Below are 57,152 nucleotides of genomic sequence, written 5' to 3'. Positions count from 1 at the left end.
GGATCGTCAGCCGCGCGCCGCGCCGCCTCGACCAGCGCGCGCACCATGTCCGGGTTGAGCGCATTCTTGCGCTCAGGCCGGTTCATGGTGATGGTGAGCAGCCCGCCTTCGAGCTTCTGCAGAACCATGTCGTTGCTCATCGCAGGTCTCCCTTGTTGTTATTCTGCCGAGCTGTCACCACGCTCGTCATTGCGAGCGAAGCGAAGCAATCCAGGAATGTATCCGCGGAGACAGTCTGGATTCGCAATGACGGCGTGATTGCGTCACGCCGTCACTTCTTCACCAGCGGGCAGCGCGACTGCTCCAGTGACTGGAACGCCTCGTTGCCGGGCACGGTAGCGAGCAGCTTGTAATCGTCCCAGCGGCCTTTGGACTCCGACGGCTTCTTCACCTCGAACAGATACATGTCGTGCAGCATGCGGCCGTCTTCGCGGATCTTGCCGTTCTTCGCGAAGAAGTCGTTGATCGGCGTCTCCTTCATCAGCTTCATCACCGCAGCCGAATCGGTCGTGCCTGCCGCCTTCACGGCCTTGAGGTAATGCGTCACGGAGGAGTAGACGCCGGCCTGCGCCGAGGTCGGCGGCCGCTTCATGCGCTCGGTGAAGCGCTTCGAGAATGCGCGTGTGTCATCATTGAGGTCCCAGTAGAAGGCCTCCGCCAGCAGCAGGCCCTGCGCCGTCTCCAGGCCGATCGAATCGATATCGGTGACGAAGGCAAGCAGCGGCGAGATTTTCTGGCCGCCCTTGGTGATGCCGAACTCGGCTGCCTGCTTGATGGCGTTGACGGTATCGCCGCCGGCATTCGCCAGCCCGATCACCTTGGCTTTCGACGCCTGGGCCTGCAGCAGGAACGACGAAAAATCCGACGTGTTGAGGGGGTGGCGGACATTGCCCAACACCTTGCCGCCGGTCTCGATGACGACATTGCTGGTGTCCTTCTCAAGATCCTGGCCAAAGGCGTAGTCGGCAGTGAGGAAGAACCAGCTGTCGAGGCCCGACTTCACGGCCGCAAGGCCGGTCACGTTGGCCTGCCCGAACGTGTCGAACACGTAGTGCACGGTGTAGGGACCGCAGGCCTCGTTGGTGAGGCGGATCGAGCCGGGGCCGTTGAAGATGACGATCTTGTTGCGCGCTTTCGCAATCTCGCCGGCGGCAAGCGCGGTCGCGGACGCCGCGACGTCGTAGATCATCTCGACGCCTTGATTGTCCAGCATGTCGCGGGCGATGTTGGCAGACAGATCGGCCTTGTTGAGATGGTCGGCCGCCAGCACCTGGATCTTGCGTCCCAGCACCTCGCCGCCGAAATCCTCCACCGCCATCTTGGCCGCGGTCTCGCTGCCGGGGCCGGTGATGTCGGCATACAGGCTCGACATGTCGAGGATGCCGCCAATCTTCAGCGGCGGCTTGTCCTGGGCCTGCGCAGCGCTCGCGCTCAGGACGAATGCGGCGGCAAAAATGCCCGACAAAATTCGCTTCATTGAATTAATTCGCTTCATTGAATTGAAGACCTCCCTTATCGCGCCGTGCTCTGATGGCGGCTTGGTTATTGCTGTTGCCGCAATCATGCCGCATGCGCGACAGCGCAGCAAGCAGAAGCGCGGCGAGAGCATCGCGCGTTTTCCGCAAAGCGGAATGGCAGGGTCTGGCGAGCTGCTTCCACATCGTCATTGCTAGCGAAGCGAAGCAATCCAGAATCTTTCCGCCAAGGATCCTGGATTGCTTCGCGGTGCTCGCAATGACGGCATGTGAGGCAATGACGGAGTGTGAAGAAGCCTCTTCGCGCCCCGCCACACTTGAGTTAAAATCGACACACAACGCAATCTCTCCGGGTAACGTGACACGGCCGTTTCACCTTATCGCCGCATTCCTTCTCGCCGCGAGTCACACCGCGCGCGCGACACCGTGCCAGCTCGAGTCCCAGGGCGACGGCCGCGTCGTCGCCATCGTCGATGCACGTAGTGTGCGGCTCGAGGACGGCCGTGAAATTCGTCTGACCGGGATCGAGCCAACCGCGACGACGAAGCAGGCGCTGACGTCACTTCTGGTCGGCCACGACGTGACCCTGCGCGGCACTGACGAGGCGCCTGATCGTTACGGCCGCCAAGCTGCCGTCATGTTCACCGGCGAAACCGATATCTCGGTGCAGGCCATCCTGCTCGCCCAGGGCGAGGCGATCGTCTCCGCCGAGATTCCGGACAAGGACTGCGCTGCCGCCCTGATGGCGGCGGAGGCCGAGGCGCGGCGCCAAAAAAAGGGCAGCTGGGCTGACCCGTCGGCCATAAAAAACGCGGAAAGTTCGGACGATATTTTGGCCGGGATCGGGCGTTTTATGGTGGTCGAGGGCAAAGTTCTATCGGTCCGGCAAGCTGGGGCAACGACTTACCTCAACTTCGGACGAAACTGGACACGCGGCTTTGCCGTGACTATTTCAAGGCGCATATTACCGGTGTTCGAGAGTGCCGGGGTTGCCCTTAAGTCCTTGGAAAATCGACGCGTTCGAGTCCGGGGCTGGGTCGAGGGCACGACGGGGCCGCGTATCGATGCGCGCCTCGCGGGACAGGTCGAGTTGCTGGGCGCAAGCGAGCCGACAGGGGTAAGGCCATAAAGGCCAGGCACGGGTTAAGCGAAGTGGATGGGGTGCTAGAACGGCACGGACGAGGTGATGGCCGCCGCCTGCGGGCTGCGGCGGCCGCGCTGTGCCTTGTGCTGGGCACAGCCCTCGCCGGCTGCGGCGATATGGGCCGGTTCCAGACCGCCGCGACGACACCGACGATCGCGATGCCGAAGCCGAAGCCGGCGGTCGCCCAGACCCCCGCCACCGAAAAGGAGCACGAGCGCATCCTAGCGAGCTATGGCGGCACCTATGACGATCCCCGGCTCGAATCGCTGGTCACCAAGACCGTCGAGCGGCTGGTCGCGGCGTCCGACCGTCCCGACCAGGGCTACAGGGTCACCATCCTCAATTCCGGCGCGGTGAACGCCTTCGCGCTGCCGAACGGGCAGCTCTATGTCACGCGCGGCCTGCTCGCACTCGCCAGCGACACCTCAGAATTGTCCTCCGTGCTCAGCCACGAGATGGCGCATGTTCTGTCCAAGCACGCCGCGATACGCGAGGATCAGGCGCGCCAGGCTGCGATCGTCACCCGTGTCGTTACCGACATGAGCAGCGATCCCGATCTCACCGCGCTCGCGCTCGCCAAGACCAAGCTGACCATGGCGAGCTTTTCGCGCAACCAGGAGTTCGAGGCTGACGGCATCGGTGTCGGCATTTCCGCCCGCGCGCATTTTGATCCCTATGGTGCGGCGCGCTTCCTCTCGGCGATGGAGCGCAATGCCGAGCTGAAGGCCGGCAAGAGCTCGCTCGATCCGCGCGCGCAGGATTTCACCTCGTCGCATCCGGCAACTCCGGAGCGCGTGCAGAATGCGCAGACGATCGCGCGGCAATACGGTGCGCCGGAAGGCGGCGAGCGCGACCGCGAAAGCTATCTCGCCGCGATCGACAATCTTGTCTACGGCGAAGACCCGAGCGAAGGCTTCGTCCGCGGCCGCAGATTCCTGCATCCAAAGCTCGGCTTCACCTTCCAGGCGCCGGACAATTTTACGCTCGACAACACTGCGCAGGCTGTGATCGGCGTGCGCGACGGCGGCTCGCAGGCGATGCGCTTCGACGTCGTGCGGGTGCCGGCCGAGCAATCGCTCGGCGACTACCTCAATTCGGGCTGGATGGAAGGCGTCGACAAGACCTCCACCGAGGATATCACCATCAACGGCTTTCCGGCCGCCTCCGCCACCGCCAAGGGCGATCAGTGGCAGTTCAAGGTCTACGCGTTGCGTTTCGGCAGCGACGTCTACCGCTTCATCTTCGCGACGAGGCAGAAGTCGACCGAGAGCGAGCGCAACGCGCGCGAGACCGTTAATTCATTCCGCCGCCTGACGCTCGAAGAGATCCAGGCCGCCCGCCCGCTGCGCATCAAGGTCATCACCGTGCAGCCTGGCGACACCGTGGAATCACTCTCCCACCGCATGGCCGGCGTCGATCACCCGGCCGAACGTTTTCGCGTGCTCAACGGCCTCGATCGCAACGCGCAGGTGAAGGTGCGCGACCGCGTCAAGGTCGTGGCGGATTGACGCGCGCCAAGCGTGCGTCATCCCGGGACGCGCTGAGCGCGAAGCGGGTATCTCACTCCACAAATTCCGCCGTCGTCCCGCACAAGCGTAAGCGCAGATCCGGGACGACGGCGGAGTTGTGGCGCGTGATCGCGTCTCGCGAGCAGCCCTTACGACTCGATCTTCACGTACTCGAAATCGCCGGGCTTGTTGTCGATGCCGACTTTCGGCGGCGAGATCCAGGAGGCGAACTGGCCGGTCTCGGTGACGGGCTGCATTAGCGAGGTGATGAAGTCACCGTCGGCAGTCGAGGGCAGCCAATCGTCCTTGCGCCTGGCCCAGGTGGCGTCGTCGATCAAAAGACCATCCGGCGTCGCATGGATGCCCTTGAACTCGCCGATGTGGCGATGGAAGGCGACATTGGGCAGCTTGAGTTGGAAGTCGTAGCCCGCGGTCGAGATCACCTTGTTCCAGCGCAGCATGCCCTTGACACAATCCTGGCTGTAGTCGTCGCGCAGGCGCATGTTGAGTGCGGTCAGCGCCGGCTCGTCGACCAGCTTGATCTCGCCGTCGATGAACTTGAGCACCGGATAGGTGGCGTTCTTGAGCTGGTGATCGTCCTCGATCTGGGTCTCGTGATAGCGGCCCTTGATGCCGGCGTTGAAGGCGTTGGCTGCGTTGGTCGAGACTTCCGAGCCGAACAGATCGAGCGACAGGGTGTAGTGCAGGTTCAGCTTCTTCTGGATGGTTGGCAGGTCGATCACACCGAGCGCGCGGGCTTTTGCGATGTCGGTCGGATCGGTGATGCCGGCCTCCCTCATCGCATCGCAGGTGCGCTGCACGACGCGGGTGATGCCGGTCTCGCCGACGAACATGTGGTGCGCTTCCTCAGTCAGCATGAAGCGGCAGGTGCGCGACAAGGGATCGAAGCCCGACTGCGCCAACGAGTGCAGCTGCATCTTGCCGTCGCGATCGGTGAAGTAGGTGAACATGAAGAACGACAACCAGTCCGGCGTCGCCTCATTGAAGGCGCCGAGCATGCGCGGCGCATCGGCATCGCCGGAGCGGCGGCGGAGCAAATCGTCGGCTTCCTCGCGGCCGTCACGGCCAAAATACTTTTGCAGCAGGTACACCATCGCCCAGAGGTGACGACCCTCTTCGACATTGACCTGGAATAGATTGCGCATGTCGTAGAGCGAAGGCGCGGTCTTGCCGAGGTGGCGCTGCTGCTCGACCGAGGCCGGCTCGGTGTCGCCCTGGATCACGATCAGGCGGCGCAGCATGGCGCGATGCTCGCCCGGGACTTCCTGCCAGGCCGGCTCGCCGTAGTGCTCACCGAACGGAACGACGCGGTTCTCTTCCTGGGGTGCAAGCAGAATGCCCCAGCGATAGTCGGGCATGCGCACGTAATCGAACTTGGCCCAGCCGCGCGGATCGACCGAATAGGCGGTGCGGAGGTACACCAGCGACTCCTGGAAGCCTTCCGGCCCCATGTCGCTCCACCAGTCCATGTAACCGGGATGCCAGCCTTCCAGCGCTTTGAGCACCTGGCGGTCTTCGGCAAGGTTCACGTTGTTGGGAATCTTGGTCGAGTAGTCGACGTTCATGATGTTCATATTCATGGCCGTGCTCCTTGCGATTTCATTTCGTCATGCCCGGCCTTGTGCCGGCATCCACGTTCTTGCTTGTTGAGCCAAGCACGTGGATGGCCGGGACAAGCCCGGCCATGACGCAGAAAATGTCGTTACACCCGTGTCATATCGAATTTCGGCTTCTGGCCGCTGCCGTAGCGGCGCAGCGCGCCTTCTTCGCCGACGGCGTTGGGACGCTGGAAAATCCAGTTCTGCCACGCGGTCAGGCGCGAGAAGATTTTTGACTCCATCGTCTCGGGGCCGACGAAGCGCAGGCTGGCTTCCATGCCGGTGAGGCTGTCCGGCGAGAAGCTGGCGCGCTCCTCGAGGAAGACGCGGACCTCGTCGTCCCAATCGATATCGTCGAGCGCGAAGGTGACGAGGCCGAGTTCCTCGGCCTCCTCGGCGTCGAGGCTGGTGCCGACGGTGGCTTCCGCGCGCTCCAGATCGGACGGGTCGGCCTGGAAGCGCGACTGCAGCCGGGTCAAACCATGGCTCATCGGATAGGAGCCAAAGTTCATGGACGAAAGCTCGATCGACGGCGGCGGCCGGTTGTCGCCTTGGCGCGTGCCGATCAGCATGTAAGAGCGGTCGGCGGCGAAGACGAGCTCGGCCAGTGTGCCGGCAAAGCAGGAGCCGGGCTCGACCAGCGTCACCAGCGTGCGCGAGGTGACGTCGATGCGCTTGAACACGCGCTTCCAGTAATGGCGGATCTCGTTGACCAGCCAGTGCGCCTTGTTGGCTTCGAGGAAGGCGTCGGAGGCCAGCACATGGGCGCGGTCGCCATGGCTCTTGAACACTAGCATGGCGATCTCGAGCTCGTTGATGCGCAGATGCAGGATCGCGTCGTCGAGCTCGCGTGCGACCTGCAGCGGCCAGAACGAAGCGCCCTGCGCCAGCATGCCGTCGATGTCGGTAGGCGGCGACGCCTCGGGCGCCTTGATCGAGATGGTGGCGATGCGCGCGGCACGGTCGATATCGACGGTGACGAAGCCGTAGCGCAGGCTGGTCTCGTCGATGAGACGCCTGAGCGGCGTCAGCGCAACGCCCTTGCCGCTGCCGTTGCGCTTCGAGGCCGCCGCAAATTCCCTGGCGCGCTCGGCGATCCTGCTCTCGAGTTTCGAATTCGGCGCGATCTCGTCGACGAGACGCCATTGCACGGCGCGCTTGCCTTTCACGCCTTCCTCGATGGTGCAGAAGTAGTCGGCATGGTCGCGGCGCACCTTGCGCTTGTCGACGACGCGCGTGAGCCCGCCAGTGCCCGGCAGCACCGCGAGCAGCGGCACTTCCGGCAGCGCCACCGCAGACGCGCCGTCATCGGCAAGGATGATGTGGTCCGTGGCGAGCGCAAGCTCGTAGCCGCCGCCGGCCGCCGAGCCGTTTACCACCGTGATGAAGCGCTGGCCGGAGTTCTCCGAGGAGTCTTCCATGCCGTTGCGGGTCTCGTTGGTGAACTTGCAGAAATTGACCTTGTGGGCGTGGGTGGAGCCGGCGAGCATGCGGATGTTGGCGCCGGCGCAGAACACACGGTTCTTGGCCGAGCGCATCACCACCACCTTCACCTCGGGATGCTCGAAGCGCAGCCGCTGGACCGCGTCCGCAAGCTCGATGTCGACGCCGAGATCGTAGGAATTGAGCTTGAGCAGATAGCCCTCGAACAGGCCGCCATTCTCGTCGACGTCCATGGTCAGGGTCGCGACGTCGCCGTCGACCGCGAGCTTCCAGTGCCGGTAGCGCGACGGTTCGGTCTGGAAATCGATGAATGTCGCGCCGCCTGCGAGGCGCCGATCTTCCCCGGCCATGGGCCACCCTTGAGCTTGATTATGAGTTTTGGCGTTAGATGCACAATAATGCATCTTTATGGGCCCGTCCAGTGCTCAAATGCATTTAACATGCATTTTGTTTCATGTGGAGGACTTCAGGCGGCGCGGCCTTGAAGTCCCTGATCGTCGCGCAGGGCCGCTTTGGCAAATTGCTCAATCGCGACAAGCGTCAGCCCAGGTGCTTCACGATGGGGGGAATGCTCCGCGCCTGAAATGACTTTCAGTTCTACCGGACAATAACATTCTTGCTGCGCGATCTCGGCCTGGCGCAGCGTCCCATATTGATCGTCCACGCCTTGCAGGACCAGAACAGGGACACGGATGTAGGCGAGATACTCGGAGATGTCCCAGTCGCGAAATTTGGGATCGAGCCAGGCGCCGTTCCAGCCGTAGAAGGCGTTGTCGACGTCCTTGTGCCAGCGCCCGAGCTTTGTTTTCAGCTCCGTGGTCTCATAGGCGGTCTTGATGTCCGCAATCGACTTCACCGAGATGTCCTCGACGATGAAATGCGGCGCCATCAGCACGACGCCCTGGAGGCGATGATCCTGGTGCGCGCCGGCATAGATCGTAGCGATCGAGGCACCATCGGAATGGCCGAGTAGCAGGCCGCGCTTGAAGCCGATCGCATCGAGCAACTTCGGCAGCACGTCCAGCGCCTCGCGCTGCATGTAATCGAGCGGCCGCGGCAGGCTCACCGGGCTCGACTGGCCATAACCCGCGCGCGAATAGGCGAAGATGCCGGCGCCGGTCGCCTGCTGCAGCTTTTCGGGGAAGTCACCCCACAGACCGACCGAACCGAGCCCTTCATGCAGCATGACGATGGTCGGAGCGTCGGCGGTTTGCGGCGCCAGCCATTTATACTCAAGGCTGGCGCTCCCGATGCTGAGGAAGCCGGTAGAGGTGATGTTGGTCATGCTGTCACTCTTCTTCGCGCAACGGGCAGGAGGCGCTTCGACGCACTCCGTCGTCCCTCCCCCCTTGTGGGGGAGGGAGCGCAGGTGGGCTTGCCGCAGCAGTGTCAGTCACCCTCGACATGCGCACGCTCAATTCGCGCCGTCCCGCAGCTTGAACCGCTGGATCTTCCCCGTCGCGGTCTTCGGCAGCGAGTCCACCACGTCGATCCAGCGCGGATATTTCCAGGGGCCGATCTTCTGCTTGACGTGATCCTTCAGCACCTCCTGCAGGCCGGTCGTCGTCGCGCCGGGGCGCAGCACGACGAAGGCCTTCGGCTTCAGCAGGCCTTCCGGATCCGCTTCGGGCACGACCGCCGCCTCCAGCACGGCCGGATGCGTGATCAGTGCGCTCTCGACCTCGAAGGGCGAGACCCAGATGCCGGAAACCTTGAACATGTCGTCGGCGCGGCCGCAGAAGGTGTAGCGGCCCTCGGCGTCGCGGATGTATTTGTCGCCGGTGCGGGTCCACGGGCCTTCAAACGTGCGGCGGCTCTTGTGGCGCTGGTTCCAGTAGCCTTCGCCCGCGGAGGGCGCATCGACCAGCAACTCCCCGACCTCGCCGTCGGCGACGTCCTGGCCGGCCTCGTTGACGAGCCGCACCGCATAACCCGGCACCGGCTTGCCGGACGAGCCATATTTGATGTCGCCGGGAGCATTCGACAGGAAGATGTGCAACAGCTCGGTCGAGCCGACACCATCCAGAATGTCGACGTTGAAGCGCGCCTTCCAACTGTTGCCGACGGATTCCGGCAGCGCCTCGCCGGCCGAGGTGCAGATGCGCAGTGCGTTGCCACCGCGCTCCGCCTTCGTCGTCTCGTCGTTGAGCATCGCTGCAAACAGCGTCGGCACGCCGTAGAAGATCGAGGGATTGTAGCGGTTCATCAGGTCGAACATCCGCGCCGGCGTAGGCCGCTCGCTATTCAGCACCACGCTGGCGCCGACCGACATCGGGAAAGTGAGGGCATTGCCGAGGCCGTAGGCGAAGAACAGCTTCGCCGCGGAGAGACAAACGTCGCTCTCGCGAATGCCGAGCACCTGTTTGGCGTAGGTTTCGGCGGTGGCTTGCAGGTTTGAATGCAGGTGACGCACGCCCTTGGGCATGCCGGTCGAGCCTGATGAGTACAGCCAGAACGCCGGCTCGTCGGCATGCGTCGCAGCGGTCGTGAATTGATCGTTCTCGCGTGCCAGCTCCTCTTTGAGCTGCTTGTGGCCGTTGACCTTGGCGCCGGACACCACGACATGCTCGAGATCCGGCATCCGGCCGACGACGTCCTTGATGACGGGATAGAGCGCCTCCGAGACGAACAGCACGCGCGCGCGGCAGTCGGCGAGGATGTAGGCATATTGATCGGCGGTCAGCAGCGTATTGAGCGGCACCGGTACGATGCCGGCGCGGATCGCGCCCAGAAACACGATTGGAAAGTCGACCGTGTCCAGCATGATCATCGCCACACGTTCCTCGCGGCGGACGCCGAGACGGCGCAGCATGTTGGCGGCGCGGCGGGTCTGTTGCTGGAGCTCGCCATAAGTCAGGCGAGAGACGGTGTCGTCGAAGGCCAGCTTGGTGCCGCGGCCCTCCTCGACGTTACGGTCGAGCAGCCAGGTCACCGCATTATAGGATCCCTCGCTCACGGACTTCTCCCCCGATTTTAGAATTATAATTCATAGAAAGACACCGCATTGGCTTGCTGTCAATGCTATCACGCATTATGTTTCATTGAAATGCGCCGCAGGACACCCGCTCAAGAAGGCCCATGATCTGTAGTCCATGACCGACAGTCCCGACGCCGAATCCCGCTTCCTCGAACAGCTCGGCCAGCGCGTGCGCACCATGCGCGCACTGCGCGGCATGTCGCGAAAAGTGCTCGCCAAGGTTTCAGGTATTTCGGAGCGCTATATCGCCCAGCTCGAAAGCGGCAAGGGCAATGTCTCCATCGTGCTCTTGCGCCGCGTCTCGGACGCGATGGGCGCGCATCTGGAAGATCTGCTTCCATCGGCCGATCCGACGCCGGACTGGCAGATGTTTCGCGACTTGCTGCGCAAGGCGACGCCGGGCCAGATCGCCCAGGCCAAGGACCTGCTCGCCGGCGGCAGCGCATCCGCGCCGCGGCGCGCGCCATTCTGCGGCATCGCGCTGATCGGCCTGCGCGGCGCCGGCAAATCCACGCTGGGCAAGATTCTGGCGAAGAAGGTCGGCTGGAGCTTTGTCGAGCTCAACAAGGAGGTCGAGCAGCAGAACGGGCTCTCGGTCGCCGAGATCATCGCGCTGTACGGCCAGGAAGGCTTTCGCCGCATGGAGCAGGCGGCGCTGCAGCAGTTGCTCGCGCGCAACGAGCTGATGGTGCTCGCCACCGGCGGCGGCATCGTCTCGGAGCCGCTCACCTTCGACCAGATCCTGTCGTCGTTCTACACGATCTGGCTGAAGGCCGAGCCCGAGGAGCACATGGCCCGCGTGCGCCGTCAGGGCGACCTTCGCCCGATGGCGGATGATCGTTCCGCGATGGCGGAGTTGCGTAACATTCTGCGCAGCCGCGAGCCGCTGTATGCGCGCGCCACCGCGGTGGTGGATACCGCGGGGCTTTCCGTCGACGCCGCCGCCGCACGGTTGATCGACGCGGTGCGGCCGGTGCTTCAGAACGAAGCACGCAGTTTTGGGCTGCGCAGCGTGGCGCTGTAGCCGGGACGCGGAATGACCGATAGCGACGTCGCAATCTCCACGTTCGAGCGGATCGGCGGCAGTGCCACGATCGATCGGCTGGTCGAGCGCTTTTATGATCGGATGGATACGCTTGCGGAGGCGCGGACCATTCGTGCCATGCACGCGGCCGATCTCGGCGCGATCAAGGACGTGCTGAAGCGCTATCTCACCGAATGGACCGGCGGCCCAAAACTCTACTCCGTCGAGAAGGGCCATCCGCGGCTGCGCCAACGCCACATCGGTTTTGCCATCGGCGATGCCGAACGCGATGCATGGATGCTCTGCATGCGCGGGGCGCTCGAGGAAACGGTGGCCGATGCGGCCGCGCGGCACGACCTCGATCGGGCGCTGTCGGGTCTCGCCGACTGGATGCGCAACCGGCCGTGAGAGCGTCGATCAAGGCCAACGCATGGCGTTCCCGGGAATTGCTTCGCTTACCCGGGCTACAAGACTCCCGACGCGGCTAGACCGACCAGTAATGCGGATGCGGGTAGGGCCGCGAGCGATCGCCCCAGTCGAACGCGTCGCCATCGAACTCGCATGGGCCGTGGCTGAGTTCGTCCAGCGTCAGCTCAACCTGGAATGCCTGGCGTGCTGGATCGTATTTCAGCGCGTTCCATTGCACCGGATAGTGGTGACGGGTGCCGAGCAGGCCGCCGGTCTTGATCACGGCATAGCCGACCATTCCGCTCACCTTGTCGAGCATCAGCCGCTCAATCGTGCCGAGCTTGGTACCGTCGCGCCCGTAGACGGCGACATGCTCCACACGATCACTGGGAACCATGGTGTGTTGCATGGCATACTCCCTGTTCTCTTGTGACCCACACATCATAGCGCGAAATGCGGAAAGAGCGAAAGCGTGCTGTAGCTACAGCAGCTGCGAGCGCACCGATTCCGCGCCTTCGCCCAGCAGGGGTAGGAACCGGTCGACCAGTTCCCGCGCCGGCACGCGGTCGACATGGGCGCCCATGTTGATGGCGGCGACGATGACATCATCGTAGCGGCGGACGGGAACGGAGATCGAGCGGAAATGCGGCTCGGCCTCGCGGTCGACCAGCGAATAGCCCTGGGCGCGGTCTGCTGCAATGCGCGCGAGCAAGACCTTGGGATCGGTCACCGTCTGCGGCGTCAACGCTTCGCGCTTCATCGTCTTCAGGCGCTCGGCAAGTTCGGCATCACCGAGTTGTCCGAGCATGGCGCGGCCAACAGAGGTGCAGAAGGCCGGGAGCCGGTAGCCAATTTCGAGTCCGCTTGAAAAGACGCGCGCCGGACCGCCGCGGGCGATGAACACGACGTCGTCGCCATCGAGCACCGCGAGCGAAGAGATTTCCTGCGCTGCGGTCGCGACGCGATCGAGCACCGGCTGAAGCACGGCGACGAGCTGATTGGACCGCAGGTAGGACGCCGCGAGCGTCAGCACATGCGGCGTCAGCGAGAACAGTTTGCCGTCGCTCGCAACGAAGCCACTGCGTGCAAGCGTGAACAGGATTCGCCGGGTCGTGGCGCGCGGCAGCTCAGCTGCGCGGGCGAGATCGCTCAGCGTCATTGGGCCCGGGGTCGCGCCAAAACATTGCAGCAGGCGCAGGCCGCGATCGAGGCTTTCGACGAAATCCGTCGCGCGCTCGTCGCTCTCGCTCCGCTTCAGCTTGGGCATGGTGTCGGGCCATTCCTGCAAAATAGTGCTTGCTGCCGCATCAAGGCATGTCATAATTCGCCCATTCGTTCAATAGGCGAACAACAATCGCCCCTCCAGCAAAGGACGCGACCGCCATGATGAGCCAGGAGCAGAACGACCTGATCACCCGCACCGGGCCGAAGGACCCGTGCGGCAAGCTGATGCGGAGCTACTGGCAGCCGGCCGCTCTTGCCGATGAACTGGAGGGCGCACGCCCGATCCGCCCCGTCAAACTGCTCGGCGAAAACCTGGTGCTGTTCCGCGACGAGACGGGACGCTACGGCTTGATCGACCGGCACTGCGCGCATCGCGGCGCCGACCTTGCTTTCGGGAGGCTCGAACATGGCGGCCTGCGCTGCGCGTTCCACGGCTGGCTGTTCGACGCGACCGGGCAGTGCATCGAGACGCCGGCCGAACCGAAGGACTCAAAGCTCTGCCAGAACATCAAGCAGCGCTCCTATCCCGTGGTGGAGAAGAGCGGCATCCTCTGGGCCTGGCTCGGCGAGGGTGAGCCGCCGGCATTCCCGGAGATCGACTGTTTCATCGCGCCCGGCACGCACACTTTCGCGTTCAAGGGCCACATGGCCTGCAACTGGCTCCAGGCGCTGGAGGTCGGCATCGATCCCGCGCACGCCTCCTATCTGCATCGTTTCTTCGAGGACGAGGACACATCCACCGCTTACGGCAAGCAGTTCCGCGGCGCCTCCGCCGGCAGCGACCTGCCGATGACGAAAATCCTGCGCGAGTACGACCGCCCGATCATCAATGTCGAGCACACCGAATACGGCCTGCGGCTGATCGCGCTACGCGAGATCGACGAGGAGCGTACCCATGTGCGGGTGACCAACCAGCTCTTCCCGCACGGTTTCGTCATCCCCATGAGCACGGAGATGACGATCACGCAGTGGCACGTGCCGGTCGATGACGAGAACTGCTACTGGTACGCGATCTTCACGAGCTACTCCGCACCGGTCGAGAAGCAGAAGATGCGTGACCAGCGGCTCGAGCTCTACGAGCTTCCCGACTACAAATCGCGCAAGAACCGCGGCAATGATTACGGCTTCGATCCGCACGAGCAGCAGACCGCGACCTACACCGGCATGGGCAGCGACATCAACGTCCACGACCAGTGGGCGGTGGAATCCATGGGCGCGATCCAGGATCGCACCAAGGAGCATCTCGGCCAGTCCGACAAGGCGATCGTGCTGTACCGCCGCCTGCTGCGGCAGGAGATCGACAAAGCGATGGCCGGCGAAAAGCCGATGCTGCATCTCGACGAGAGCACCGCGCGCGCAATCCAGGGACCGGCGACGATGGACGGCATCGGCCCGACGCGGGGCTGGGAGACCTACTGGATGGAAGTCGACGTCAAGCGCCGCCGCGGCGCGCCGTGGACGGCCCCGGTGCCGAAGGACATCGAAGGCAAGGTGCATCGGCTGACGGCGGCGGAGTGACGATTGTGGTCGGCTCCCGTAGGGTGGGCAAAGGCGCAAAGCGCAGTGCCCACCATGCTTCCGCGAGGACGATAGATGCGGTGGGCACGCTTCGCTTTGCCCACCCTACGGCAGTTGGGGGAGTGGAAAAGTGACCTTCGTCGCGCGTCATGCGCTGTGGTCGGAAGAGCATAAGGACGCCGCGACGCGCATGCGCCGCATCGTCGAGGAGAAGAACCTCGAGGTCATCCGCCTCGGCTTCCCCGACCAGCACGGCATCTTGCGCGGCAAGACCATCATTGCTTCGGAGGCGATCGCCTCGCTGGAAAGCGGCTGCTCGATCACCACGACGATGCTCGCCAAGGACACCTCGCACCGCACGGTATTCCCGGTGTTCACCGCCGGCGGCGGCTTCGGCATGAAGGAGATGGAGGGCGCGGCCGACGTGCTGATGGTCGCCGATCCCACCACCTTCCGCGTGCTGCCATGGGCGCCGGCGACAGGCTGGGTGCTGTGCGATCTCTATTTCAATGACGGCCGCCCCGTGCCGTTCGCGACGCGCGGGCTCTATCGCAAGGTACTTAATGAACTCGCAAGCCGTGGCCACGATTTCGTCGCCGGGCTCGAGGTCGAATTCCACATCTTCAAGCTCGACGACGTCCATATGCGCGCCGAGGATGCGGGCCAGCCCGGCACGCCGCCCTCTGTGAGCCTGCTCAGCCACGGCTACCAGTATCTCACCGAGCAGCGCTTCGACCAGATGGAGCCGGTGCTGGAGATCCTGCGCCGCGACGTCCTCGCGCTCGGGCTTCCCCTGCGATCGGTCGAGGTCGAGTTCGGGCCGAGCCAGTGCGAGTTCACCTTTCAGCCGAAGAAGGGAATGGAGCCTGCCGACAACATGGTGCTGTTCCGTTCCGCCGTGAAGCAGATCGCGCACCGCCACGGCTATCACGCCACCTTCATGTGCCGGCCGAAACTGCCGAACCTGTTCGCCAGCGGCTGGCACCTGCACCAGTCGATCATCTCGCGCGCGAGCGGGGAGAACCTGTTCATGGCGAACGCAGGCAGCGAGCCGCTCAGCGCATTCGGCCGCGCTTATCTCGCAGGGCTGCTTGACCACGCCCGCGCGGCAACCGTGTTCACCACGCCGACCATCAACGGCTACAAGCGCTACCGCTCCTATTCGCTGGCGCCGGACCGCGCGATCTGGGGCCGCGACAATCGCGGCGTCATGATCCGCGTGCTCGGGGCGGCCGGCGATGCCGCCACCCGCCTGGAAAACCGCGTCGGCGAGCCCGCGGCCAATCCCTATCTCTACATGGCCTCGCAAGTCTTGAGCGGCCTCGACGGCATCGATCGCAAGCTCGATCCCGGCCCCTCCGCCGACACGCCTTATGAGACCAAGGCGCCGCTGTTGCCGAAGTCGCTGCGTGACGCCGTCGCCGCGCTGAAGGACGACCCGTTCTTCCGCGAAAAGCTCGGCGGAGAGTTTGTCGACTATTACACCCACATCAAGAATGCCGAGATCGACCGCTTCCTGGCTGAGGTGACCGACTGGGAACACCGCGAATATTTCGAGATGTTTTGACGTTGTGACATCGTTCGGGGGCGGTCCGAAGGGTTCGCTCACACGCCCGTGAGGCGACTTCGTCCCACCGGTTGCGACGAAATCACCCCGCGCCCCGACGAAGCCATTTTCCCCGCCCCACGAAAACGGCGTGAAAGACAACGCGCCTAGGCTGCTGCCCCATGATCAACAGTGGAGTTCGATCATGTGGAACCATCTGTTCAGTCTGATTTACCGCCTGTCCTGCCGGACCACGCTGATCGAGATCGGCACGCATCGCCTAGCGCGTTAGAAAACCGGCTGGTGCGGTTTAGGCAAGATGAACTGACCAAATCATGGGGATTTCCATGCGCAAGCTGATTCTGATCGCCGCGCTATCGCTACTGGCTACCCAGGCCTATGCCGGAGGTTCGCGAAGCCTGAGCCTCGCGGCCTCCAATTCGAGCCAGCAGGCACCCGAGCAGCCGGTAGCGCAGGCGCCATCGGCGAACGTCCAGACGGCGACCACGACATCCACTTCAACTCCGCCGGTCGCTGCCGCGCCGACGACCGTAAGCGCCCCTGCCGCGACAACTCCTGCCGCAGCACCCGTTCAGTCGACCGGCGCAGCGGTGGCAAGCACGACCGAGACAACCAAGCCGAAGCGCCGCCAACCGTCGACCGAAGCACGCGTGATCCGCGAACTGCATCGTCATGGGATTTATTGGTGAGGGCCCCAATGTCGTCCTGGCGAAAGCCAGGATCCATTATCCCAGGGAGACGTTTGGCGAAGATTGGCGCTCAGTACTGATACCCGCCGCAATCGATAGATCACGCGGTATGGGTCCTGGCTTTCGCCAGGACGACGCTGACTGAGCCGCAAGAGCGTTCCTCCCCCATCTCACCGTCCTTTCAGATCCCCAAATATTTGTGCTGCAGCTCCGGCTCGGCCAACAGCTCGTTCGACGTGCCGCTCCACACCGTCTTGCCGCGCTCGATGATGTAGTGGCGGTCGCAGATGCGGGCGAGATGGTCGACGTTCTTGTCGACGACGAGGATCGACTGGCCGCGGCTCTTGAGCATCGACAGGCAGTTCCAGATCTCTTCGCGGATCAGCGGCGCCAGGCCCTCGGTCGCTTCGTCCAGGATCAGCAGCTTCGGATTGGTCATCAGCGCGCGGCCGATCGCGAGCATCTGCTGCTCGCCGCCAGAGAGCTGGTTGCCCATGTTCGAGGCGCGCTCGGCCAGCCGCGGGAACAGCACGTAGATCGCGGCGAGCGTCCAGGGATTGGCGCTGCCGAAGCGATCGGCGGCCGCAGCGACCAGATTCTCGCGCACCGTGAGGTTCGGGAAGATCTGGCGTCCCTCGGGCACGAGGCCGACGCCGAGTTTTGCGATTTTGTAGGACGGCTGCGTCCGCACCTCGGAGCCCGCAAAACGGATGCTGCCTGTGCGCGCCGGCGTCAGGCCCATGATGGAGCGGATGGTGGTGGTCTTGCCCATGCCGTTGCGGCCCATCAGCGAGACCATCTCGCCCGGCTTGATCGACAGCGACAGGCCAAACAGCACCTGGGACAGCCCGTAGCAGGTTTCGATGCCGTCGACGTCGAGCAGCGTTTCAGCCATCTCTTTTTCAGACATGGTGCGTCACCACATGCTGGTCGCCGAGATAGGCGCGCTTGACATCGTCGTTGCCGCGGATTGCGGCCGGATCGCCGGAAGCGATGACGCGGCCATAGACCAGCACCGTGATGCGGTCGGCGAGCGCGAACACCGCCGGCATGTCGTGCTCGACCAGCACGATCGAGACTTCCTTGCGCAGCTCCTGGAGCAGCTTCACCATGCGCTGCGATTCGGTGACGCCAAGCCCGGCCATCGGCTCGTCCAGCAGCAGCAGTTTTGGCTTGCTCGCGAGCGCGACCGCGAGCTCGAGCTCGCGCCGCTCGCCATGGCTGAGCCGGGACACGACGACGTCGGCGCGATGCAACAGCCCGACGCGATCGAGCGCAGCATGCGCGGCGTCACGCAGGCCCTTTTCCTTGCGCGCATTGGCGAAGAAACGGAACGACGTGCCGGCATGGGCCTGCGCCGCCAGTGCGACATTGTCGGCAGCGGTGAAGTCGAACAGCAGCGAGGTGATCTGGAACGAACGCGCCAGGCCCAGCGCGCAGCGGCGATAGGCCGGCAGGTGGGTGATGTCGCGGCCACCGAGCGAGACGCTGCCTGAATTCGGCGCCAGATGCCCGGTGAGCTGGCTGATCAGCGTGGTCTTGCCGGCGCCGTTCGGGCCGATGATGGCGTGCAGCTCGCCCGCCGCGACGTCGAGCGAGACGTTGTCCGTCGCAATGATGCCGCCAAAGCGGCGCACCAGCTTCTCGACACGGAGCAGCGGTTCAGCCACGATTGAACCTCCCGAGCAAGCCCATGATGCCGCCGCGGCCGAACAGCACGATCAGCAACAGCAGCGGGCCCATGATCAGCGCCCAGTATTCGGTGATCTGCGACAAGAACTCTTCCAGGAGCAGATAGACCACCGCCCCCATGACCGGGCCGAACAGCGCGCCCATGCCGCCGAGGATGACCATCACCATGAGGTCACCGGAACGGGTCCAGTACATCGCGGCCGGGCTGATGAAATCGGTGTTGTTGGCGAGCAGCGCACCGGCCAGGCCGCACATCATGCCGGAGATGACGAAGCAGACCAGCTGATAGCGTTTCGCCGGAAAGCCGATCGCCTGCATGCGCTGCTCGTTGGAACGCAGACCCTGCACGACGAGGCCGAAGCGCGAATTGACGATGCGCCAGATCAGGAAGATCACGCCGAACAAGCAGGCAAGGCAGAGGTAGTAGAACTGCACACGGTTCCCGAGATTGATCAGGCCGGAAAAGTCGCTGCGCTTGTAGACGGTGAGACCGTCGTCGCCGCCGTAGCGTGCGAGGCCCGAGGCGACGTAATAGGCCATCTGCGCGAACGCCAGCGTGATCATGATGAAATAGACACCGCGGGTGCGCAAGGAGAGCGCACCGATCACGAGCGCGTAGAGTGCGGACGCCGCGATCGCGACCGGAAACTGAATGAAGCCGGAGCCGACGCCTTCCTGCGCCAGGATGCCGACGGCATAACCGCCGATGCCGAGATAGGCGGCATGGCCGAAGCTCATCATGCCGCCATAGCCCATGATGAGGTTGAGGCTCGCTGCTGCCAGCGCCAGGATGACGACGCGGGTGAACAGCGTCAGGATGAAGATGTTGCCGGATGCTTGCGAATAGAGTGGCAGCAGCACGAGGCCTGCCAGCATCAGGGCCGTCACGGCCTTGCTCACGGTGAAAGCCTTCATCGACGGTTGGCCGGAAACAGCCCCTCCGGCCGCACCACCAGCACGATTGCCATCAACAGATAGATCAGCATGGATGACAGCGCGGGCGCGGCGGTGGAGGCGGCGGTCGAGCTCAGCACCTGCCGCAGCAGGTTCGGCAGGAAGGCACGGCCGAGCGTGTCGATCATGCCGACGAAGATCGCGGCCAGGAACGCGCCGCGGATCGAGCCGATGCCGCCGATCACGATGATGACGAAGGCGAGGATCAGGATGTTCTCGCCCATGCCTATCTGCACGGTGAGAATCGGCGCCTGCATCAGCCCGGCAAGGCCCGCAAGCGCGGCGCCGAGACCGAACACCAGGGTGTAGAGCAGCTTGATGTTGATGCCGAGCGCGCCGATCATCTCGCGGTTGGAGGCACCGGCCCGGATCAGCATGCCGACGCGGGTGCGCATCACGCCGAGATAGAGCAGCAGCGCAACGAGCAGCGCAACGACGATGATGGCGAGACGGTAGGCGGGATAGTGAATGCCCGGCAGGATCGGCACCGGCACGGTGAGCCAGGCCGGCAGCGGCAGCGCGAGGCCCGCCGGCCCCCAGATCAGCCGCACAGCCTCGTTGAAGAACAGGATCAGGCCGAAGGTCGCGAGCACATGGTCGAGATGGTCTCGTCCATAGAGATGTTTCAGCGCCACCACCTCAAGCACGATGCCAAGCAGCAGCGTCGCACCGAGCGCCAGGAACGCGCCGAGCAGAAAGCTGCCGGTCCAGGCCGCGAAGGTCGCGGCGAAATAGGCGCCCATCATGTAGAGCGAGCCGTGCGCGAGGTTGACGAGATCCATGATCCCGAACACCAGCGTCAGTCCGGCGGCGAGCAGGAATAGCAGCAGGCCGAACTGCAATCCGTTCAAAAATTGTTCGACGACGAGCAGCATCAAAACTCTTTCAGGCGCACGCAGCGTCACGCCGATGTTCGAACACGGTCGCCATCAGTGAAAGAGCTCCCCCTGCCTCTTCAAGGCCGAAAAATGGGTAATGGCAGTATCGTTCCGAGGCAAGAGCGATTTGACGCCAGACATGCACTTTGTTGCATCCCGGCGGGGTGCGGCTGTGCGCACCTTGCAAGATGGTTGCCGGGGAGGATGGGTCAACCTGCCGCACCCATCCGGGGCGGAGGCAGCGGCGCGCTGCGCAAAAACGCTCGCCCTCTCCCAAGGGAGAGGGCGAGACCTTCCGTTGAGTGAAGGAAGACTGGCGTCTAGTGCGACGTCATCTGTTGGGGGAGATCGTCCGGCTCGACGAGCGCGGCGTCTGCCGTCGAGGCCTCCAGCGCCGCCATCCGGAACAGATAGGCGAGTGTCGCCATTCCGGAGTCTTCTGCCATCTCAGCGAGTTCGAGCGCCATGTCGGACATGTAGCTGAGATTCTCGTCTCTGGTCTGCGCCATGATCTGGCTGTCCCGCATCATGTTCGACATCTCAGGCAATCTTTCGTTGCGCGGCAAGGCCGCAGAGGTTGGCACGGGCGATGCAGTCGATACGCGGACCGTCGTGCTGGATGGCGTGCGTCATCCCGATACGGTTGCACACGATATCGAGCGACTCCTGACGGACCTCAATCGTCGCGGCCATGGTCCAGGAGTCCCCGACCAGCGCCGGTAGTCCGAGCGGCGTGACGACGAAGCCGATGTCGTGGAATCGCGGCAGCCACCACGTCTCCATGACCAGGCAGAGACGCTCGATGCCCTGGTCGAGACAGAACTCCTGCGCCGCCGCCATCAGTTGCAGGTTGAGCGCGCCATCGCGGCGGTCGCGCGCGACGAAGAAACGTGACCACTCCCAGACCAGGGGGTCCACCGGACAGCCACGCACCGCCGCAAGGTGTGGAAAGACATCGCTCATCATCGTCGGCTTGGTGGTTGGATACAGCCGGGAGCCGGCGAGCACACGGCGGCTCTCGTCGAGGGCCAGCAGATAGATCGCGTCCTCATTGTCATAGGCGTCGATCTCGCGGCTATCGGGCTTCCGCAGTCCCTCCCATTTCCGCTCCTCCACAAAAATCTCGTGACGCAGCCGAAAGTGTTGCTCGATGACGTCCTCGTAATGGTGCCGGTTAACGGCCGAAATCACATGAATCATGAAGTCCCCCATGGCTTGAAATGGGGGAAGCCTCTTGGAAAAAGGCCGAGCCGACTATTGGGAAATTTCCCAGTAGGCGGCTATTTCAGGGATTGATGATTCTGTGCCGGATTGCGATCGCGACCGCATGCGTCCGGTTGACGGCGCCAAGCTTGCGCGCTGCAGTTGCAAGATGCTCTTCCGCAGTGCGCTGGGTGATGTTCAGGATCTCGCCGATCTCCCAGGCCGACTTGCCCTGCGAAGCCCAGGAGATCACCTCGCGCTCGCGCGGGGTGAGGCGCATCGACGGATGCGGCGTTGGATCGAGCAAACGGCGAATATGGTCGAAGCCATACATCGCGATCAGGTGCAGCGCCGGCTTGCTGCGGGCATTGAGATCAAGGTGGACGCCACCAAGCGAGACGCCGGCCTCGTAGCCGGTCAGCCCGTGGATCGGAACGACGAAGCCATGCGACATGCGGAAATCGGCAGCGCGCCGCATCACCTCCACGGCGCCCGGTTCCAATTCGGGATCATAAGGCGCCTCCGACCACTCGAAGGGATTCACCGTCTGCCGGCATTTGCGGATCACGGGATCGACGCGGTCGTAGCTTTTTTGAGTGTAGAGGCTGAACCATTCCGCCGGCCACTTCTTGGCGAGCACCATCTGGGAAAAGCGCTGGTCGGGGTTCGGCAAGCCCGTCACGATGATATGCTCGAAGCCGTACCGGCTGAATGCCGTTGCGAGCGAATCCATGGCGTCCGGAACCGTGCTGTAGGCTCCCAGCCCTTCGATGAAGTCGAGCGCTTCCCGGCCATAATCCACGGCGGACATCAGTGCGTTTCCTGACCCTTGCCGCTCGCTATAGCACGTCTTGTGGGGCTCCCTCAATTCACCGCTTCCGTAGTTTCCCGGTGCGTCACACGCCCCGAAGATTAATCTACTTGTGGAAGAATTGACGTCAAGTTACACCTAGGACGCCTGCAGCGGGAAAGCCACGATGGAAGACGAGAACATCGCCCTCAACAGCGTGCTCGGCCTCGAGCTCAACCGCGTATTTTTCGCCGTCCGCCACACTGCAAACAAGCAGAAGATCATCGAGTTCGCACGTGAGGTGCTGCAAAGCGAGCGCCCGGAGCAGCCCGGCAGCGTGTCGCCGGAAGGACCGGCGAGTTAAAACGGTTGTGGTCATGGCGCAAGCTGCTCGCGCGGTTGCGCCGGCCTCCATTTGAATCCGCCGATTTGAGTCCAAGCAATCCGCCACGAAGGTAGTTTCCCTTCTCCCCTTGTGGGAGAAGGTGGCGCGAAGCGCCGGATGAGGGGTCTCTCTCCACGCACCCACTGCAGCAGGCATTCGCCGAGAGAACCCCTCACCCGTCTCGCCGCTATCGCGGCGATCCACCCTCTCCCACAAGGGGCCCACAAGGGGAGAGGGGGAGAATCCCCCTCTTCAGCTCACCTCAATACACTTACCGCTGGATGACCTTGCTTCTCCCGTGAGATGATCGCGATTGCGATCGCCTTTCGGGATGTCCAGGACATGATGACGCTGCGCCAGGTTGAAGTGATCCGGGCCGTGATGGTGACGGGCACCATTGGCGGTGCGGCGAAGCTGCTCAACGTCTCGGCGCCGGGCATCAGCCGTCTCGTCAAATACACCGAGCGCTCGCTCGGCATCCGCTTCTTCCAGCGCCAGAACGGTCGCTACTTCCCGACTCCCGAGGCGGAGAACATCTTCGAGCAGATCAACGGCGTCTACAAGAAGGTCGACGATCTCTCCGAGATTATCTCCAAGATCGGACGCGGCGCTTTGTCGGAGCTGCGCATCGGCTCGGTGCCGAGCATCTCGCAGGTGATGGTGCCGCGCGCGATCGAGCGCGTGCGGCGCCGCTATCCCGATCTCGGCATCGACATCAACATCCTCAAGCTGGAGGAAGCCATCGACTATCTCTTGCTCGGCCGCGGCGAGTGCGTAGCGATGAGCTACCGGCTCGAGCATTCCGGCCTCGACTTCATGCCGCTCGCCTCGGGCGAACTCTATTGCATCGTGCCGCCGGGCCATGAGCTTGCCGGCCGCAAGCAGGTCTCGGCCGCCGAGATCACCCGCTATCCGCTGATCGGCATCGACCCCAAGGATCCCTACGGCCGCATCATGGCGGAGATCTTTGCGCGCAGCCGGCTCGACTACAACATCACCATCCGCGCCCGCTTCGGCACCACGGTCTGCGCGCTGGTGAAGGCGGGGCTGGGCATCGCGGTCATCGACCAGTTCACGGTGGCCCATGGCGGCTATCCCGGGATCGAGCTGCTCAAGATCACTGAGCCGACGCGGTTCGACACCTACATCGCGGTCAAGCGCGGCGCGCCGCTGTCACTCCACGTCGAATACTTCATCGCGTCGCTGCGCGCCGAGATGCGCGCGGTCGAGCCGTCCCGCGGCAACGGCAAGGCGCCCGCGATGCGCGGGCGGAAAAAATAACATTATGTTAGGTTTGCCCGATAAATGGGTAATTGTGTTAGGCAAGGGAAAGACTATCGTCCCGCTTGGACTTGCGCGGATTTCCCCGCTATTGGCCGGGGATAAACGCTCCTCACAAGACGATTGCACACCATGCCCAAGCGCGGATACGCCGCCAGCAAAAAACTCCTCACCGGTCTGATCGGTGCGCCGATCGCGCATTCCGCCTCGCCTGCGATGCACGAGCGTGCGGCCGAGGCGCTTGGCCTGCGCGGCCATTACCAGCTGATCGAGGTTGCCGGCGCCGATGCAGATGGGCTCCGTATGATGCTCGAAGGGGTGCGGCGGCTCGGCTTTGCCGGCGTCAACGTCACCTATCCATATAAGGAAGCCGTGGTCCCGCTGCTCGACGAGCTGGCGCCGGGCGCTGCCGCCATGGGCGCGGTCAACACCGTCGTCGCAAGCGGCGGGCGGCTGACAGGCCACAACACCGACACGACCGGGTTTGCCCGCGCGGTGGCGCCGCTGCTGGCGCCTGCCGGAAACCGCGTCGCCGTGATCGGCGCGGGCGGCGTCGGCAAGGCGATCGCGTTTGCGCTGGCGAGCCTGAAGGTGACCGACATCCGCATTTTCGACAGCGAGCCGGGGCGCGCCGAGAAACTCGTTTCCCTCCTGGCCGTGCAGGGTGGTGCGAGGGTGGCTATGGCCGTCGAGGACGCACTCGATGGTGCGACCGGCCTCGTCAACGGCACGCCCGTCGGCATGCTGCCGAACCGGGGCATGCCGCTCCCGGCTGCATTGCTGCACGAAAAATTATGGGTCGCCGACGCCGTCTATTCGCCGCTGATCACGCCGCTCCTGGCTGCAGCGCAAGCCAAGGGCGCGCGGATCATGACCGGGCGGGAGCTTGCGATCTACCAGGCCGCCGACGCATTCGAGCTGTTCACGGGCCTTGCCCCATCGACGGACGTCATGGGAGAGGCTTTTGATGGCGTGATGGCGGAGCGGAGCTCGACCACCAACGCAGCGTAACCTAAGCGGCCGGACACAAGGCCGTCGACCAAACCGAACAAACCAAGGGAGGAATGAGATGAAATCCACGCTACTGGCAGGCGCCCTGCTTGCCTTCGCCGCGGCAACCTGCGCCCACGCACAGGCGATCAAGCTTGCCGACGTCGCCGAGCTCTCGGGCGGCGGCGCCACCGTCGGCACCAACTGGAAGAACGGCATCGACCTCGCAATCGAGGAGATCAACGCCAAGGGCGGCGTGCTCGGCCGCAAGCTCGAAGTCAGCCATGCTGACTCGCAATCCAACCCCGGCGTGGCGCGCGCACAGGTGCAGAAGGCGCTCGACGCCGAGCCCTACGTGCTGCTCGGGCCCGGCTACTCCGGCTCGGTGAAGGTCACCGCGCCGCTCGCAGCGGAAGCCGGCATCGCGCAGATCATGGGCGGCGAAGCCGCCGAACTGACGCAAGGCGGCAACAAATTCCTGTTCCGCACCTCGTTCGGCCAACAGTCCTCGATGCCGAAGGTCGCCAAATATATCCACGACGAGATGAAGGCGAAGACGGTCGCGGTGGTCTGGGTCAACAACGATTTCGGCCGCGGCGGGCGCGACGTCGTCATCAAGGAGCTCGACCGGCTCGGCTCGAAGGTGATCGCCGACCTCTCGACCGAAGCCGGCCAGGCGGACTTCGCCGCCGACGTCGGCAAGATCAAGGCGGCCAATCCCGATGCCGTGTTCGTCTATCTCAACGAAGAAGAGAGCGCGCGCATCCTCAAAGAACTCAAGCGCCAGGGCGTCACCGCGCCGCTGATGGGCGAGACCACGCTGATCGGCCAGAAGGTTATCGATCTCGCCGGCGACGCCGCCAATGGCGCGCGCGGTCATGTCGGCCTCACCACCGACGCTCCGGTCGACCTGATCAAGGCCTTCCGCGAGAAGTTCTCGAAAAAATACAATTACGTGCCAGACCACAACGGCCTGAAGGGCTATCTCGCCGTCTACATGGTGAAGGCCACCACCGAGAAGATGGGCAAGGTCGATTCCAAGGCCTTCGCCGACACGCTGCACGGATTGACGATCAAGGCCGCGGATGAGCCGGGCATCCTGATGGATGTCACCTTCAGCGAGACCGGCGACATCGACCGCCAGAGTTTTCTGGTGGAAGTGGTGGAAGGCAAGCAGGTGGTGAAGCAGGTGCTGCCGAAGGTGAAGTGAGGTCTCTCTTCTCCCTCGCCCCGCTCTTCGCGGGGAGAGGGTTGGGGTGAGGGGGCGCTTCCGCGCAGACGATTAGAGTTGGATTCGCGGACAGAGCCCCTCACCCCACCCTCTCCCCGTAAGAACGGGGAGAGGGAGTGACAGACCTGAATTCGTTTCGACCTATTCACTCGGGCTCTAACGGTCAAAGAGAACCCATGTCCAATCTGTTCGATCTTCTGGTCGCGGGACTTGCCACTGGCGCGATCTATGCGCTGGTCGCGGTCGGCTTCACGCTGCTGTGGCAGACCTCGCAGACCATCAATTTTGCGCAAGGCGAGTTCGTGATGTTGCCCGCCTTCCTGATGCTGGCGGCGATGCATGCGGGCGCACCGTTCTGGCTCGCGATCATCCTTGGCATCCTGCTGTCGATGGTCCTGCTCGGGCTGGCCTTCAAGATGCTGCTGGTCGATCCGATGATGCGCCACGGCGTCCTGCCGCTGGCGATCGCGACCATGGCGCTGGCGATCGGCATCAAGGAAGCCGTGAAACAGTTCTTCAGCGCAGAGGCCTCGCCGTTTCCGTCGATCGTGCCGACCGGCGATATCTCCATTCTCGGACATGCCGTGTCGCTGCAAAGCATCGGCGTGCTCGTCCTCGCCATCCTCGCTGTCTTCGGCCTGACCGCGCTTCTCAACCGCACCTCGCTCGGCCATCAGATGCAGGCGGCGGCGCAAAACCCGACGGTGGCGCGCATCATCGGCGTGCCGGTCGAGCGCATGATCCTGCTGACCTTCCTGATCAACGCCTTCCTAGTGGCGCTCGCCTCGCTGCTGATCACGCCGATTTACCTGGCAAAATTCTCGAGCGGCGAGGTGCTGGGCCAGGCCGCCTTCATCGCGGCGATCGTCGGCGGCTTCAACCAGGTCCGCGGCGCCATCGCCGGCGGGCTCCTGATCGGCGTTCTCGACAATCTCGCCGCGTCCTATGTCTCGACGCAATATCGCGCGGCGGTGCCGTTGATCTTCCTGATCCTCGTCATCCTGTTCCGGCCGCAAGGATTGCTCGGCCGCGCCGAGGAGCGCACGGTATGAGCGGATTTGCCAAACCCCTGAAGATCGCGCTCGGCCTTGCCGTCATCATCGGCCTCATCGTCATTCCCATGAACTTCAACCGCTACGGCCTGTTCATCCTGAGCCAGTGGGCGGTGATGACCATCGCGGCGATGGGCCTCAACCTGACGCTGGGCTATGCCGGCCAGGTCTCGCTGGCGCAGGGCGCCTTCGTCGGCATCGGCGCCTATGCGGCGGCGATCATGACCACCCATGGCTGGCCGCTGCCGGCCGCGATTGTGGTCGCGATCATCTTGAGCTTCGCGGTCGGTTGGGTGCTCGGCTATCCCGCGCTGCGCGTGCAGCATCACTACCTCGCCTTCGTCACGCTGGCCTTCTCGACGCTGGCCTTCCTGGTGTTCCGCAACGAGAGCTGGCTCACCGGCGGCATCTACGGGATCTCCAACATCCCGCGCCCGCATTTCTTCGGGATCGCGACCAACAAGCCGCTGCCGTTCTACTATGTCTGCCTGGGCTCGCTCGCGATCGTGTCGCTGGCAGTGTGGTGGCTGATCCGCTCACCCTGGGGCCGCGCCTTCATGGCGTTGCGCGAGAACCCGCTGCGCGCGCAGTCGCTCGGCATCGACACGCGGCGCTATACGCTGATGGCATTCGCAATCGGCTCGGCACTCGGCGGTATCGCCGGCGGGCTCTATGCACCGCTGACGCAATATATCGATCCCGTGCCGTTCAACCTGTCGCTCTCGCTCGACCTCCTGATGATGGTGATCGTCGGCGGCGCCGGCTTCTTCCTCGGCCCGTTCCTCGGCGCGATGATCGCGGTGCTGCTGCCGGAATGGCTGCGCTTCACCGAAGGCTACTATCTGATGCTCTATGCCATCGCGGTGATGCTGCTGCTGATCTGGTCGCCTACCGGCATCCTCGGAATCCTCGACCGCACCATGGCGGCGCGGCGAACCAAGGCGGCCTCCGCGTTGCGCGCCGTCGCAAAATCCCGGCTGGAGACGGTGCAATGAGCGCGGTCCTCGAAGTCACCAACATCAAGAAGAATTTTGGCGGCATCAGCGCGGTCGCCGACGTTAGCTTCGACGTCCGCGAGGGCGAGATCCTCGGTCTGATCGGCCCAAACGGCTGCGGCAAGTCGACCTTGTTCAACTGCATCCTCGGCCAGCTCACGCCATCAGGCGGCGAGGTCAAGCTCGACGGCAAAGTCGTCACCGGCCTGCGCCCCGCCGAGCTCAACAAGCTCGGCGTCAGCCGCACCTTTCAGTTGTTGCAGGTCTTTCCAAAGCTCTCGGTGCGCGAGAACCTGATCCTTGCGGGACAGGAGCACCAGGGCAGCATGGCCTCGCGTCTGGTCGGCCGCTCGGACGCCGGACTGACGGACGCCGCCAACCAGATGATCGGCTTCTTCAAGCTCGATCATCTCGCCGCTGAACCTGCCGGCGGTCTGTCCTACGGCCAACAGAAGCTGCTCGATGCCGCCATGGCCTTCATGGGCGGGCCGCGCTTGGTGCTGCTCGACGAGCCCGCCGGCGGCGTCAACCCATCGATGCTGTCGGACCTCAAGGAGCGGCTGGTCGCGATCAACCGCGAGAAGAACGCCACCTTCGTCGTGATCGAGCACAACATGGAGTTCGTGATGTCGCTGTGTTCGCGCGTGATGGTGATGGCGGAAGGAAAAGTGCTGGCGATGGGACGGCCGGACGAGGTCCGCAAGAACCCCGCCGTGATCGAAGCCTATCTCGGACATTGAGGAAAGCCGGCCATGAGCGACACTATCCTCTCGGTTCAAAATCTCGTCGGCGGCTACGGCAAGATGACGATCTTGAACGGCACCACCTTCGCCGTACCGCAGGCCACCATCACCACTATTATCGGCCCGAACGGTGCCGGCAAGTCGACGGTGTTCAAGGCGATCTTCGGCCTGTTGAAGCTGCGCGAAGGCAAGATCAGCTTTGCGGGCCGCGACGTCACCAACTTAAGCCAGCGCGCGCTGCTCAATGCCGGCATCTGCTACGTGCCGCAGGGGCGCAACATTTTTCCCGAGCTGTCGGTGCGCCACAATATCGAGCTCGGCGGTGTCGCCGCGGGCAAGGATATCGACCTGCCTACGCGGATCGAGGCCGCGCTCGACCTGTTTCCGGCGCTGCGGCGCAAGTCGACGCAGCAGGCCTCCACGCTCTCGGGCGGCGAGCAGAAGCAGCTCGAGATCGCCCGCTCGCTTCTGCTGGAGCCAAAGCTCGTGCTGATCGACGAGCCCTCGATCGGCCTGTCGCCGCTGATGGTGCAGCAGACCTTCGATATCCTCAAACGCTTGCGCGACCGCGGCGTCACCATCTTGATGATCGAGCAGAATGCGCGATCGGCGCTGGAGATCTCGGACTTGGGCATCGTGCTCGAGCTCGGCCAGACCCGCATGTTCGACAAGGCCGAACGGATCCTGAACGATCCCCGCATCGGACAGCTCTTCCTTGGGGGCGCCATGGAGGACAACGCAGCATGAACAAGCGCTCGATCGCAACCGTCTCCCTTTCCGGGGTTCTCGACGAGAAGCTTCGCGCCATCGCGGCCGCCGGCTTTGACGCCGTCGAAATCTTCGAGAACGACCTGCTGTCGTTCGGTGCCGGCCCGCGGGACATCGCAAAGCTCTGCCGCGACCTCAATCTCGAGATCTGCGCGTTCCAGCCGTTCCGCGATTTCGAGGGCATGCCGGAGCCGCAGCGGGCGCGCAATTTTGCCCGGGCCGAGCGCAAGTTCGACCTGATGCAGGAGCTCGGCACCGATCTCTTGCTGATTTGCTCCAACGTGTCGCCGGCCTCGCTCGGCGGCATCGACCACGCCGCCGACGACTTTCGCGAGCTCGGCGAGCGCGCGGCCAAGCGCTCTTTGCGCGTCGGTTACGAGGCGCTGGCCTGGGGACGGCACGTCAACGACTACCGCGACGCCTGGGAGATCGTGCGGCGCGCCGATCATCCGGCGATCGGCGTTATCCTCGACAGCTTTCATGCGCTGGCACCGGGCTTTCCGACCCGCGCGATGGCCTCGATCCCCGGCGACAAGATCTTCCTGGTGCAGCTTGCGGACGCGCCGAAACTCGAGCTCGACATCCTCTCCTGGAGCCGGCACTTCCGCTCCTTCCCCGGCCAGGGCGATCTGCCGGTCGGCGAGTTCATGGAGGCGATCGCGGCGACCGGTTATGCCGGGCCCCTGTCGCTGGAGATCTTCAACGACCAGTTCCGTGCCGGCTCGGCCGCGCAGACCGCGGTCGACGGTCTGCGCTCGCTGATCCTGCTGGAGGACCAGCTTGCGAAGAAGTGGCCGAAACTTTCGAGCAAGCCGCTGGCGCCGCGGGCGGTGAGCCGCGGCACCGGCTTCATCGAATTTGCAGTGAACGAGACCAAGGCCGGCGAGCTCGCCCGCCTGTTCTCGCAGCTCGGTTTCCGCAAGTCCGGCAAGCACCGCAGCAAGGCGGTGGAGCGCTGGTCGCAGGGCAAAGTCGAGCTCGTGATCAATTCCGAGACCGACGGCTTTGCGCATTCGCATTACGTCACGCACGGCCCCGGCGTCTGCGCAATAGCGCTCGACGTCGACGACGCCTCCCGCGCCATGGCGCGCGCGGAGGCGCTGAAAGCGCGCACGTTCTACCAGCCGGTCGGACCGGGTGAGTTGGAAATCCCGGCGATCCACGGCGTCGGCGGCAGCTTGCTGTATTTCCTCGACCAGGCCGGCAAGAACTGGGACACCGATTTCGAGCCGCTCGCGAGCGACGCCAGCGCGGACGCCCTGCTCGCCGTCGACCACATCGCGCAGTCGATGCCTTACGACGAGATGCTGTCCTGGCTGTTGTTCTACACCGGTATCCTCGACCTGACCCGGCTGCAGCAGATGGAGATCGCCGACCCCAGGGGTCTCGTGCAGAGCCAGGCCGTCATCAATACCGACCAGAGCCTGCGCTTCGTGCTCAACGGCTCTTCCGCCAATCGCACGCTGCCGGCGCGCTTCATCTCGGAGTTCTTCGGCTCGGGCGTGCAGCACGTCGCGTTCACATGCCATGACATCTTCGCGGCAGTGGCTGCGATGCGCGAGCGCGGCGCGGATTTCCTGGATATCCCCGACAATTATTACGACGACATCGAAGCCAAATACGACCTTGCGCCCGAACTGATGGTGCAACTGCGCGCCAACCACATCCTCTACGACCGTGAGGGCGACAGCGAGTTCTTCCAGGTCTACACTCACATCTTTGACGAGCGGTTCTTCTTCGAGATCGTCGAACGGCGGAACTATCAGGGCTTTGGCGCGGCCAATGCCGGAATCAGGCTCGCAGCGCAGGCCCGCGAGGTGCGGCCAATGAGCATGCCTAGGGTGTAGGTGCTTCTTCGCCTCTCCCCGCCTGCGGGGAGAGGCCGGAATTCAAGCAAAGCTTGAATTCCGGGTGAGGGAGTTCCGCGAGAGAGATGGCTGTCGTAGCAAAAATCCCATCCGCGCCGTCATTGCGAGGAGCCCTTGCGACGAAGCAATCCAGAATCCCTCCGCGGAAAGACTCTGGATTGCTTCGCTGCGCTCGCAATGACGGCGTGGTGAGTGGTTGCGAGGCTAACATCTACCGTCCCCGCGGAGACTCTCCTCACCCCAACCCTCTCAGCGCGAGCGAAGCTCGTCGCGCCCCCGTAAGAACGGGGAGAGGGAGAGGAGAGAGCTCGCTCAGCCAGCCCTACTTCATCTGGCACTTGTCGTGGAAGCGATCTTGGTTGTTCTCGACGATGGTGGCGACCGTCTTGAGGGCGAGCTGCCCATCGGCATCCTTGACCACGTCCTGGAGATAGAAGCTCTGCACCGGGATGTGGTTGTTGCCGTATTTGAACGCACCGCGCAGCGACTTGAAGTTAGCCTTCTCCATCTCGGCCTTCATCGCATCTTTCTTGCTGGTGTCGCCCTTCACAGCGACGACCGCGCTGTTGATGAGCTGGGCGGCATCATAGGCCTGGGCGCCGTAATAGGTCGGGCGCAGCCCGGTGTACTTCTTGCGATAGTCGGCGACGAAGCGCTTGTTCTGCTCGTTGGGAAGGTCGTTGACCCATTCCTGCGCGCCGGGGACGCCGAGTGCGTTGTCCTTCTGGAGCGGCAGCGACAGCTCGTCGACGGTGAAGGCGGTGTAGAGCGGCATCGTGCTCTTCAGGCCGGCCTGCACATATTGATTGAGGAACTGCACGCCGGCAGCACCCGGATAGAACACGAAGATCGACTCGGCACCGGAGGCGCGGGCCTTGGACAGCTCGGCGGAGAAGTCGAGCTGGCTCGGCCAGACCGTGTATTCCTCACCCTTGATCTCGCCCTTGAAGGTGCTCTTGAGGCCCGCGAGCATGTCCTTGCCGGCGGCGTAGTTCGGCCCGATCAGGAACACGCTCTTGACGCCCTTCTGGTTCATGTACAGGCCCATGGCCTGCGGCGTCTGGTCGTTCTGCCAGGAGGTCGAGAATACGTAGGGCGAGCACAGCTCGCCGGCGAGCTGTGACGGGCCGGCATTGGCCGAGATCAGGAAGGTCTGCGAGTCCACGGCGGTCTTCAGCGAAGCCAGCAGCACGTTGGACCAGATATAGCCGACGATGAAATCGACCTTATCGGACTGCACCAGCTTCTCGGTCTTCTGCTTGCCGACGTCAGGCTTTTGCCCGTCGTCCTCGTAGATCACCTCGACCGGCTTGCCGTCCATCTTGCGGCCGAGATGGTCCAGCGCGAGCTCGAACGAGTTGCGCATGTCGTTGCCGATCACGGCGGTCGGCCCGCTGAAGGTCGAAACGAACCCGATCTTGATGGTGTCGCCGGCGAAAGCCGGGCTTGCCAGCGTGAGCGCAGTCGCGCCCGCCAGCCAGAATGCTGTCCTCATAACCACTCCCCTCCTCAATTCTCTTTGTCCCGGAGACGGGGTGATCGCCGCTCCGGGTGGTCTCTTTAGAGCGCAAAATCCGTCGAGTTGCCAATGGCCTCGGAGCCTGCCTGCATCATAATTCGTCCTAATCGTTAATGGCAAGAAATATAGTTCTACTCACTTCGGCGCGGCCTGCGGCGCTTTTTCGCGGGACCTCGATACGCCCGGCCTATTCTTCGATTGATGACGGCTATTGGACCGCGTGCCACTTTCCACACTTAAATGACAGAGAGCTTCACCAGCCAGACCCGAGGGCCGCACCCATGACCACGACACCCCACCGCGTTGTCATCGTCGGCGCCGGCTTCGGCGGGCTGGAGACAACCTACCGGCTCGCAGGCAGCCCGGTCGCGATCACGCTGATCGATCGCCGCAACCATCACCTGTTCCAGCCCCTGCTTTACCAGGTCGCGACCGCATCGCTTGCCACCAGCGAGATCGCCTGGCCGGTGCGCCATCTCATGCGCGCGAGGCGTGAGGTGACGACGCTGTTTGCGACGGTCAGCGGTGTCGATGCCGACAGACGCGCGGTGCTACTGGATGACGGCAGCGAGGTGCCGTACGACACGCTGGTGCTCGCCACCGGCGCGCGCCACGCCTATTTCGGCCATGACGAATGGGAGCAGTTCGCGCCCGGCCTGAAGACGCTGGAAGACGCGACCACGCTGCGCCGGCACATCCTGGTGGCATTCGAGCGCGCCGAGCGCGAGACCGATCCGGCCCGGCGCGCCGCGCGGCTGACCTTCGTCATCGTCGGCGCCGGCCCCACCGGCGTCGAGCTCGCCGGCACCATCGCCGAGATGGCGCATCACACCCTGCCGGAAGACTTCCGCAACATCGATACGACAAAGGCGCGCGTTGTGCTGATCGAGGCGGGGCCGCGCGTGCTCGCGGGATTCGCCGACGACCTCTCGGCCTATGCGCAGGCCTCGCTGGAGAAGATCGGCGTCGAGGTCGTGCTGGGCCAGGCCGTCACCGAAATCGACCGCGACGGGGTGGTCTATGGCGACACGCGGCTCGACGCCAAGACCAAGATCTGGGCAGCCGGCGTGCGCGCCTCGCCTGCCGCGGAATGGCTGGGCGTGCCGGCCGATCGCGCCGGACGCGTGCAGGTCGAGGCCGATCTGACGATCCCCGGCCATCCCGAGATCTTCGCGGTCGGCGACACCGTGACGATCAGTGCCTGGGACGGCAAGCCGGTGCCCGGCATCGCGCCGGCCGCCAAGCAGCAGGGACGTCATGTCGCCGAGACCATCAAGGCGCGCCTGCGCAAAGAGCCCACAGGCCCGTTCCGCTACAAGCATGCCGGCAGCCTCGCGCAGATCGGCAAGCGGCTCGCGGTGATCGACTTCGGCCGCATCAAGCTGCGCGGCACCATCGCATGGTGGATCTGGGGCATCGCCCACATCTACTTCCTGATTGGGCTGCGCCACCGCCTTAGCGTCGCCTTGAGCTGGCTCTGGATCTACTCCCGCGACCAGCGCGCCGCACGGCTGATCACGCAAGGAAGCAGCAAGGTGGTGGGGTGAGAGTTTTCTTCCCTTCTCCCCTTGTGGGAGAAGGTGGCATAGGCGGCCTCCGGCCGCCGTCTCTTAAGAACGCCGAAGCGAAGCTTCGGCTACGGCGCCGGATGAGGGGTCTGTCTCCGCACGTTCGAAAGAGAATGACTCGCGGAGAGAACCCCTCACCCGGCTTCGCTATCGCGAAGCCACCCCCTCCCACAAGGGGCGAGGGTGCAGCTGCGTTCGCCGCGGCAACTACTTCACCAGCTCACACCCGCCCTCCGCCAACGGACGGAACGCCTGGTCCGCCGAAATCGTCGAAATCAGCTTGTAATAGTCGTACGGGTATTTCGACTCCTCCGGCTTTTTCACCTCGAACAGATACATCGGATGGACGACGCGGCCGTCCTGGCGGATGGCGGTGTCGCCGAACAGCTTGTCTTTGCCATTGAACTTCTTCATCTCGGGCACGGCGTCCTTGGCGTTGTCGCTGCCGGTCGCGGCGACGGCGTTGAGATAAGCGAGCGTGGAGGCATAGACGCCGGCCTGGTTGCCACTCGGCATCTTGCCGTTCATGCCGGGCCGCGCAGCGAAGCGCTTGGCGAAGGCGCGGGTGTCGTCGTTCATGTCCCAGTAGAAGGCTTCCATCAGCTGGAGGCCCTGTGCGACCTTGATGCCCATGCCGTGGACGTCGTTGATGAAGAGCAGGAAGGCGACGAGCTTCTGCCCGCCCTGCTGGATGCCGAACTCGGCCGCCTGCTTCACCGCGTTGATGGTGTCGCCGCCGGCATTGGCGAGCCCGATCACCTGCGCTTTCGAGCCTTGCGCCTGCAAGAGGAAGGAGGCGAAGTCGGAGGTGCCGAGCGGATGCTTTGAGGAGCCGAGCACCTTGCCGCCGTGAGCTTCGATATATTTCTGCGCCTCGCCCTCGATGCCCTTGCCGAGCGCGTAGTCGACCGTGAGGAAATACCAGTCCTTGCCGCCGCGCGACACCATCGCCGCCGCCGTGGTGTTGCCGGTGGCCCAGGTATCGTTGACCCATTGAATGGTGTTGGGCGAACAGGCCTTGCCGGTGAGATCCGAGCTTGCAGTCGAGGACGCCAGGAAGGTCATGCGGCTATCGCGTAGCAGCGCGTTGATGGAGAGGCCCACGGCCGAATTCGGCACGTCGACGACGGCATCGACGCCCTCGACATCGAGCCATTTGCGCGCGATGGCGTTGCCGACGTCGGCCTTGTTCTGGTGGTCGGCGTAGACGATCTCGACCTTGATGCCCTTGCCGCCGCCGTTGAAGTCTTCCGCCGCCATGCGCGCGGCTTCGACCGAGCCCATGCCGTTGGTGTCCTGGAAGATGCCGGAAATGTCGTTGAGCACGCCGACGCGCACGACATTGTCGGATATCTCGGCACTTGCGGCACCGCCCATAAGGCTTGCGGCCAGCGCGAGCGTCCACTTCAAGCGTTTCATCATTCCCTCCCCTGTTTGGCTTGCTGTCGCACCGATCCTTGCCGGTACGTTTGATAACTCAGCACCTGAGAACTCAGACTTGCCGCTCCGGCAGTCTCAGCACGAGCCCGTCGAGATCGGGCGTGATCACGATCTGGCATGACAGCCGGCTGTTCGGCAGCCGCTCGGCGGCGGTGCCGTCGAGCAGCGCATCCTCGTCATCGCCGATCGCCGGCAATCGCCCAAGCCAATCCTCATCGACATAGACGTGACAGGTCGCGCACATGGCGTTGCCGCCGCATTCGGCCAGGATGCCGTCGAGGCCGTGGCGGGTCGCGGCCTGCATGGCGCTCTCGCTGTCGCTGGTCTCGATGCGGTCGGACTTGCCGTCGGGATGCATGAAGTTGATGGCTGGCATAAAGCTCCTCGTCAGGCCGGGGTGATGGTGACGGGCAGGCTGTCGAGCCCGCGCAGCGTATTGTTGAAGCGGCGATTTGGTTCGCCGGTGATCTCGATCCTGGCGACGCGCCGGGCCAGCGCGGTCAGCATCACCTCGCCTTCGAGACGGGCGACGAGTTGACCGACGCACATGTGGATGCCGGAGCCGAAGCCGACATGGCCGGAGGTGCGGCGCGTGATATCGTAGCTGTCCGGCTTGTCCCAGCGCCGCGGATCGCGATTGGCGGCGGCGAGGAACATCAGAACTTTTTCGCCCTCTCCGATCGTCGCGCCGGACAGCTCGACCTCGCGCGTGGTGGTGCGGAAGAAGGTCTGCACCGGACTTTCGAATCGCACCGCCTCTTCGAACGCATTGCGCGCCAGCGTGAGATCGCCGCGCAGGCGCTGCCATTGGTCGGGGAAGCGCGCGAGGCAATACACCGCGGCGCCAATGCCGTTGACGGTGGTGTCGAGACCGGCCGAGAGCAGCGAGCGCACCAGCAGCGGCGCCTCGGCTGCCGTGATCTCACCTTCGTCGACGCGGGCATGGATGCAGGCGCCGAAGCCGCCCGGGGCTAGATTCTCGCGCTGGCACTGTTCGGTGACATAGGCCTGGTGCGGCGCCGACCGCTCGATCGCGTCCTGGCGGAGCTGGTTGGGCGGGCCGAAGGCATTGAACACGACGCTCGCATAGGGAATCAGATGCTCGCGGCCTTCCGGCTTCAGCCCCAACGCATCCGGGAAGATCGAGAGCGGATAGGCCTCCGCGAGATCCGAGATCGCATCGAAACTGCGCTGCTCCAACAGCATATCGACCCGCTCATCCGCTGCCGCCGTAAAGCGATCGCGCACCTGCTTCATCACGGTCGGCGACAGCACCTTTGACAGCACGGCGCGGGTACGGGTGTGCGCGGGCGGATCGGCCTCAAGGATCAGGCTCGGCGGCCGCCACGGCGTCTCCTTCTTGAAGTCGGAAAGGCCGACGCCGCGGCTGGAGCAGAACGTCGCAGGATCATTCAGCACGGCATGGACCTCGGCGTAGCGCGCCACGCCATAGACATTCCACTTGTCGAGATAGACGACCGGCCCCGCTTCCCGCAGCAGTTCGTGGGTGGGATAGGGATCGGCAAAAAAATTCATCGCGAAAGGATCGACGTCGAGATGGGGGATGCCTGACGGACCGCTTGTTGCAGGGGAGCCGGATGCGCTCATTGAAGTTCTCCCTCAATTTGATCTTGTGAAAGCTGGCCGCATGCCCTTAGGTCTGCGAACACCTCGCGAGTCAGAAACCCGACATGCCGCCGCCTTCCAGACCTCGCCAGAAGCCTGCGCCCGCCGAGCTGGGACAAACGCTCGATCTGGACCGCTACGTCCCGGCGATCATCACCTTCATCGCCAACAAGCTTTCCAACAGCGCGACCGCGCTCTATCAGCGGCAATTCGGCGTCAACGTCACGGAGTGGCGGATCATGTCGCTGCTGGCGATCGAGCCGGAAATTCCGGCCTCCCGCATCTGCCATGTCATCGGCTTCGACAAGGGGCCGGTGAGCCGGACGCTTGCCGGTCTTGAGAAGCGCGGACTGGTGTCGATCCGCACCGATCCGAACGACGGCCGCAGCCATTCGATCGCGCTGACGGCGAAGGGCCGCGCCACCCATGACAAGGTGATCGTCGCGGCGCTCGAGCGCGAACGGCGGCTGCTGTCCTGCCTCAGCAAGGACGAGCGCGAGGTGCTGATCGGCCTGTTGCGCCGGCTGCACGAGAATTTGGGCGCAGTGACTGGCGGCACCGGGGCCTGACAGGTCGCGTGTCGAACGCGATCTCCCGTCACACCCTGGCATACGCCGGCGTTTGCTGACGGCACCATTCCGGCCGAGCATGGTTTCCTCCGAGATCAGACGCAGCGGTTCCCCCGCCGTCATCTTGTCTGGAGGATTCGCATAAACTAGTTGCTTAGGCAACAAAAGAATCGGCAGCATATTGCGGCAGGCTGGCTGGCTTATTTTGCGAGCTCGCTCTCTCCTTCCCTTCTCCCCTTGTGGGAGAAGGTGGCGCGAAGCGCCGGATGAGGGGTATGTCTCCGCGAATTCAATGGCGAATTCAATGGTGAGAGTCTCACTCGCTGAGAGAGACCCCTCACCCGCCTTCGATGCCACGCATCGAAGCCACCCTCTCCCACAAGGGGAGAGGGACAGCGCAAGCAATCAATTGCAGCCGATCCACTCACCCGACGCATCGTCATTCAAGCACGCCACCGCATCCGCACGGCGCGTCAGCACGGCGCGCTGGTTGATGTAGCCCTTGTCGGTGATCTCGCCGCCGTCGACGGATGGCGGTTCGGCGAGCAGCAGCGCGCGCGTGGCGTGGCCGGAGGAGTTGGCGCTCTGCTGCTTCAGTCTTGCGAGGCCCTGCGCGATTGCGCTCCTGACGTTGTCATGCGTGACTACCTCGTCGACCCCGACGGCCTCGGGCAGACCGGCGAGCGAACGGCAGGGAGCTAGATTAGGGAACACCAGGAAACGCACCTCGTCGCCGCCATGGCCGGACACCACGATGTCCTGCGCAAGCGGCGAAAGGGCCGCGATGCCGGCGACGCGCAGCGTGCCGACATTGACCCAGGTGCCGGAATTGAGCTTGAAGTCCTCCGCTACGCGGCCGTCAAAGAACAGGCCGCGCTCGGGCCGCAAGGGATCGGCGAATTTCACGGCATCGCCGATGAGATAGAAGCCCTCCTCGTCGAACGCCTGCTTCGTCAATTCCGGCGCTTTCCAATAGCCCGGCGTGACATTGGGGCCGCGCACGCGCACCTCCAGCTTGTCGCCGGACTTGACCAGCTTGAGTTCGGTGCCGGGAATGGGCACGCCGATATTGCCGGAACGTTCGGCAAGGAAATGGCAGTCCGTCGCCAGCGGCGAGGTCTCGGTCGAGCCCCAGGCCGAGACCATCGGCATCGGCCGCCCGACAGTCTCGACGGAGAGCTGTTCGAGCGCATCCCAGAGATTCTGCGGCAGCGCTGCACCGGCATAAAAGGCGAACTTCACCTCGCCGAAGAAGCGGCGGCGCAACTCCTCGTCACTGCGCAGCGCCGCGATCAGCATGTCGAAGCCGCGCGGTACGTTGAAATAGACCGTCGGCATCACGCTTTTCAAATTGGCGAGTGATGTCGCAAACAGACCCGGCGCGGGCTTGCCGCCGTCGATATAGAGCGAGCCGCCATTGCGCAGCACCAGGTTGAAATTGTGGTTGGCGCCGAAGGTGTGGCTCCAGGGCAACCAGTCGAGGATGACAAGATCGTCACCCCCCTGATCGAGAAACGTCCAGGTCTGCGCCTTGGCCTGTTGGCTCGAGGTCAGCATGCACTGGGTGTTGACGACGGCCTTTGGCGTGCCGGTCGAGCCCGAGGTGAACAGGAATTTTGCAATCGTGTCCGGCGTCACCGCGGCGAAGGCTGTTGCGACATCAGGCGTTTCCGGCGTTGCCGCGATGGCGCGGAACGCGAGCGCGTCTGCATCGTCGGCATTGCCGCTGATGATCTGCGCCTGGTGCAGCGGCTTGATTGCGGCGAGCGCCGCGGCGAACGGTTTTGTCGCGGACACATAGATCGCGCCGGGCTCGAGCAGCGTGATCATGCTCTTGAGCTTGTCAAAATCCCGAGACATCAGCGAATAGGCGGGCGAGATCGCGGCCGAGGGCACACCGACATGCTGCGCGGCGAGCGCCAGCAGCGCGTGGTCGATGCTGTTGTCCGAGAGGATCACGAGCGGACGCTCGGTACCCAGGCCCTGCGCCAGGATCCATGACGCTGCCGCACGCACCTGGCGCAGTGCCTGCGCATAGGTGACGGTGGTCCAGGGCGCTTCGGCATGGCTGCGCTCGGCGAGGAAGACCTTGTCCGGCGTTTGCCGCGCCCAATATTCCAGCCAGTCGCCGATGCAGCGCGCGCTCTCGCGCAAGGGCTCGGACGAGCGCAGCACGATGCTGCCGTCGGCGCGGTGCTCGGCGACGGTCTTAGGCGTTGCGAACAGGCTCGAAGCCTCACCGCGTGGGGCGGCTGTCATGTGTTTCCTCCTCGCCCGGATCCGGGCGCAGCCTCGTTCCGGACTGCTTTGGCGATAATGTTGAGCACAGCAATTGTTGTCGTCAACAACAATCTTCCTCTAGCGTCCTCGAGGCGCTACAAGGAAGCGCAGGCAGGAGACATCACGTGACAGCCAGCGTAGCTCGGACGGACACAAGCACTTCGCCGCGCAAACGAGCGGGCAACGGCGCTGCGCTGCGGGAGGACGTCGACGACATCGGCCTCGATGCCCTGGTCGGACACGCCGGCTACGCCGTGCGGCGTTTCCAGCTCTGGATTTTTCAGGATTTCATCAAGACGCTCGGCGACGTCGATATCCGGCCGACGCAATATTCGGTGCTGACGGTAATCGGCGCCAATCCGGGCCTCTCCCAGATGGCGGTGGCAAAACGGCTCGGCATCGAGCGCGCGCGCCTCGTGCATCTGCTCGACAGCCTTGAGCAGCGCAGGCTGGTGAAGCGGATCAAATCGAAGACAGACCGCCGTTCCCACGCCCTGCACCTCACCGCGCAGGGCGATACGGCACTGGCCAAGTTCAAGCGGCTGGCCGCGGCACATGAGCGGCACGTGGAAGAGAAGATCGGCAAGGCGAACCGGGAGCAGCTGCTCCAGATCCTTGCCTGCTTCACTTGATCCCGGCTGCCCATGATTTGAGCAGATGCCCGTAACGGGGCGCTGGCACGACCACCTGCCCGGCGCTCGAAATATCTCACAACCCACTGATTCCCCGATAATATCCGGACCACACGCGCTGCCGGGATTCTGTACACAATGGCACATCGCTTGCTTCAAATCCGGGTGAAGACAAGTTGCCGGAGTTTTGTCGCCATGGGGGCTGAGCAGCCTGAAACGATCGCCGCGATTGTGGCCGCGCATCGCGCTGGCACGGTCACGCCCGCGCAGACGGTCGCGCGCAGCTATCAGCGCATCCGCGACCACAACGATCCCGCCGTCTTCATCAGTCTGCGCGACGAAGCGGATGCGGTCGCGGAAGCCGAGAGGCTCGCCGCGCGAAAAGACGCCGCCAGCCTGCCGCTCTACGGCGTGCCGGTCGCGGTAAAGGACAATATCGATGCGCTGGGCTTTGCGACCACGGCGGCCTGCCCTGCCTTCTCCTACGCGCCGGCGCACAACGCGACCGCAGTGGAGCGCCTGCGCGCCGCCGGCGCCATCATCATCGGCAAGACCAATCTCGATCAGTTCGCAACCGGCCTCGTCGGCGTGCGCTCGCCCTACGGCATCCCCCGGAATTCGATCCGCGAGGATTTGATTCCCGGCGGATCGAGCTCGGGATCGGCGACCGCCGTCGGCGCCGGCCTCGTGCCGCTGTCGCTCGGCACGGATACCGCGGGCAGCGGGCGCGTGCCGGCGATGCTCAACAACATCGTCGGGCTGAAGCCGAGCCTCGGCATGATCTCGACCGCCGGGCTGGTGCCGGCCTGCCGTACGCTCGACTGCATCTCAGTGTTCGCGCTGACGGTAGACGATGCCGCACTCGCGCTGTCGGTGATGGCGGGGCCGGACCAGGCCGATCCGTTCTCGCGCGACCGGCCGCTGGGCGCGATCACGCCATTCCCGGCTAATCTCCGCCTCGGCGTGCCACGCAACGGGCAATTGATCTTCTTCGGCGACAAGAAGGCGGAGGCGGCCTATGGCGATGCCCTAAAGCGCTGGAGCGCACTCGGCGCGACACTGGTCGAATTCGACCTCGAGCCGTTCTACGAGACGGCGCGCCTGCTCTATGAAGGGCCGTGGGTCGCCGAGCGCTATCTCGTGATCCGCAACCTGCTTGCCTCCGCCCCGGACTCGATCCATCCGGTGACGCGCGAGATCACGGCCGCCGGCTCGCGGCTCACGGCGGCCGACACCTTCTCCGCGCTCTACCGCCTGCAGGGCCTGCGCAAGATCGCCGAGCGCGCCTTCGCCAACCTCGACGCGCTGGTGTTGCCGACGGCACCGACCGCGTATACGACCGCGCAGGTGCTGGCCAATCCGATCGAGCTCAACAGCCGTCTCGGCACCTACACCAATTTCGTCAACCTGCTCGATCTCTGCGGCCTCGCGTTGCCGGCTTCGATGCGTGCCGACGGCATTCCGTTCGGCATCACGCTTCTTGCGCCCGCAGGTCGTGATGCGATGCTCGCGAGCATCGGCCGCGTCTTCCATGCCGACACCAAACTGACCCTCGGCGCCAAGGGCGTCGCGCAAGCACCGCTCGCGCCGCTTCCCGCCAGCAGGGCCGACGAGATTCCGATCGCCGTCGTCGGCGCGCACCTGTCCGGCATGGCGCTGAACGGCGAATTGAAGGCGCTGAACGGACGCCTGATCGAAGCGACCAGGACCGCGCCGGACTACAACCTCTATGCGCTTCAGACCACCCCGCCCAAGCCCGGCATGCTGCGCGTCGCGGCCGGCGAGGGAGCCTCGATCGAACTCGAGGTCTGGTCGTTGTCGTCGTCGGCCTTCGGCAAGTTCGTCAATGCGATTCCGGCACCGATGGCGATCGGCACGATCCGCCTCGCCGACGGCCGTGCCGTGAAGGGGTTTCTCGTCGAGCCGGAAGTGCTGGGCGAAGCCCGCGACATCACCGCCTATGGCGGCTGGCGCGCGTATATGGCGGAAGCGGCGACGGCGTAGATCTGCTGATGCGGGGCCTCGTCACCGCCGTCAACCGCAGAACGCGGTCATTGGAAGGATGAAGTCCCCCGTGTTTCAACGATTGCCAGCCAGGATAATGGCTCCTGGCTTTCGCCAGGGCCATACACGTCACTTCGTCAGTGGGCAGCCGCTTTCCTTGGCGGTGAAGAAGGCCTTGTCGCCGGGGACTCTTGCGAGCAGCTTGTAATAGTCCCATGGCTTCTTCGACTCCGAGGGCTTCTTGACCTCGAACAGATACATGTCATGGACCATGCGGCCGTTCTCTAGCACCTTGCCGCCTTGCGCAAAGTCGTCGTCGACCGGCAGCTCCTTCAGCTTCTTGGCGACGGCATCCGGATCCTTGGTGCCGGCGGCCTTGACCGCCTTGAGATAGGAAAGCGTCGCAGAGTAAGTGCCGGCGTGAATCATGCTCGGCATCCTGCCGGTACGCTTGAAGAAGCGCTCGCCGAGATTGCGCGTCTTGTCGTTGAGATCCCAGTAATAACCTTCTGTCAGCACCAGACTTTGGGCGGCCTGCAGGCCGAGGCCGTTCACCTCGGCGAGCGTCATCAACAGCCCGGCGAGCTTCTGGCCACCGGAGACGATGCCGAACTCGGACGCCTGCTTGATCGAGTTGGTGGTGTCGAGGCCTGCATTGGCGAGGCCGACGATCTTGGCCTTCGAACTCTGCGCCTGGAGCAGGAAAGACGAGAAGTCCGAGGAGTTGAGCGGCACACGCACCGAGCCGACCACCTTGCCGCCATTGGCGGTGACGATCTCACTGGTGTCCTTCTCAAGCGCGTAGCCGAAGGCGTAGTCCGCGGTGAGAAAGAACCAGGTGTCGCCGCCGGCCTTGGTCAGCGCGCCGCCGGTGCCGACTGCCAGCGCGCGGGTGTCATAGGCCCAGTGGAAGCCGTAGGGCTGGCAGGCGTCGCCGGTGAGGCGCGAGGTGGCAGCGCCGACGACGATGTCGATCTTCTTCTTTTCCTTGGAAAGCTCGTGGATCGCGAGCGCGACCGAGGATGTCGTCAGCTCCGTGATCATGTCGACGTTCTCGACGTCGTACCAGCGCCGCGCGATCGAGCTCGCGAGATCCGGCTTGTTCTGGTGGTCGGCGGTGACGAGCTCGACCTTCTGGCCCAGCACCTCGCCGCCGAAATCCTCGATCGCCATCTTGGCGGCCTCGACCGACCATTTGCCGCCATAGTCGGCGTAGACGCCGGACTGGTCGTTGAGGATGCCGATCTTGACGCCTTGGGCGGACGCCGGCGCCGCCAGCAACAAAGCGGAAGTTGCGACAGCGGCCAAAAGTGCTGATTTCATATTTAGGCTCCCAGCAGTTTTCTGTTTTGAAATCGCGCGGATACTAGTGAAGAACCCCGCGCCTGCCCATCGATTTCGGCCTAGGCCGTTAATATGGAGGGAGGTGTGTACACAAACAAACGGTGTCGTCCCGGCGAAGGCCGGGACCCATAGCCACAGGATTGGCTTTGACGAAGACTCGTGGTCACCGGCTTCGCGCCACAACCACTTCCTGTGGTTATGGGTCCCGGCCTTCGCCGGGACGACACTGGGTTGTTCTGGCGTGTGGGCTCCAAGCACCAACTAGGTCACTAGCTCCGGCTTCTTGACGTTCTTCCCCTCCGCCAGGTTCCGCACCGCCACATAGAAGATCGGCGTGAACAGAAGTCCGAACAGAGTGACGCCGATCATGCCGAAGAAGACGGCGACGCCGACGGCTTGCCGCATTTCCGAGCCGGAGCCGGTCGAGATCACCAGCGGCAGCACGCCGAGGATGAAGGCGAACGACGTCATCAGGATCGGCCGCAGCCGCAAGCGGCAGGCTTCGATCACGGCCTCCAGCCGCGGCTTGCCTTCGAGCTCGATGTCGCGTGCGAACTCGACGATCAGGATCGCATTCTTCGCCGCCAACCCGACCAGAACGACGAAGCCGATCTGCGTGAGGATGTTGACGTCCTGTCCCATGATACGCACGCCGATGGTCGCAGCCAACAGACACATCGGCACGATCAGGATCACCGCGAACGGCAAGGTCCAGCTGCCATACTGCGCGGCGAGCACGAGATAGACAAACAGCACGCAGATCGGGAACACGTAGAGACCGGTGTTGCCGCCGGTGACCTGCTGATAGGACAGATCGGTCCACTCGAAGGTGAAGCCGCTCGGCAGGTTGTCATCGGCGAGCTTCTTGATGGTGTTGAGCGCGGTGGTGGAGCTTGTGCCCGGCGCCGGCTCGCCCTGCAATTCTGACGCTGCATAAAGATTGTAACGCGCGACGCGGTCGGGGCCCGAGACGTCCTTGAAGTCGACGACACTGCCGAGCATCACCATGTCGCCGGACGCGTTGCGAGTGCGCAGCCGCGCCAGGTCGCTAGGCTCTTTGCGGAACGGCTGGTCGGCCTGGGCGGTGACGTGATAGGTGCGTCCGAACAGGTTGAAGTCGTTGACATAGGTCGATCCGAAATAGGTCTGGATCGTGTCGTTGATGTTGGCGATGGGAACGCCGAGCTTCTGCGCCTTGGTCCGGTCGATGTCGACGAACAGCTGCGGCGTGTTGGCCGTGAACGGCGAGAACACCGAGGTGAGGCTCGGCGACTTGCGGGCGGCGGCGACGAGCTCGTCGGTCGCGGCAGCGAGCAGTTCCGGCCCGCGGCCCTGCCGGTCCTGGATGCGGATGGTGAAGCCGCCGCCGGTGCCGATGCCGGGCACGGCCGGTGGCGGAATGACGATGATGAAGGCGCCCTGGATCGCGGCGAGACGCTTGCGCAGTTCGGCGGTGATGGCGTTCGCGGATAGTCCTTTCTTCAGGCGCGCCTCGGGCTCGTCGAACACCGGAAACAGCGCCGCCGCATTGCCGGCCTGTGTGCGGGTGGCGCCCGAGAAGCCGGCGAAGGCGGCGACGCGGACGATGCCCGGCGTATCCAGCGCAATCCGCTCGATCTCACGCACCACCTCGGTGGTGCGCGCCAGCGATGCCGCGCCCGGCAATTGCACCGAGACGATGACATAGCCGCGGTCCTGCGCCGGGATGAAGCCCTGCGGCGTGGTGCCTATCAGCCAGCCGGCGCTGCCGATCAGCACGACGTAGATCAGGATCATCACCACCGCATGCCGGATCACGAAATTGGCAAGGCCCGCATAACCATGCGCCAGGCGGTCGAACACGCGGTTGAAGATTCCGGTGAAGGCGTCCCAACCGCGCGCCACGACATTCCAGCGCGCCGGCGGCCGCTTCTCTTCGTGCGGTACCAGGATCTGCGAGGCCAGCGCCGGTGACAGCGTCAGCGAGCAGAAGCAGGAGATCGCAGTCGCAACCGCGATGGTGACGGCGAATTGCTGGAAGAATTGCCCGGAAATGCCGCCGAGGAATGCGGTCGGGACGAACACCGCGCACAGCACAAGTGCGATCGAGACCAGCGCGCTGCCGACCTCCTCCATGGTCTTGAGCGCGGCGTCGCGCCGACTCATGCCGTGCTCGAGGTGGCGCTCGACATTCTCGACGACGACGATGGCGTCGTCGACAACGATGCCGACGGCGAGCACGAGGCCGAACAGCGTCAGATTATTGATGGAGAAACCGAGCGCCGCCATCACCGCGAAGGTGCCGACCAGCGAAACCGGTATCGCGATGATCGGAATGATCGCCGGGCGCCATCCTTGCAGGAACACAAGCACCACGACGACCACCAGCAACATGGCTTCGTAGATGGTTTTGATCAGCTCGTGAACGGATTGGGCGATGAACTCGGTCGGATTGTAGCCGATATTGTAATCAAGGCCTTTCGGAAAGTTTGCCTTGAGCTTCGTCATCGTGTCGGAGATATTCTTGGCCGTCGCGAGCGCGTTCGATCCGGGCCGCTGCGTCACCAGCATGGCGACCGCCGATTTGCGCAACAGGAAGCTGTTGGTGGTGTAGGCCAGCGCGCCGAGCTCGATGCGGGCGACGTCGCGTAAACGCACCGTTCGGCCGTCGGAACCGGCCTTGATCAAAATGTCCTCGAACTGCCTCTGGTCCTTCAGGCGCCCGGTGAAGGTGAGGTTCGGCTGGAAGGCGCGGTCGGCGATCGGCGGCTCGGCGATCTGGCCGCCCGCGATCTGCACGTTCTGCGCACGGATCGCCGCGAGCACCTCGGCCGAGGTCAGGCCGAGATTGGCGATGCGGTCAGGGTCGAGCCACAGCCGCATCGAATAATCGCGTGCGCCGAAAATCTGGATGTCGCCGACGCCGTCGAGCCGCAGCAGCTGGTCGCGGACCTGGAGCAGTGCATAGTTGGAGATGTAGAGCTGGTCGAAGGTGTCGTCGGGCGACAGCATGAACACGACCATCAGGATGTCGGGCGAGTTCTTGCGCGTGGTGACGCCGTTGCGCTGTACTTCCTCGGGCAGACGCGGCTGCGCGATCGCGACGCGGTTCTGCACCAGCACCTGGGCCTTGTCGAGATCGGTACCGAGCTTGAACGTGACGGTGATGGTGAGCTGGCCGTTCGAGGTCGCCTGGCTGTACAGATACAGCATGTCCTCGACGCCGTTGATCTCCTGCTCGATCGGAGCAGCAACTGTATCCGACACGGTCTGCGCGGACGCGCCAGGATATTGCGTGGTCACCACCACCGTCGGCGGCACCACCTGCGGATATTCGGAGACCGGCAGCGTGGTGTAGGCGAGCGCGCCGACGATCAAGAGCACGATCGACAGCACCATCGCCAGGATGGGCTGGTTGATGGATAGGCGGCCAAGATTCATGACTTGTCACCAGGCTTGCCACCGACCGGTGCTTGCGCGGGAGACGGAGCGACCTTGGCGCCGACGCGGGCGCGCTGGATGCCGTTGACGATGACGCGGTCCTCCGCCTTCAACCCTTCGCGGATCACGCGCAGGCCGTCATCGAGCGGTCCGAGCACTACGGGGCGCGCCTCGACGGTGTCGTCCGGCTTGACCACGAACACGATCTTGCGTGACTGGTCGGTCGCGACCGCGACGTCGGGAATCAGCAGCGCCTCGTAGGGCGCGCTGCCGATCAACCGCACGCGGCCGAACTGGCCGGGCAAGATCGACAGATCGGTGTTCTTGACGACAGCGCGGCTGCGCAGCGTGCCGGTCGAGACATCGAGGCGGTTGTCGAGGAAGTTGATGGTGCCCTCATGCGAAGGCTTGGTCTCGCCGGCCAGCATTACCTGCACCGGGTTTGCCGTATCGCGCGAGCTCGGGCGCCTGCCTTCGAACCACAGCTTGCTGTACTTGATGAACGTCGCCTCATCCATGTCGAAATAGACGTAGATCGGATCGAGCGTCACGATCGAGGTCAGCAGCGTCGAGGTGCCGTTGTCGCTGCCCTGCACGAGATTGCCGGGACTGACGAGATGCCGGCTGACGCGCCCCGTCAGCGGCGCCGTCACATGAGTGAACTCGATGTTGAGCTTGGCAGCCTTGAGCGCGCCTTCGGCCTGCACTTCCGCGGCGTGCGCGGCCTGCAGGGCCTGGCGGCGCTGGTCGACGACCTGCTCGGAGACGGCGCTGGTCTGCACCAGGTTGAGACCGCGGTCGAGTTCGCGCTTGGCAAGCTCCACCCTGGCGCGCGCGTCGGAAAGCTGGCCGTCCGCCTGCTCCGCCACCGCCTCGAACGGTCGCGGGTCGATGACGTAAAGCAGATCGCCCTGATGCACGATCGCGCCATCCTGGAATTCGACGGAGTTGACGAAGCCGCCGACGCGGGGGCGCACCTGCACCTCCTCCATCGCCTCGAAGCGGCCGGTGAATTCGTCCCAATCGGTGACGGTGCGTTTGACCGGCTGGGCGACGGTCACCGCCGGCGGCGGCGGAGCTGCGGCCTGGGTGGCCGGCTGTCCACAGCCGGCGAGGGCGAATGCCGCGGCAAGCAGCCCGGCGATTGCGCGAGGCCGAGGCGAAACGAAATCGTGCGTTTTGACAAATTGCTCGCTTCCGTCCGGTCCACTCATCCCAGGTCCTCGCATAAAGCCGCAGAAGCATCAGGGTACTCGCCTACCCGCGGGTCACACAAGATGGGTTTCAATGATGGACTCTTCAAGACGAGCGTGGGCGCCATCTCTGGTGGGCTACCTAGCCGGGCGGATGGGTTGACACCGAGATAGCCGTCCTCGCACGCGGCGATTAGCGGGCGGGATGCGAATGGACTTATTCGCTGTGCTCATGAATGCGGCGGGTGCGGTGCACTGAAAGATCCCGCATCATCGCACTCGAGCCGCATGCAAGGTGCCACCCTCCCCTGGAGGGGGAGGGTCGTATCGCATGCAGCGAAGCGGAATGCGATGCGGGGTGGGGTGACAGTCTCTCCGCGTTGAACATTGCCCGTGTGGAGAGATCACCCCATCCCGCTCGCGCTGCGCGCGATCGACCCTCCCCCTCCAGGCTAAGCTGTGCACACATCTTATGACTGACCAGCGGCATCGATGAGAATCACGAGTCTTTTCAATGCCCGCTGACCGACTGACATCAAGGCCGTTTCAAAACCGGGGGTCATCTAAGTCCCTGTTCTTGAGTCAGTTTTCGAGACGTGTGCACGCCTTAGCCCTCCAGGGGAGGGTGACGACCAGGCCAGCGTCTTCGCGCATGACGGATGGCGCTGGCTCGGCTAGATTACGCGTCCAGAAAACAAAACGAATTGTCCGGGAGGACAGCCGTGCATCAGGGACGTGTCGTTTACGGCGCGATCGAGGAGGTTGTGTTCGGCTATCCTGCGGCCGGCGCCATCGTCGCACAGATGGATCGGCTGGGGACGCGCCGCGCCTTCCTGATGGTCTCCGGCACGCTCAACCGGCAGACCGATGAAATCGAGAAGATCAGGGAGGCGCTGGGCACGCGCTGCGCCGGGCTGTTCGACGCCATGCCGGCGCACACCCCGCGCGAAGCGGTGATCGCCGCGACCCATGCGGCGCGCGAGGCGGGCGCCGATTTGATCGTCACCGTGGGTGGCGGTTCGATCACCGACGGCGCCAAGGCGGTGCAGCTCTGCCTCGCCAACGGCATCGACGACGTCGATGGCATCGAGCGCATTCGCGTGCACAAGCGCGTCGCGCCGGAGATGACCGCGCCGACGGTGCGGCAGATCAGCGTGCCGACCACGATCGCCGGCGGCGAGTTCAGTTCGATCGCGGGCGTCACCGACCTCCGCACGCATGTGAAGCAGATGCTGCGGCATCCGCTCACGGTGCCGCGTGCGACCATCCTCGATCCCGCCATCACCGTGCACACTCCGGAATGGCTGTTTCTCTCGACCGGCATTCGCGCCGTCGACCATTGCGTCGAGGCGATCTGCTCGCGCGAGACCCACCCCTATGCCGACGCGCAATCGGTGAAGGGCCTGGCCATGCTCGCTGATGCCCTGCCGCGGGTGAAGGCCAATCCTGCCGATCTCGACGCTCGGATGGATGCGCAGATCGGCACCTGGCTATCGATGGGCGCGCTTTCAGCCGGTGTGCCGATGGGCGCAAGCCACGGCATCGGCTACGTGCTGGGCGCGGCCTTCGACGTGCCGCACGGCTACACCTCCTGTGTCATGCTGCCGGCGGTGATGCGCTGGAATGCGCGCGACAATGCCGAACGGCAGATGATCGTCGCCGCCGCGATGGGCTTTCCCGGCCGGGATGCCGCCGACGTGCTGGACGCCTTCATCCGCTCGCTCGGCATGCCGCGCAGCCTCGCCGATGTGCGCGTCTCGCCCGAGCACTTCGACGCCATTGCCGAGCAGGCGATGCGGACGCCCTGGGTGCCGCGCAATCCGCGCAAGATCGATGGGCCGGCCGAGCTGCGCGAAATCCTGCTTCTCGCCGCATAATCCAAGCCGGAGGACTGATGTACACTGGTCACCATGCCCGCCTGCGTCCGCTGCAGCCCGCCTTCATCATGGCCGCGACCGGCGAAACCGTCACCTATCGCGAGCTCGACGCGCGCAGCAACCGGCTGGCGCAGCTGTTCCGCAACCAGGGCATGAAGCGTCTCGATCATTATTCGATCTTCATGGAGAACAATTCCCGTTATCTCGAGGCCTGCGGCGCGGGCGAGCGATCGGGCCTGTACTACACCTGCGTCAATTCCTTCCTCACCGCGAGCGAGCTTGCCTATCTGCTCGTCAACAGCCAGTCGAAGATCCTGATCACGTCGGTGGCGAAGCTCGACATCGCACGCGAGGCGATCAAGGTCTGTCCCGACGTCAGGCTCTGCATCGTGGCCGACGGTCCCGGCGAGAGCGATCGCATCGTCGGTCTTGCCGAGGTGACCGCCGGTCTGCCGAAGACAGCGATCGCGGACGAATGGCTCGGCACCGCCATGCTGTATTCGTCGGGCACGACGGGACGGCCGAAGGGCATCCTGCGGCCACTGCCGGAAGAGCCACCGAAGCACAATCTGCCGCTGTTCGATTTCCTGGCAAAACTTTGGCACTACCGCGAGGGCATGATCTATTTGTCGCCGGCGCCGCTCTATCACTCGGCGCCGCAGGCTGCCGTGAACCTGACCATCCGCATGGGCGGCACCGTGATCATCATGGAAAATTTCGATCCAGAGCGGTATCTCCAGCTCGTGGAGAAATGGGGCGTCACTCACAGCCAGCTCGTGCCGACGATGTTCTCGCGCATGCTGAAGCTGCCGGAGGACGCGCGCACACGCTACGACCTGTCCTCGCTCGAGATCGCAATCCACGCCGCCGCGCCGTGCCCTGCCTTGGTCAAGGACGACATCATCAAATGGTGGGGGCCGATCATCCACGAATATTACGGCGCCACCGAAGGCCTCGGCTTCACCGCCTGCAACAGCGAGGAGTGGCTCGCCCATCGCGGCACCGTCGGCCAGGTGCTACTCGGCGACCTCCACATTCTCGACGAGAACATGAAGCCATGCCCGGCGGGGACGCCAGGCCAGGTGTGGTTCAAGACGGCATCGCCGTTCGAATATTTCAACGATCCGGAGAAGACCAAGGAGGCGCGCTCGGCCGACGGCAGCATGAGCACCGTCGGTGATGTCGGCTATGTCGACGACGACCGCTTCCTCTACCTCACCGACCGCGCGACCTTCATGATCATCTCCGGCGGGGTCAACATCTATCCGCAGGAATGCGAGAACCTGCTGATCACGCATCCGAAGGTCGCGGACGCCGCCGTGTTCGGCGTGCCCAATCCCGATCTCGGCGAGGAGGTGAAGGCGGTGGTGCAGCCGATGCCGGGCGTGGTGCCCGGGCCGGCACTGGCCGAGGAACTGATCGCCTTTTGCGGGGCGTCGCTGTCGCGCCAGAAGGTGCCGCGCTCGGTCGATTTCGAGAAAGAACTGCCGCGGCTGCCGACGGGCAAGCTCTACAAGCGGCTGCTGCGGGATCGGTATTGGGGAAACAAGTCGTCCCGGATCGTGTGAGGGCGCAACAGTCTTCGCTTAGACCGACACCGCGTAAATCTCGTATTCCCCGCGCACCAGTTCGATGTGCGCGCGCATGGCGGCGGCGGCGCCCTGCTTGTCGCCGCGCATGATGGCGACGACGACGCGGTCGTGCTCGGCCTGCGATTTGGCCAGGCGTCCGAGATTGCGGAACTGAGCGCGGCGGAACGGCTGCACGCGCACGCGCGTGGCGAGCGTGATCTCGGCGATATAGCCGTTCTGCGATCCTGCATAGATCGCGTTGTGGAAACGCTCGTTGACCTCGTGAAAGCGATCGGGATTGCCGGCGTAGCTCAACACCCGCAGCTCCTCGTGGACGGCCTCGAGGCCGTGACGCTCGGCGGCGGACATGCGCTCGGCGGCAAGGCCGGCGCACAGCGCCTCGAGCTCGGCCATCGCCTCGAACATGCTCGTCAGCCGCTCGACCGAAGGCTGTGCCACCACCGCGCCGCGATGGGCGCGCGATTCGACGAGGCCGCTCGCCACCAGCTGGCGCAGCGCCTCGCGCACCGGCGTACGCGAGACGTTGAAGCGCCGTGCAATGTCGGTTTCGTCAAGCGGAGCGCCGGGAGCAAGGGCGCCGCGCACGATCTCGTCGGCGAGCTGAAGACGCAGCTCCTCGGCACGCGTGACCTTCTGCACCGACGGCGAGGGACGGTCGACGCGTGGCACCACTGGCTCGGCCGGTACTATGCCCCGCGGGAAATCGTCAAGCGTCATACGATCAGGTCTCTTTCGGCTCGTCGATGATGCTGACATGGGCCGCGACGACGCGCCAGCCTTCCGGGAAGCGGACCCAGGTCTGCATCTGGCGGCCGACCCTGCCCGGCATGGTGTCGCGATAGAACAGGGTGGAGGCCACGGCCGCGTCGCGGCCATAACTGGTGATGACAGTCTTGGCCGTGCGGCGATTGAGGCCGACCGGCGAGCGACCGGCACGGAAACCGGAGATCGCCGCGTAGCCGTAGAGATTCTCGCCGATGCCGTAGCGCAGCGTGCGAGGATCGTTGCGAAAGAGCTCGCCGAGCACGGCAACGTCGTTGCTGATCAGCGCCTGCTCGTAGCGATCGAATGCGGCTTTGACTTCCGCGAGCACATCGGGAAGATCGATGTCCATCTCAAAATCCTCTCAAAGTCGCTTTGGGCTTGGCGCAGCTACCACGCCCATCCGTTCCAATGCGTATGCGACGCGCAGCGCGATGTCCTCGCGCCAGGGCGCCGTGATGATCTGCACACCGATCGGCAGCGGTTCGAGCGGCACCGGCACCGCGACCACAGGCAAGCCGATGAACGAGATCGGCTGGGTATGGATGCCGATATTGGCGCGTACCGGCAGCTCGACGCCGTCGAGCTTGAACGTGACCTGGCCGAGCTTCGGCGCGGTGCAGGGCGTTGCCGGTGCAAGCAGCACGTCGACCGATTTGAAGACCTCGGCAAGCTGCGCGCGATACCAGCGGCGGAATTTTTGCGCACGATCAACCAGCGGCGCCGGCACCATGGCGCCGGCGATCAGCCGGTCGCGTACCGCCGGATCGAAATCGTTCGGGCGCTTGCGCAGGCGATCGAGATGCAGCGAGGCGCCTTCGGTCGTGGTGATGACATAGGCTGCCGCGCGGGCGCGCGCGGCCTCGGGAATGTCCACGACTTGCGTCGCGCCGAGCGCCTTGGCAACGCGGCCGACGGCCTCGACGGCCTCGGGAAACAAATTGCTCTGGAAGTGTCCGCCGGCGATCGCAATGCGCAGGTCAGAAACCGGATTGGCGAGCAGCGGCACCGTCGGTTCCAGACCACGTGTGGTGGTGCAGGCCGCATCATCGGCATCCGGCCCCTGCATCGCATCATAGGCGAGCGCGAGATCGGTGACGGAGCGCGCCAACGGGCCGAGATGATCGAGGCTGGCGACGAACGGGAACGAGCGCGCCCGCGACAGCCGGCCGTAGGTCGGCTTCAGGCCGAAGATGCCGCAGAACGAGGACGGCACGCGGATCGAACCATTGGTGTCAGATCCCAGTGCGATCGGCACCAGCGCGCCGCCGACGGCGCTGCCGGAGCCGCCGGAGGAGCCGCCGCTCATCCGCGTCGTGTCATGTGGATTGCGCGAGGGACCGTCGTGGACGTTCTCGCCGGTGAAGTCGTAGGCGTATTCGCCCATGTTGAGCGCACCGACGAGAACTGCGCCGGCGGCTTCCATGCGCTCGATCAGCGTGGCGTCGCGCTTGGCCCGCGCGAGATCGCGGTTGATCTTGGAGCCGGCGCGCGTGGTGAGGCCCGCAACGTCGAACAGATTCTTTACCGCAAAGGGGACACCGGCAAGCGGGCCGACCGTCTTGCCGGCGGCAATGTCGGCATCGATGGCGCGCGCCCTGGCGCGGGCGCGATCCGAGGTGACATCGGTGAAGGAATTGAGGGTGGTGTCGTGCTGCTTGATGCGCGCGAGGGCGGCTTCGGTGGCATCGAGCGCGGACAATCGGCCGCCGGCCACTGCCTTGGCGATGTCTGCGGCCGTCAAATCTGGCTTGGTGGTCATGGCAGCGTCAGGCTGTGAACACGGGCGCCGGCTCGGTCTCATCCGGCAGCGCAAAGTCATCGACGAGGCGGGCGAGCCGCAGCGAGACATCGAGATTGGCGCGAATGGCCGGCCTCCGGGCCTCCTCGATCGGCAGCGCCAGCGCTTTCGCGACGGCGTCGATATAGTCGTCCAGCGGTTCGGCCATCACGCTCCCAAACAGGCTCTCAGTGCGCTCTTAGTGCGCCGGCAACGGCGGATGCGGGATCGCCGTCAACAGCTCCTTCGTGTAATCGTCCTGCGGATCGCTGAGGACCTTCTCTGAATATCCCTCTTCGACGATTCGACCCGCTCGCATCACAATGACACGATCGCACAACAAGCGCACTACGTTCAAATCATGCGAGACGAACAGATAACTCATACCTAGCCGCGCCTTGAGGTCCTGGAGCAGATTCAGGACCACGGCCTGGACCGAAACGTCGAGCGCCGCCGTCGGCTCATCCAGGATGACGAGCTTGGGATGCAGCGCAATCGCACGGGCGATACCGACGCGGGCCTTCTGGCCACCGGACAATTGGTGCGGAAATCGGTCCAGCAGGTTGAGCGGCAGCCCGACCATGGTCGCGAGCTCCTCGCAGCGCGTTCGCAGTGCGTCGCGCCCCCTGATGTCGCCGAGTTGCATGATCGGGTCGGCGATGGCGCGCGCGGCGGTGAAGCGCGGGTTGAGGCTGTCGGTCGGATCTTGGAACACCATCTGGATGCGGCTGCGCTGCGGCAGCCGAGCGAAAGCCGCAGGCAGGATGGCGCCGATGTCCTCGCCGTCGAACTGGATCAGGCCCGAGCTCTGGTCGAGCAGCCGCATCACCATCATCGACGTCGTCGATTTGCCGCAGCCGGATTCGCCGACCAGGCCAACGCTCTCGCCATGGCCGACGGAGAAGCTGATGCCGTCAACGGCGCGGAACACATCCGGCTCGACCGGCGGCTTGCGGCCGAACAGCTTGCCGAGCGTGGCCGTCGCGCCCTGGCGGGGATATTCCTTGATCAGCTTTTCGATGAGGAGGAGGGGCTTCTCCCTCTCCCCGCTTGCGCTGGTCTGCTCCCTCTCCCCGTCCTTCACGGGGTGAGGGGCCGCCTCAACCAGCGCGACTCGTGGAGAGTCCCCCTCTTCCTCCGGCAACAGATCGCGCAGCGACACACCGAGTCGTGGCGTGGCGCGCATCAGCTTTTTTGTGTAGGGGTGCTGCGGGCTCGCGAAGATGTCGGCGGCTTTGGCGGTCTCCACCACCCGGCCCTTTTCCATCACCACGACACGGTCGCAATAGGCCGCGGCCAGACCCAGATCATGCGTGATCAGGATGGTCGACATCGCCTTGCGCTTGGTCAGCTCGACGATCAGGTCCATCACCGCCTTCTGCGTGGTGACGTCGAGGCCGGTGGTCGGCTCGTCCGCGATCAGAAGCTGCGGATTGCAGGCGAGCGCCAGCGCGATGACGACGCGCTGGCACATGCCCCCCGAAAGCTCGAACGGATAAGCGTGGTAGCGCTCGCGCGGGCGCGCGATCTTGACCTGCTCCAGCGCCTCGATCGCCTTTTCGCCGTGGTCCGAAACCATGGCCTGCTGCACATGGGTGCGCAAGACGTCCTCGATCTGGTCGCCCACTTTACGGATCGGATTAAGCGCGGCGCGCGGGTTCTGGAAGATCATCGAGACTTCGCGGCCGCGCAGATCGCGCATCTGGTCTTCGCTCGCCGCCTTGACGTCGATGCCGGAGAACATCACCGAGCCCTCTGCGATCCGCCCGGCACGGTCGAGGATCCGCATCACCGCGTAGGATGTCACCGACTTGCCCGAGCCGGACTCGCCGACGATCGCGAGCGTCTCGCCCTTGGCGACGGAGATGTTGACTTGCTGCACCGCCTTGACGATGCCGCGGCGGGTGGTGAATTCGACGGTGAGGTCCTGGACGTCGAGCAGAGGCGCTGCGGTCATGAACATCTCCGAACCGCGGCGCCAATCAAAAAGCGCGAAAACAACCCCATGCACAGTAGAAAAGGGTTGGATTCATTGGAGAATTTTTGGCGAGAATTTGTGCGTGAAGCGGGCGCCGCTCTCTCGCTCCCTCCCCCCTTGTGGGGGAGGGTTGGGGAGGGGG

General features: G+C 64.3%; 50 protein-coding genes (1 of these 50 running past the window's edge). 22 read left to right on the top strand and 28 right to left on the bottom strand.

Translation table 11 applies throughout. From position 1 onward, the window contains the following. Both FXV83_RS23855 and FXV83_RS23850 read right to left on the bottom strand, forming a co-directional pair. On the bottom strand, positions 1-140 hold the beginning of the coding sequence (locus FXV83_RS23855) for an enoyl-CoA hydratase (RefSeq protein WP_148741816.1). It extends 652 nt beyond the left edge of the window; only the first 140 of its 792 coding nucleotides appear in the window; its start codon is at positions 138-140; its stop codon lies off the left edge, out of view. 131 nt (positions 141-271) lie between these two features. Next, a complete protein-coding gene (locus tag FXV83_RS23850) occupies positions 272-1,477 on the bottom strand; it encodes an ABC transporter substrate-binding protein (RefSeq protein ID WP_148741815.1) in 1,206 nt (401 codons plus the stop codon). Positions 1,478-1,752: 275 nt separating this feature from the next. Here FXV83_RS23850 and FXV83_RS23845 point away from each other — a divergent pair, with 275 nt between their 5' ends. Together FXV83_RS23845 and FXV83_RS23840 are read left to right on the top strand one after the other, a co-directional pair. Then, entirely contained in the window at positions 1,753-2,604 is an 852-nt protein-coding gene (locus FXV83_RS23845; RefSeq protein ID WP_148741843.1) for a thermonuclease family protein, read from the top strand. Between the two features lie 32 nt (positions 2,605-2,636). Further along, positions 2,637-4,127, top strand: coding sequence for a M48 family metalloprotease (locus FXV83_RS23840; RefSeq protein WP_148741814.1), 1,491 nt, complete (start codon positions 2,637-2,639; stop codon positions 4,125-4,127). 149 nt (positions 4,128-4,276) lie between these two features. Here FXV83_RS23840 and boxB read toward each other — a convergent pair whose 3' ends face one another. From boxB to FXV83_RS23820, 4 genes are all read right to left on the bottom strand, one after another. Further along, entirely contained in the window at positions 4,277-5,728 is a 1,452-nt protein-coding gene (boxB, locus tag FXV83_RS23835) for a benzoyl-CoA 2,3-epoxidase subunit BoxB (RefSeq protein ID WP_148741813.1), read from the bottom strand. 122 nt (positions 5,729-5,850) lie between these two features. Beyond that, the gene (gene boxC / locus FXV83_RS23830) at positions 5,851-7,539 is read right to left on the bottom strand and encodes a 2,3-epoxybenzoyl-CoA dihydrolase (RefSeq protein WP_148741812.1); all 1,689 of its coding nucleotides are present in this window, start codon (positions 7,537-7,539) and stop codon (positions 5,851-5,853) included. Between the two features lie 116 nt (positions 7,540-7,655). Further along, a complete protein-coding gene (locus tag FXV83_RS23825; RefSeq protein ID WP_148741811.1) occupies positions 7,656-8,474 on the bottom strand; it encodes an alpha/beta fold hydrolase in 819 nt (272 codons plus the stop codon). A 129-nt stretch (positions 8,475-8,603) separates the two neighbouring features. After that, a complete protein-coding gene (locus FXV83_RS23820; RefSeq protein ID WP_148741810.1) occupies positions 8,604-10,145 on the bottom strand; it encodes a benzoate-CoA ligase family protein in 1,542 nt (513 codons plus the stop codon). 136 nt (positions 10,146-10,281) lie between these two features. Between FXV83_RS23820 and FXV83_RS23815 the strand changes: the two genes are divergently transcribed. Together FXV83_RS23815 and FXV83_RS23810 are read left to right on the top strand one after the other, a co-directional pair. Then, positions 10,282-11,190: a helix-turn-helix transcriptional regulator gene (locus FXV83_RS23815; RefSeq protein ID WP_148741809.1), complete on the top strand. Its 909-nt coding sequence runs from the start codon at positions 10,282-10,284 to the stop codon at positions 11,188-11,190. A gap of 12 nt (positions 11,191-11,202) precedes the next feature. After that, positions 11,203-11,598, top strand: coding sequence for a group II truncated hemoglobin (locus FXV83_RS23810; RefSeq protein WP_148741808.1), 396 nt, complete (start codon positions 11,203-11,205; stop codon positions 11,596-11,598). Positions 11,599-11,674: 76 nt separating this feature from the next. On the opposite strand, the gene FXV83_RS23805 is transcribed toward FXV83_RS23810, so the two are convergent. Further along, positions 11,675-12,007: a PRC-barrel domain-containing protein gene (locus tag FXV83_RS23805; protein WP_187436110.1), complete on the bottom strand. Its 333-nt coding sequence runs from the start codon at positions 12,005-12,007 to the stop codon at positions 11,675-11,677. A 72-nt stretch (positions 12,008-12,079) separates the two neighbouring features. Next, positions 12,080-12,865 carry an IclR family transcriptional regulator domain-containing protein gene (locus FXV83_RS23800; protein WP_148741806.1) on the bottom strand — a complete coding sequence of 262 codons (786 nt, stop codon included), beginning with the start codon at positions 12,863-12,865 and terminating at the stop codon, positions 12,080-12,082. A 116-nt stretch (positions 12,866-12,981) separates the two neighbouring features. On the opposite strand from FXV83_RS23800, the gene FXV83_RS23795 reads away from it, so the two are divergent. From FXV83_RS23795 to FXV83_RS23785, 3 genes are all read left to right on the top strand, one after another. Then, on the top strand, positions 12,982-14,340 hold the full coding sequence (locus FXV83_RS23795) for an aromatic ring-hydroxylating dioxygenase subunit alpha (RefSeq protein WP_148741805.1): 1,359 nt from the start codon (positions 12,982-12,984) through the stop codon (positions 14,338-14,340). 130 nt (positions 14,341-14,470) lie between these two features. Next, on the top strand, positions 14,471-15,907 hold the full coding sequence (locus FXV83_RS23790) for a glutamine synthetase family protein (RefSeq protein ID WP_148741804.1): 1,437 nt from the start codon (positions 14,471-14,473) through the stop codon (positions 15,905-15,907). A gap of 326 nt (positions 15,908-16,233) precedes the next feature. After that, positions 16,234-16,596 carry a hypothetical protein gene (locus FXV83_RS23785; protein WP_148741803.1) on the top strand — a complete coding sequence of 121 codons (363 nt, stop codon included), beginning with the start codon at positions 16,234-16,236 and terminating at the stop codon, positions 16,594-16,596. A 181-nt stretch (positions 16,597-16,777) separates the two neighbouring features. Here the strand turns inward: FXV83_RS23785 and FXV83_RS23780 are convergent, their stop codons facing one another. The 7 genes from FXV83_RS23780 to FXV83_RS23750 all read right to left on the bottom strand — a co-directional run bounded on the left by FXV83_RS23780 (position 16,778) and on the right by FXV83_RS23750 (position 22,134). After that, positions 16,778-17,506: an ABC transporter ATP-binding protein gene (locus FXV83_RS23780; protein WP_235940127.1), complete on the bottom strand. Its 729-nt coding sequence runs from the start codon at positions 17,504-17,506 to the stop codon at positions 16,778-16,780. Beyond that, on the bottom strand, positions 17,499-18,266 hold the full coding sequence (locus FXV83_RS23775) for an ABC transporter ATP-binding protein (RefSeq protein ID WP_148741802.1): 768 nt from the start codon (positions 18,264-18,266) through the stop codon (positions 17,499-17,501). The genes FXV83_RS23780 and FXV83_RS23775 overlap by 8 nt, the downstream gene beginning before the upstream one ends. Further along, a complete protein-coding gene (locus FXV83_RS23770; protein ID WP_148741801.1) occupies positions 18,259-19,203 on the bottom strand; it encodes a branched-chain amino acid ABC transporter permease in 945 nt (314 codons plus the stop codon). The genes FXV83_RS23775 and FXV83_RS23770 overlap by 8 nt, the downstream gene beginning before the upstream one ends. After that, complete coding sequence (locus FXV83_RS23765; protein ID WP_148741800.1) at positions 19,200-20,117, bottom strand: branched-chain amino acid ABC transporter permease; 918 nt, start codon at positions 20,115-20,117, stop codon at positions 19,200-19,202. The genes FXV83_RS23770 and FXV83_RS23765 overlap by 4 nt, the downstream gene beginning before the upstream one ends. Before the next feature lie 323 nt (positions 20,118-20,440). Then, a complete protein-coding gene (locus FXV83_RS23760) occupies positions 20,441-20,659 on the bottom strand; it encodes a hypothetical protein (RefSeq protein WP_148741799.1) in 219 nt (72 codons plus the stop codon). A 1-nt stretch (position 20,660) separates the two neighbouring features. Next, a complete protein-coding gene (locus FXV83_RS23755; RefSeq protein ID WP_148741798.1) occupies positions 20,661-21,320 on the bottom strand; it encodes an acyl-homoserine-lactone synthase in 660 nt (219 codons plus the stop codon). A gap of 85 nt (positions 21,321-21,405) precedes the next feature. Beyond that, positions 21,406-22,134 carry a helix-turn-helix transcriptional regulator gene (locus FXV83_RS23750; RefSeq protein ID WP_148741797.1) on the bottom strand — a complete coding sequence of 243 codons (729 nt, stop codon included), beginning with the start codon at positions 22,132-22,134 and terminating at the stop codon, positions 21,406-21,408. A gap of 166 nt (positions 22,135-22,300) precedes the next feature. Between FXV83_RS23750 and FXV83_RS23745 the strand changes: the two genes are divergently transcribed. The 9 genes from FXV83_RS23745 to FXV83_RS23705 all read left to right on the top strand — a co-directional run bounded on the left by FXV83_RS23745 (position 22,301) and on the right by FXV83_RS23705 (position 31,405). Continuing rightward, on the top strand, positions 22,301-22,477 hold the full coding sequence (locus FXV83_RS23745; protein WP_148741796.1) for a hypothetical protein: 177 nt from the start codon (positions 22,301-22,303) through the stop codon (positions 22,475-22,477). A 363-nt stretch (positions 22,478-22,840) separates the two neighbouring features. Beyond that, positions 22,841-23,779, top strand: a complete 939-nt coding sequence (locus FXV83_RS23740; RefSeq protein ID WP_148741795.1) for a LysR family transcriptional regulator — start codon at positions 22,841-22,843, stop codon at positions 23,777-23,779. Between the two features lie 132 nt (positions 23,780-23,911). Beyond that, positions 23,912-24,790, top strand: coding sequence for a shikimate dehydrogenase (locus tag FXV83_RS23735; protein ID WP_148741794.1), 879 nt, complete (start codon positions 23,912-23,914; stop codon positions 24,788-24,790). A 58-nt stretch (positions 24,791-24,848) separates the two neighbouring features. Continuing rightward, a complete protein-coding gene (locus FXV83_RS23730) occupies positions 24,849-25,979 on the top strand; it encodes an ABC transporter substrate-binding protein (RefSeq protein WP_148741793.1) in 1,131 nt (376 codons plus the stop codon). Between the two features lie 197 nt (positions 25,980-26,176). Next, positions 26,177-27,052, top strand: coding sequence for a branched-chain amino acid ABC transporter permease (locus tag FXV83_RS23725; protein ID WP_148741792.1), 876 nt, complete (start codon positions 26,177-26,179; stop codon positions 27,050-27,052). Next, complete coding sequence (locus tag FXV83_RS23720; RefSeq protein ID WP_148741791.1) at positions 27,049-28,047, top strand: branched-chain amino acid ABC transporter permease; 999 nt, start codon at positions 27,049-27,051, stop codon at positions 28,045-28,047. The genes FXV83_RS23725 and FXV83_RS23720 overlap by 4 nt, the downstream gene beginning before the upstream one ends. After that, positions 28,044-28,787 carry an ABC transporter ATP-binding protein gene (locus FXV83_RS23715; protein ID WP_148741790.1) on the top strand — a complete coding sequence of 248 codons (744 nt, stop codon included), beginning with the start codon at positions 28,044-28,046 and terminating at the stop codon, positions 28,785-28,787. Before FXV83_RS23720 ends, FXV83_RS23715 begins: the two co-directional genes overlap by 4 nt. 12 nt (positions 28,788-28,799) lie before the next feature. After that, positions 28,800-29,537: an ABC transporter ATP-binding protein gene (locus tag FXV83_RS23710; RefSeq protein WP_148741789.1), complete on the top strand. Its 738-nt coding sequence runs from the start codon at positions 28,800-28,802 to the stop codon at positions 29,535-29,537. Further along, positions 29,534-31,405, top strand: a complete 1,872-nt coding sequence (locus tag FXV83_RS23705; protein ID WP_148741788.1) for a bifunctional sugar phosphate isomerase/epimerase/4-hydroxyphenylpyruvate dioxygenase family protein — start codon at positions 29,534-29,536, stop codon at positions 31,403-31,405. The genes FXV83_RS23710 and FXV83_RS23705 overlap by 4 nt, the downstream gene beginning before the upstream one ends. Positions 31,406-31,748: 343 nt before the next feature. Here FXV83_RS23705 and FXV83_RS23695 read toward each other — a convergent pair whose 3' ends face one another. Then, on the bottom strand, positions 31,749-32,921 hold the full coding sequence (locus FXV83_RS23695; protein ID WP_148741786.1) for an ABC transporter substrate-binding protein: 1,173 nt from the start codon (positions 32,919-32,921) through the stop codon (positions 31,749-31,751). A 305-nt stretch (positions 32,922-33,226) separates the two neighbouring features. Here FXV83_RS23695 and FXV83_RS23690 point away from each other — a divergent pair, with 305 nt between their 5' ends. Then, complete coding sequence (locus FXV83_RS23690) at positions 33,227-34,492, top strand: NAD(P)/FAD-dependent oxidoreductase (protein ID WP_148741785.1); 1,266 nt, start codon at positions 33,227-33,229, stop codon at positions 34,490-34,492. Between the two features lie 228 nt (positions 34,493-34,720). On the opposite strand, the gene FXV83_RS23685 is transcribed toward FXV83_RS23690, so the two are convergent. The 3 genes from FXV83_RS23685 to FXV83_RS23675 form a co-directional block, all read right to left on the bottom strand. After that, positions 34,721-35,932, bottom strand: a complete 1,212-nt coding sequence (locus tag FXV83_RS23685) for an ABC transporter substrate-binding protein (protein WP_148741784.1) — start codon at positions 35,930-35,932, stop codon at positions 34,721-34,723. A 73-nt stretch (positions 35,933-36,005) separates the two neighbouring features. Then, on the bottom strand, positions 36,006-36,329 hold the full coding sequence (locus FXV83_RS23680; RefSeq protein ID WP_148741783.1) for a 2Fe-2S iron-sulfur cluster-binding protein: 324 nt from the start codon (positions 36,327-36,329) through the stop codon (positions 36,006-36,008). Between the two features lie 11 nt (positions 36,330-36,340). Next, positions 36,341-37,561 (bottom strand): cytochrome P450, encoded by a 1,221-nt coding sequence (locus FXV83_RS23675; RefSeq protein WP_148741782.1) that lies wholly within the window; start codon positions 37,559-37,561, stop codon positions 36,341-36,343. A gap of 83 nt (positions 37,562-37,644) precedes the next feature. On the opposite strand from FXV83_RS23675, the gene FXV83_RS23670 reads away from it, so the two are divergent. Beyond that, positions 37,645-38,148: a MarR family winged helix-turn-helix transcriptional regulator gene (locus FXV83_RS23670; protein WP_148741781.1), complete on the top strand. Its 504-nt coding sequence runs from the start codon at positions 37,645-37,647 to the stop codon at positions 38,146-38,148. 405 nt (positions 38,149-38,553) lie between these two features. Here FXV83_RS23670 and FXV83_RS23665 read toward each other — a convergent pair whose 3' ends face one another. Next, positions 38,554-40,407, bottom strand: coding sequence for a feruloyl-CoA synthase (locus tag FXV83_RS23665; RefSeq protein WP_148741780.1), 1,854 nt, complete (start codon positions 40,405-40,407; stop codon positions 38,554-38,556). Between the two features lie 146 nt (positions 40,408-40,553). On the opposite strand from FXV83_RS23665, the gene FXV83_RS23660 reads away from it, so the two are divergent. Further along, positions 40,554-41,060, top strand: coding sequence for a MarR family winged helix-turn-helix transcriptional regulator (locus FXV83_RS23660; RefSeq protein WP_148741779.1), 507 nt, complete (start codon positions 40,554-40,556; stop codon positions 41,058-41,060). A gap of 195 nt (positions 41,061-41,255) precedes the next feature. Then, positions 41,256-43,064 (top strand): allophanate hydrolase, encoded by a 1,809-nt coding sequence (gene atzF, locus FXV83_RS23655; RefSeq protein ID WP_148741778.1) that lies wholly within the window; start codon positions 41,256-41,258, stop codon positions 43,062-43,064. Between the two features lie 129 nt (positions 43,065-43,193). Here atzF and FXV83_RS23650 read toward each other — a convergent pair whose 3' ends face one another. The 3 genes from FXV83_RS23650 to FXV83_RS23640 all read right to left on the bottom strand — a co-directional run bounded on the left by FXV83_RS23650 (position 43,194) and on the right by FXV83_RS23640 (position 49,042). Beyond that, on the bottom strand, positions 43,194-44,387 hold the full coding sequence (locus FXV83_RS23650; protein ID WP_148741777.1) for an ABC transporter substrate-binding protein: 1,194 nt from the start codon (positions 44,385-44,387) through the stop codon (positions 43,194-43,196). A 282-nt stretch (positions 44,388-44,669) separates the two neighbouring features. Then, on the bottom strand, positions 44,670-47,828 hold the full coding sequence (locus FXV83_RS23645; protein WP_148741776.1) for an efflux RND transporter permease subunit: 3,159 nt from the start codon (positions 47,826-47,828) through the stop codon (positions 44,670-44,672). Then, positions 47,825-49,042 carry an efflux RND transporter periplasmic adaptor subunit gene (locus FXV83_RS23640; protein WP_187436109.1) on the bottom strand — a complete coding sequence of 406 codons (1,218 nt, stop codon included), beginning with the start codon at positions 49,040-49,042 and terminating at the stop codon, positions 47,825-47,827. Before FXV83_RS23640 ends, FXV83_RS23645 begins: the two co-directional genes overlap by 4 nt. Before the next feature lie 701 nt (positions 49,043-49,743). Between FXV83_RS23640 and FXV83_RS23630 the strand changes: the two genes are divergently transcribed. Beyond that, a complete protein-coding gene (locus FXV83_RS23630) occupies positions 49,744-50,898 on the top strand; it encodes an iron-containing alcohol dehydrogenase (RefSeq protein WP_148741773.1) in 1,155 nt (384 codons plus the stop codon). A 17-nt stretch (positions 50,899-50,915) separates the two neighbouring features. Continuing rightward, on the top strand, positions 50,916-52,466 hold the full coding sequence (locus FXV83_RS23625; protein WP_148741772.1) for an AMP-binding protein: 1,551 nt from the start codon (positions 50,916-50,918) through the stop codon (positions 52,464-52,466). An 18-nt stretch (positions 52,467-52,484) separates the two neighbouring features. On the opposite strand, the gene FXV83_RS23620 is transcribed toward FXV83_RS23625, so the two are convergent. The 5 genes from FXV83_RS23620 to FXV83_RS23600 are packed head-to-tail and all read right to left on the bottom strand — an operon-like array spanning position 52,485 to position 56,989. Further along, on the bottom strand, positions 52,485-53,207 hold the full coding sequence (locus tag FXV83_RS23620) for a GntR family transcriptional regulator (RefSeq protein ID WP_187436108.1): 723 nt from the start codon (positions 53,205-53,207) through the stop codon (positions 52,485-52,487). Positions 53,208-53,211: 4 nt separating this feature from the next. Then, positions 53,212-53,604 (bottom strand): oxalurate catabolism protein HpxZ, encoded by a 393-nt coding sequence (hpxZ, locus tag FXV83_RS23615; RefSeq protein ID WP_148741770.1) that lies wholly within the window; start codon positions 53,602-53,604, stop codon positions 53,212-53,214. A gap of 12 nt (positions 53,605-53,616) precedes the next feature. After that, a complete protein-coding gene (locus tag FXV83_RS23610; RefSeq protein WP_187436107.1) occupies positions 53,617-55,014 on the bottom strand; it encodes an AtzE family amidohydrolase in 1,398 nt (465 codons plus the stop codon). Between the two features lie 7 nt (positions 55,015-55,021). Continuing rightward, a complete protein-coding gene (locus FXV83_RS23605) occupies positions 55,022-55,201 on the bottom strand; it encodes a DUF4089 domain-containing protein (RefSeq protein WP_187436106.1) in 180 nt (59 codons plus the stop codon). Positions 55,202-55,231: 30 nt separating this feature from the next. Then, a complete protein-coding gene (locus tag FXV83_RS23600) occupies positions 55,232-56,989 on the bottom strand; it encodes a dipeptide ABC transporter ATP-binding protein (RefSeq protein WP_148741768.1) in 1,758 nt (585 codons plus the stop codon). Positions 56,990-57,152 lie beyond the last annotated feature (163 nt).

Source organism: Bradyrhizobium hipponense (assembly GCF_008123965.1).
GTDB lineage: Bacteria > Pseudomonadota > Alphaproteobacteria > Rhizobiales > Xanthobacteraceae > Bradyrhizobium > Bradyrhizobium hipponense.
This window is presented reverse-complemented; position numbering and strand designations above follow the sequence as displayed.

Excerpts from the sequence above, each read along its gene's own strand:
- FXV83_RS23850 (WP_148741815.1), bottom strand. The coding sequence starts at position 1,477 with ATGAAGCGAATTTTGTCGGGCATTTTTGCCGCCGCATTCGTCCTGAGC.
- FXV83_RS23845 (WP_148741843.1), top strand. The coding sequence starts at position 1,753 with ATGACGGAGTGTGAAGAAGCCTCTTCGCGCCCCGCCACACTTGAGTTA.
- boxB (WP_148741813.1), bottom strand. The coding sequence starts at position 5,728 with ATGAATATGAACATCATGAACGTCGACTACTCGACCAAGATTCCCAAC.
- boxC (WP_148741812.1), bottom strand. The coding sequence starts at position 7,539 with ATGGCCGGGGAAGATCGGCGCCTCGCAGGCGGCGCGACATTCATCGAT.
- FXV83_RS23825 (WP_148741811.1), bottom strand. The coding sequence starts at position 8,474 with ATGACCAACATCACCTCTACCGGCTTCCTCAGCATCGGGAGCGCCAGC.
- FXV83_RS23815 (WP_148741809.1), top strand. The coding sequence starts at position 10,282 with ATGACCGACAGTCCCGACGCCGAATCCCGCTTCCTCGAACAGCTCGGC.
- FXV83_RS23810 (WP_148741808.1), top strand. The coding sequence starts at position 11,203 with ATGACCGATAGCGACGTCGCAATCTCCACGTTCGAGCGGATCGGCGGC.
- FXV83_RS23805 (WP_187436110.1), bottom strand. The coding sequence starts at position 12,007 with ATGCAACACACCATGGTTCCCAGTGATCGTGTGGAGCATGTCGCCGTC.
- FXV83_RS23800 (WP_148741806.1), bottom strand. The coding sequence starts at position 12,865 with ATGCCCAAGCTGAAGCGGAGCGAGAGCGACGAGCGCGCGACGGATTTC.
- FXV83_RS23795 (WP_148741805.1), top strand. The coding sequence starts at position 12,982 with ATGATGAGCCAGGAGCAGAACGACCTGATCACCCGCACCGGGCCGAAG.
- FXV83_RS23785 (WP_148741803.1), top strand. The coding sequence starts at position 16,234 with ATGCGCAAGCTGATTCTGATCGCCGCGCTATCGCTACTGGCTACCCAG.
- FXV83_RS23780 (WP_235940127.1), bottom strand. The coding sequence starts at position 17,506 with ATGTCTGAAAAAGAGATGGCTGAAACGCTGCTCGACGTCGACGGCATC.
- FXV83_RS23770 (WP_148741801.1), bottom strand. The coding sequence starts at position 19,203 with ATGAAGGCTTTCACCGTGAGCAAGGCCGTGACGGCCCTGATGCTGGCA.
- FXV83_RS23765 (WP_148741800.1), bottom strand. The coding sequence starts at position 20,117 with ATGCTGCTCGTCGTCGAACAATTTTTGAACGGATTGCAGTTCGGCCTG.
- FXV83_RS23760 (WP_148741799.1), bottom strand. The coding sequence starts at position 20,659 with ATGTCGAACATGATGCGGGACAGCCAGATCATGGCGCAGACCAGAGAC.
- FXV83_RS23755 (WP_148741798.1), bottom strand. The coding sequence starts at position 21,320 with ATGATTCATGTGATTTCGGCCGTTAACCGGCACCATTACGAGGACGTC.
- FXV83_RS23750 (WP_148741797.1), bottom strand. The coding sequence starts at position 22,134 with ATGTCCGCCGTGGATTATGGCCGGGAAGCGCTCGACTTCATCGAAGGG.
- FXV83_RS23745 (WP_148741796.1), top strand. The coding sequence starts at position 22,301 with ATGGAAGACGAGAACATCGCCCTCAACAGCGTGCTCGGCCTCGAGCTC.
- FXV83_RS23740 (WP_148741795.1), top strand. The coding sequence starts at position 22,841 with ATGATGACGCTGCGCCAGGTTGAAGTGATCCGGGCCGTGATGGTGACG.
- FXV83_RS23735 (WP_148741794.1), top strand. The coding sequence starts at position 23,912 with ATGCCCAAGCGCGGATACGCCGCCAGCAAAAAACTCCTCACCGGTCTG.
- FXV83_RS23730 (WP_148741793.1), top strand. The coding sequence starts at position 24,849 with ATGAAATCCACGCTACTGGCAGGCGCCCTGCTTGCCTTCGCCGCGGCA.
- FXV83_RS23725 (WP_148741792.1), top strand. The coding sequence starts at position 26,177 with ATGTCCAATCTGTTCGATCTTCTGGTCGCGGGACTTGCCACTGGCGCG.
- FXV83_RS23720 (WP_148741791.1), top strand. The coding sequence starts at position 27,049 with ATGAGCGGATTTGCCAAACCCCTGAAGATCGCGCTCGGCCTTGCCGTC.
- FXV83_RS23715 (WP_148741790.1), top strand. The coding sequence starts at position 28,044 with ATGAGCGCGGTCCTCGAAGTCACCAACATCAAGAAGAATTTTGGCGGC.
- FXV83_RS23710 (WP_148741789.1), top strand. The coding sequence starts at position 28,800 with ATGAGCGACACTATCCTCTCGGTTCAAAATCTCGTCGGCGGCTACGGC.
- FXV83_RS23705 (WP_148741788.1), top strand. The coding sequence starts at position 29,534 with ATGAACAAGCGCTCGATCGCAACCGTCTCCCTTTCCGGGGTTCTCGAC.
- FXV83_RS23695 (WP_148741786.1), bottom strand. The coding sequence starts at position 32,921 with ATGAGGACAGCATTCTGGCTGGCGGGCGCGACTGCGCTCACGCTGGCA.
- FXV83_RS23690 (WP_148741785.1), top strand. The coding sequence starts at position 33,227 with ATGACCACGACACCCCACCGCGTTGTCATCGTCGGCGCCGGCTTCGGC.
- FXV83_RS23685 (WP_148741784.1), bottom strand. The coding sequence starts at position 35,932 with ATGAAACGCTTGAAGTGGACGCTCGCGCTGGCCGCAAGCCTTATGGGC.
- FXV83_RS23680 (WP_148741783.1), bottom strand. The coding sequence starts at position 36,329 with ATGCCAGCCATCAACTTCATGCATCCCGACGGCAAGTCCGACCGCATC.
- FXV83_RS23675 (WP_148741782.1), bottom strand. The coding sequence starts at position 37,561 with ATGAGCGCATCCGGCTCCCCTGCAACAAGCGGTCCGTCAGGCATCCCC.
- FXV83_RS23670 (WP_148741781.1), top strand. The coding sequence starts at position 37,645 with ATGCCGCCGCCTTCCAGACCTCGCCAGAAGCCTGCGCCCGCCGAGCTG.
- FXV83_RS23665 (WP_148741780.1), bottom strand. The coding sequence starts at position 40,407 with ATGACAGCCGCCCCACGCGGTGAGGCTTCGAGCCTGTTCGCAACGCCT.
- atzF (WP_148741778.1), top strand. The coding sequence starts at position 41,256 with ATGGGGGCTGAGCAGCCTGAAACGATCGCCGCGATTGTGGCCGCGCAT.
- FXV83_RS23650 (WP_148741777.1), bottom strand. The coding sequence starts at position 44,387 with ATGAAATCAGCACTTTTGGCCGCTGTCGCAACTTCCGCTTTGTTGCTG.
- FXV83_RS23645 (WP_148741776.1), bottom strand. The coding sequence starts at position 47,828 with ATGAATCTTGGCCGCCTATCCATCAACCAGCCCATCCTGGCGATGGTG.
- FXV83_RS23640 (WP_187436109.1), bottom strand. The coding sequence starts at position 49,042 with ATGAGTGGACCGGACGGAAGCGAGCAATTTGTCAAAACGCACGATTTC.
- FXV83_RS23625 (WP_148741772.1), top strand. The coding sequence starts at position 50,916 with ATGTACACTGGTCACCATGCCCGCCTGCGTCCGCTGCAGCCCGCCTTC.
- FXV83_RS23620 (WP_187436108.1), bottom strand. The coding sequence starts at position 53,207 with ATGACGCTTGACGATTTCCCGCGGGGCATAGTACCGGCCGAGCCAGTG.
- hpxZ (WP_148741770.1), bottom strand. The coding sequence starts at position 53,604 with ATGGACATCGATCTTCCCGATGTGCTCGCGGAAGTCAAAGCCGCATTC.
- FXV83_RS23610 (WP_187436107.1), bottom strand. The coding sequence starts at position 55,014 with ATGACCACCAAGCCAGATTTGACGGCCGCAGACATCGCCAAGGCAGTG.
- FXV83_RS23605 (WP_187436106.1), bottom strand. The coding sequence starts at position 55,201 with ATGGCCGAACCGCTGGACGACTATATCGACGCCGTCGCGAAAGCGCTG.
- FXV83_RS23600 (WP_148741768.1), bottom strand. The coding sequence starts at position 56,989 with ATGACCGCAGCGCCTCTGCTCGACGTCCAGGACCTCACCGTCGAATTC.